Source organism: Streptomyces sp. NPDC037126 (assembly GCF_055605965.1).
Window position 1 is genome coordinate 115,344 of record NZ_JBVJTD010000005.1, and the last position, 55,724, is coordinate 171,067.

Here is a 55,724-nt window from a genome sequence, read left to right on the forward strand (position 1 = left end):
CGACGCGCTGAAGAAGCAGCAGCCGATCAGCAACCGGCTGGTGCTGGAGCGGATCCGGCCGCTGGTGGAACGGCTCCGGCTGCCGGCCGAGCACGCGGGGCCCGGGGTGCGCGACCGGCTGCGCTGGCTGGAGATCGACGAGTGCGTGTTCCTGCCCGCCGAGGGCCTGCTGCGCCGCGAGGACGCGCCGTACCGGCCGGAGGCCTTCGAGCAGCACCGGGCGCACGCGGTCGAGGAGGGCGCCGAGAAGCGCCGGCACTTCCTGCGCATCCGCGTCGGCGGGTGGGAGGAGGAACTGGTCGTCACGGTCTTCGTGCGCATCCACACCCAGGGCCGCATGCTCATGCTGGAGATCGCCCCGCACGTGCTGCTGCCGGTGCGCCAGGACTTCAAGGACGCCGACCGCACGGCCCACCGGTTCCGGCACAACAACGTCCTCGGCAAGGCGGTCTGGGCGGTGAACCGGGTGCCGGGCTCGCTGGCCGGCTCCCTGGTCGTGCTCGGCAGGTCCCTGGTCTACGTCTGGCGCCTGCTGACCGGCGGCTACGCGAACGCGCTGCCGGACGGGCCCGCGCTGTCCGTGCGGGAACTGGGCTCGGCGGACACCGGTTCCCAGTTCCAGGAGATGGACGTCTCCCGCTACCTCAAGAGCATCCAGGACCGGGTGGCGAACGGGGTCCGGGCCGCGCTCGCCGAGGCCGGGTACCAGACCGGCGAGTTCGTCCAGCAGGTCAACAACATCAGCAACGGGGGCGTGCACATCGGCCGCGTGGAGGGCAGCACCTTCTCCGTCGGCGACAACTCCTCCGCCTCCTCCACGAACGGCGGCAGCGCGCCGCAGAAGGGATCCGACGCCCATGGCAACGGATGAGCCGAGGATCAGCATCGGCGACGTCTCGCACAGCACCTTCGCCATCGGCGACCACGCACACGCCGAGAGCCACCACGGCACGGCCGCGTCACGCGACGAGGCGGCCGAGGAACTGCTCCTGGCGGTACGGGAGCTGCGCGCCGACCTGGCCCGGGTGCGGGCCACCGACCGGACCGCGGAGCTCGACGCGGCCCTCGCCGACACGGAGGACGAGATCACCCGTACCGGCCGGGCGGCACCGTCCCGCCGCGAGCGCCTGCGCGGGCTCCTCGACGACTCCCAGGCGCTGCTCGGCGTCCTCGCCTCGGCGGCCACGCTGGCCGGCCTGGTGGGACTGTGAGAGGGGCGCGATGAGCGGGGGAGCGCGCTACTGGAACGAGGAGACCCAGCGCTGGGAGGACAGCGCGGGGCCGGGGGCCGCCGCACCGGCGACACCGCCACCGCCGGCCATGCCGGACCGTGCGCCCGCATGGCCCCCGCCCGGACCACCGACACCCGCCGACACCACCCCGCCCCGGCCGACGTCCGCCGACGCCACCCTCGCCCCGCCGACGTCCACCCCTCCCGCGTCCGGTCCTGAGACGCCCACCCTTCCGGCGTCCGCCGTTCCGGGGTTCGGCCCCGAGGCGCCGGTCTCTTCGGCGTCCGGCGGTCCGGCGTTCGGTCCCGAGGCGTCTGCCCCTCCGGGGTTCGGCTCCGAGGCGTCCGGCGGTCCTGGGTTCGGTCCCGCCGGTTCGGAGTCGGTGGAGTCCGGGCTGGTGCCGCCGGCGGCGCCCTGGCCGGGGGCGGTCGGTGGCTGGCACGCACCGCGGGCGGGGGACGGCACGGCCGGCCCGAGCGGCCCCGGCACCGGAAGCTGGTCCTCGCCGGAATGGCCCGTGCCGCCCGAGCCGGTGCCCGCGCCCAGGGGCGGGCCCAGCCGGCGCACGGTCTGGACCGTCGTCGTGGGGGCGGCCGTGGTCGGTGTCGCCGTGAGCCTCGTCCTCACCCTCGTGGCCGGGAATGGGCACCACGGCCGGCCGGCGAAGGCGGGCGGCTCGCCGAGCACGTCCATGGCCTCGGACTCCCCGGCGCCGAGCGGCGGCGCCTCGGACTCCCCGTCGCCCACGGACGACTCGGCCCCGCCCTCCGCCTCACCGAGCCCGCTCCCCTCGGGCTGGGAGTCGTACGACGACGCCGCGGGCTTCCGGATCGGCCGCCCCAAGGGCTGGTCGCGCTCCTCGCTCACCTCCTCGTACGGCATCGCCGTCGTGAACTACCGCAGCCCGGACAGAAAGCACCGGCTGCAGATCTACCAGGTGTCCGAGGCGTCCCCACAGGCGTCCTTCGAGCAGTACCTGTCCGACCAGACCCCCAAGCCCGCGGGTTTCCAGAAGCTCTCCCTGGTGACTCTCGACCACGACGACTTCGTCGGCTCCCGCCTGGAGTACCTGGCCGGCACCATCAAGGGCGAGCCCGACGTCGGCACCTGGCACGTCTACGACGAGCGGTTCGTCGCCGCGGACGGCCGGATCTACGCCGTCGCCGTGTACGGCCCCGACCGGGACGGCGGCGACGACGAACTGCACCTCCTGGACACCGCGCTCGGCGGGTTCTGCCCGTCCGGGACGGAGTGTGAAGCGCCCATGGACTGAGCGCAACGCCCAGGATCAACCGTTTCTGTCCGTTTTCGCCTGCCTTTTTAGTGACCCCGCGCACTATCGGCCACCGATTCCGCATGCGCTTCGGGGGCCGTGGGCAGGCGGCCACGGTCCCTGAGCGTGTCACGTGCGTGACACAGGGGCACGGAACAGGAACGGAAGGCAATACCGATCATGGCGGACAGAACGGAACGACAGGCCCAGGCCACCATCCACGCGGGAGGCGAGTGGCTGGCGGCGATCTCCGGCGCGACCCGGGAGATCCTGGACCCCGCGGACGCCCGGCCGTTCGCCGTGGTCGCCGAGGGTGACGAGAAGGACGCGGAGCGCGCGGTGGCCGCCGCCCGCCAGGCCTTCGACGAGGGCCCCTGGCCCCGCACCCCGGTCGCCGAGCGCGCCGCCCTGCTGCGCCGCGCCGCCGACCTCCTCGTCCGCGACCGCGAGGCGCTCGGCCTGCTGGAGAGCCGGGACGCGGGCAAGACCCTCGAAGAGGGCCGCGTCGACATCGACTGCGTCGCCGACGCCTTCCGCTACTTCGCCGACCTGGTCGCCGCCGAGGCCCCCGGCCGCGTCGTCGACGCGGGCTCGCCCGACATCCACAGCGTCGTCGTGCACGAGCCGGTCGGCGTCTGTGCGCTGATCACCCCCTGGAACTACCCGCTGCTCCAGGCCAGCTGGAAGATCGCCCCGGCCCTCGCGGCCGGCAACACGTTCGTGATCAAGCCCAGCGAGATCACCCCGATGACCACCGTCGCGCTGATCGGGCTGCTCGCCGAGGCCGGGCTGCCCGCCGGGGTCGCGAACCTCGTCACCGGCCCCGGCCACACCGTCGGCGCCCTGCTCGCCGAACACCCCGGCGTCGACCTGGTCTCCTTCACCGGCGGCCTGGCCAGCGGCACCAAGGTCGCCCAGGCCGCAGCCCCGACCGTGAAGAAGGTCGCGCTGGAACTCGGCGGCAAGAACCCCAACGTGGTCTTCGCCGACGCCTGCGCCACCGAGGAGGGCTTCGACACCGCCGTCGACCAGGCCCTGAACGCGGCCTTCATCCACAGCGGCCAGGTCTGCTCGGCGGGCGGCCGGCTCATCGTCGAGGAGTCGGTCCGGGAGCGCTTCGTCGCCGAACTCGCCCGCCGCGCCCAGCGGATCAGGCTCGGCCGGGGCACCGAGGAAGGCGTCGAGTGCGGCCCGCTCGTCTCCGAGCAGCAGCGCGCCAAGGTCGAGGCGTTCGTCGCCTCCGCGCTGGCCGAGGGCGCGGTCCTGCGCTGCGGAGGCAAGCGGCCCGCGCCCGCCGAGAGCCGCCCCGAGTCCGGCTACTTCTACGAGCCGACCGTGCTGGACGCCTGCCACCGCGAGATGCGCGTCGTCCGCGAGGAGGTCTTCGGCCCGGTCCTCACCGTGGAGACCTTCCGCACCGAGGACGAGGCGGTCCGCCTCGCCAACGACACCGAGTACGGCCTCGCCGGCGCCGTCTGGAGCGCCGACGCCCCCAGGGCCCGCCGCGTCGCCGCCCGCCTGCGCCACGGCACCGTCTGGATCAACGACTTCCACCCCTACCTGCCGCAGGCGGAGTGGGGCGGCTTCGGCCGCAGCGGCACCGGCCGAGAGCTGGGACCCGCCGGGCTCGCCGAGTACCGCGAGACGAAGCACGTCTACCAGAACCTCGCGCCCCGCCCGGTGCGCTGGTTCGCCGGCTGAGCCCACCTCGTTCCACACCCCCTGGAGTAGTACCCCCATGCCCGAGACCCCCCACGTCTACGACTACGTCGTCATCGGCGGCGGCACCGCCGGCTCCGTCATCGCCTCCCGCCTGACCGAGAACCCCGACGTCACCGTCGCCGTCATCGAGGGCGGCCCGAGCGACGTCGGCCGCGACGACGTCCTCACCCTGCGCCGCTGGATGGGCCTGCTCGGCGGCGACCTCGACTACGACTACCCGACCACCGAACAGCCCCGCGGCAACTCCCACATCCGGCACAGCCGGGCCCGCGTCCTCGGCGGCTGCTCCTCCCACAACACCCTGATCTCCTTCAAGCCGCTGCCCTCCGACTGGGACGAGTGGGAGGAGGCCGGCGCCAAGGGCTGGGGCGCCGTCCCCATGGAGGCCTACTACGCCCGACTGAAGAACAACATCGTCTCGGTCGACGAGAAGGACCGGAACGCCATCGCCCGCGACTTCGTCGACGCCGCTCAGTCGGCGCTCGGGGTACCCCGCGTCGAGGGCTTCAACCGCAAGCCGTTCACCGAGGGCGTCGGCTTCTTCGACCTCGCCTACCACCCCGAGGACAACAAGCGGTCCTCCGCCTCCGTGGCCTACCTGCACCCGGTGATGGACGAGCGGCCCAACCTGCACATCTTCCTGGAGACCTGGGCCCACCGGCTGGAGTTGGACGGCACCCGCGCCGAGGGCGTGCACGTGCGCACCAAGGACGGCGAGGAACTGCTGATGCGGGCCCGTCACGAGGTCGTCCTGTGCGCGGGCGCCGTCGACTCCCCGCGCCTGCTGCTGCACTCGGGCATCGGCCCCCGCCAGGACCTGGAGGCGCTCGGCATCCCCGTCGTGCGGGATCTGCCGGGCGTGGGCGAGAACCTCCTCGACCACCCCGAGTCCGTGATCGTCTGGGAGACCCACGGGCCGATCCCGGAGAACTCGGCGATGGACTCCGACGCCGGCCTGTTCGTGCGCCGCGACCCCGAACACGCGGGCCCGGACCTGATGTTCCACTTCTACCAGATCCCGTTCACGGACAACCCGGAGCGGCTCGGCTACGAACGCCCCCGGTACGGCGTCTCGATGACCCCGAACATCCCCAAGCCGAAGTCCCGCGGCCGCCTCTACCTGACCAGCGCCGACCCGTCCGTGAAGCCCGCGCTGGACTTTCGGTACTTCACCGACGAGGACGACTACGACGCCCGGACCCTCGTCGACGGCATCCGCGTCGCCCGCGAGATCGCCGCGTCCGAGCCGCTGGCGGGCTGGCTCAAGCGCGAGGTGTGCCCCGGCCCCGAGGTCCGGGGCGACGCCGAGCTGAGCGAGTACGCCCGCAAGGTCGCGCACACCGTCTACCACCCGGCCGGCACCTGCAGGATGGGCGCCGCCGACGACGAACTCGCCGTGGTCGATCCCGAGTTGAAGATCCGCGGCCTCGATGGAATTCGTATCGCCGACGCGTCCGTCTTCCCCACCATGACCGCCGTCAACCCGATGATCGGGGTGCTCATGGTCGGGGAGAAGGCCGTCGACCTGATCGGAGGCGAGCCCCGATGACTCTCACCGTCCCCACCCGCAAACCGCCCACCAGCGACACCCCGGTCTTCTCGGTGTCCGGCCTGTGGAAGGTCTTCGGCCCGAAGGCCGAACGCGTCCCGGCCGACCCGGAACTCAGCGCCCTCGGCCCCGCCGACCTGCGCACCCGCACCGGCTGCACGGCCGCCGTCCGGGACGTCTCCTTCGACGTCCGCAAGGGCGAGGTCTTCGTCGTCATGGGCCTGTCCGGCTCCGGCAAGTCCACCCTCGTGCGCTGCCTGACCCGCCTGATCGAGCCGACGGCCGGCACGATCGCCATCGACGGCGAGGACGTGCGCGCCATGGACAAGGGCCGGCTGCGCGAACTGCGCCGCCACCGCGCCGCCATGGTCTTCCAGCACTTCGGCCTGCTCCCGCACCGCACGGTCCTCGACAACGTGGCCTACGGCCTGGAGATCCAGGGCGTCGGCAAGTCCGAGCGGCGCGAACGCGCCGCCGCGATCGTCGCCAAGGTCGGCCTCGAGGGCATGGAGAAGCGCCGCCCCGGCCAGCTCTCCGGCGGCCAGCGCCAGCGCGTGGGCCTCGCCCGCGCGCTCGCCGTCGACCCCGAGGTCCTCCTCTTCGACGAGCCCTTCAGCGCCCTCGACCCGCTCATCCGCCGCGACATGCAGGACGAGGTCGCCCGCCTGCACCGCGAGGAGGGCCGCACGATGGTCTTCATCACCCACGACCTCTCCGAGGCCCTCAGGCTCGGCGACCGCATCGCCCTCATGCGCGACGGCCAGGTCGTGCAGCTCGGCACCCCCGAGGAGATCGTCGGCTCCCCGGCCGACGACTACGTCCGCGCGTTCGTCCGGGACGTGCCGCGCGAGCAGGTCGTGACCGTGCGCACGGCCATGCGCCCGGCCTCGCCCGGCGAACTGGACGAGGGCGCGGCGGTCGCCCCGGAGGCCACGGTCTCCGAGGCCATCGAGGCGGTGGCACGCACCGGCTCCCCGGCCCGTGTGATGGACGAGGGCAAGTGCCTCGGCGTCGTGGACCACGAGCGGCTGCTCGACGTCGTGGCCGGCGTCTCGGCCGGTGACGGCCCCGCCGAGCCCGCGGCGGGCGACGGGGGTACCCCCGCGCGGGCCAAGCCGAAGCCGGGGAACGCACCCCGCAAGCGCGGGCGGGCGACGCCCCCGAGCCCCCGGACCAGCCCGGAGGCCGTCTGATGGCTGCGCTCACCGTCCCCGCCTCCCGCACCGGAAAACCCGCGCTCCTCAGAAACCGGGCCGCGGGCAAACTCCTCCTGCTCGCCCTCGTCACCGCCGTCCTGCTGCCGCTGCTCCACGGCCGCAGCTGGCCCCACGAGCTGACCGTCGACCTCTCCAAGCCCCTCGCGTCGGCCAGCAACTGGGTCATCGACAACCGGGACAGCCACCCCCTGTTCCTGTACTTCTTCGGCTACATCAGCAACGCCGTCGTGCTCTGCGTCCGCGCGGTCTACGTCACCCTCCTCGCCGCGGGCTGGACCGGCGTCACGGCGCTCGGCGCCCTCGTCGCCTGGCGCGTCGCCGGCGTCCGCCTGGCCGCCGGCACCGCGATCGCCTTCCTGGCCTGCGGCGCGCTCGGCATGTGGGTGCCGACCATGCAGACCCTCGCGCTGATGGTGGTGGCCGTCCTCGCCTCCGTCGCCGTCGGAGCGGTCCTCGGCCTCGGCGCCGGCCTCTCCGACCGGCTCGACCGCGCCCTGCGCCCGGTCCTGGACACCATGCAGGTCCTCCCGGCCTTCGCCTACCTCCTCCCCGTCGTCCTGGTCTTCGGCATCGGCGTCCCCGCCGCCGTCCTCGCCACCGTCGTCTACGCCGCACCGCCGATGGCCCGCCTCACCGCGCTCGGCCTGCGCGGCGCCGACCCCGAGGTCCTGGAGGCCGTGGAGTCGCTCGGCGCCACCCGCCGCCAGCGGCTGCTGACCGCCCGCATCCCGCTGGCCCGCAAGGAACTCCTCCTCGGCCTCAACCAGACGATCATGATGGCGCTGGGCATGGCGGTGATCGCCTCCGTCATCGGCGCCGGCGGCCTCGGTGACCGCGTCTACCAGGCCCTCGCCTCGGTCGACGTCGGCCAGGCCCTCTCGGCCGGCATCCCGATCGTGCTGCTCGCGGTGGTCCTGGACCGCGTGACCGCGGCGGCCGGCGCCGCCGAGGACCGGGGCCCCCGGACGATCGGCTGGCCGTACGCCCTCGCCGTCAGCGTGGCCGTCGCCCTCGCCGCCCGCCTCCTCGGCCGCCTCGACTGGCCCACGGGCTGGACCCTGGACATCGCCCGGCCGGTCAACCGCGCCGTCGACTGGATGACCGCCCACCTCTACTCGGGTGTCCCGGTCGTCGGCGGCACCGCGGACTGGGCGGGCCACTTCACCACCTGGGTCCTCGACCCCCTCCGCTCCGGTCTGCAGGGGCTGCCCTGGTGGTCGGTGCTGCTGGTGGTCGCCGCCCTGGCCTGGCTGATCGGCACCTGGCGCACCGCGCTGACCGCCGTCCTCGCCATGGCCGCGATCGGCGTGCTCGGCGTGTGGGACCCGGCTCTGGACACCCTCTCCCAGGTCCTGGCCGCCGTCGCCGTCACCCTCGTCCTCGGCTTCGCGACCGGTGTCGCGGCGGCCCGCAGCGACCGCGTCGAACGCCTCCTGCGCCCGGTGCTGGACGTCTTCCAGACGATGCCACAGTTCGTGTACCTGATCCCGGTCGTCGCCCTGTTCGGCGTCGGCCGCGCCCCCGCCGTCGCCGCGGCCGTCGTCTACGCCCTCCCGGCCGTCGTCCGGATCACCGCGCAGGGCCTGCGCCAGGTCGACCCGGCGGCGCTGGAGGCGGCGCGCTCGCTCGGCGCGACCGGCCGCCAGCAGCTGTGGCAGATCCAGCTGCCGCTCGCCCGCCGCTCGCTGCTCCTCGCCCTCAACCAGGGCGTGGTCCTGGTCCTGGCCGTCGTCATCATCGGCGGCCTGGTCGGCGGTGGCGCCCTCGGCTACAACGTCGCCTTCGGCCTCGCCCAGGGCGACCTGGCGACCGGCCTGGTGGCCGGTGCCGCGATCGTCTGCCTGGGCCTGATGCTCGACCGGGTGACCCAGCCGACGGAACGCCGCGCGAGGAAGGGAGCCTGACATGCGACTTCGTACGACCGTCCCGGTCACCGTCGCCGTCCTGGCGCTGGCCACGGGCTGTGGCGCCGCCGACATGACCAAGCAGGCCAGCCCGTTCGCGGGCGTCCAGGGCTCGAAGACCGTCACCCTGTCCGTGCAGTCCTGGGTGGGCGCCCAGTCCAACGTGGCCGTCGCCCAGTACCTGCTGGAGCACAAGCTGGGCTATCGCGTCGACACCGTCCAGGTCGACGAGGTGCCCGCCTGGGACGCGCTCAGCCAGGGCAGGGTCGACGCGATCCTGGAGGACTGGGGCCACCCGGACCAGGAGAAGCGGTACGTCGACGACAAGAAGACGATCGCGCGGGCCGGCGACCTCGGGGTGACCGGCCACATCGGCTGGTTCGTCCCCACCTACCTGGTCAAGCAGCACCCGGACATCACCGACTGGCGGAACCTGAACAAGTACGCCTCGCTCTTCCGCACCCCGGAGAGCGGCGGCAAGGGCCAGCTGATGGACGGCTCCCCGTCCTACGTCACCAACGACAAGGCGCTGGTGAACAACCTGAAGCTGAACTACCAGGTCGTCTTCGCCGGTTCCGAGGCCGCGCAGATCACGCAGATGAGGCAGTTCGCCAAGGAGAAGAAGCCCTTCCTGACGTACTGGTACTCGCCCCAGTGGCTGTTCAAGAAGGTCCCCATGACGGAGGTCGAGCTGCCGCCGTACAAGGAGGGCTGCGACGCGGACGCCGCGAAGATCGCCTGCGCCTACCCGCACACCCCGCTGCAGAAGTACCTCAACGCGGGCTTCGCGAAGACGGGCGGCAAGGCCGCGGCCTTCCTGAAGAAGTTCCGGTGGAGCACCGAGGACCAGAACGAGGTGTCCCTGATGATCGCCGACCAGAAGCTGTCGCCCGACGAGGCGGCGAAGAAGTGGGTGGACAGCCACCCCGCCGTGTGGCGCAAGTGGCTGTCCTGAGCCGGCCTAGCGGAGCCCGGCGGCGATCTCCCGTACCGCCGCCGCGGCCCTTCGCTGGAGCCCCGGCCCGAACGTGACCCGGGTGGCCCCGAGTTCGCCGAGCGCGGCGGGCGAGGGGCCGTCCCCGTCCAGCCGGGCGAGCACGTTCAGCGGGCCCTGGATCCCGGCCCGCAGCAGGGGCAGCACATCCGCCGGGGCCAGGATCGGGTACACGCAGTCGGCGCCCGCGGCGACGTACAACGCGGCCCGCTCGATGGCCCGTTCGGGGTCGCCGTCGCCGTGCACGAAAGTGTCGACGCGGGCGTTGACGAACAGCCGGTCGGCGGCGGCCGAGCGGACCTCCGCGAGGTACTCGGCCTGCTCGTGCGGGTCCCTGAGGACACCGCCCTCGTCCGAGTCCTCCAGGTTGCAGCCGACGGCGCCCGCCTCGAGCAGCCGCTCCACCAGCTCCTTCGGCGCGAGCCCGTACCCTCCCTCGACGTCCGCCGACACCGGCACGTCCACCGCCCGCGTGATCCGGGCGATCGCGGCGAACATCTCGTCGGCCGGGGTCCGCCCGTCCGCGTACCCCAGGGAGGCGGCGACACCGGCGCTCGGCGTGGCCAGCGCCGGGAACCCGGCCTCCGCGAGCACCCGCGCACTGGCCGCGTCCCAGGGGCCGGGAAGGACGAGCGGGTCGCCCTGGGCGCGCCTGAGGTGCAGTGCGCGGAACACGTCGGTCCTGCTCATGGCCGATGACCCCCCGGTGCGACACGGCGGCTGACCATCACTCGGTTCCAGCCGTTGATGACGGTGATCAGTGCGACGAGATGGGCCAGTTCGGCCTCGTCGAAGTGCTTGGCGGCGGTGTCGTACACCTCGTCCGGTACGAAGCCCTCGGTCAGCACGGTGACCGCCTCCGTCAGGGCCAGGGCCGCCCGCTCCCGTTCGCTGTAGAGGTCCCCGGCCTCCTCCCAGGCGTCGAGCAGCTGGAGGCGGTCCTCCGACTCCCCGTTCCCGCGGGCCACCCGCAGGTGCATGTCGAGGCAGAAGGCGCAGTGGTTGATCCGGGACGCCCGGACCATCACCAGCTCGGCCAGGGCCGGATCTCCGAGCTCCTTCTTCGCGGCCGCGCTCAGGGCGCTCATCGCGCGGCCGACCTCCGGGTCCAGCAGCTGGGTCCGGGTCACCGGTGCGCCCCCGGCCGGTAGTGGCCCGGGGTCATGCGGGTGGTGACGCCGAACCGGTTCCAGGCGTTGATCACCGCGATCGCGGCGATCAGCTGGGCCAGTTCGGCCTCCTCGAACCGCTTGGCGGCCCGGTCGTACACCTCGTCCGGCACGAAGCCGTCGGTGAGCACGGTGACCGCCTCGGTCAGCTCGATCGCCGCCAGCTCCTTCTCGGTGTAGAAGTGCCGCGACTCCTCCCACGCGCTCAGCTGCACGATCCGCTCCACGCTCTCGCCGGCCGCGAGCGCGTCCTTGGTGTGCATGTCCAGGCAGAAGGCGCAGTGGTTCAGCTGGGAGGCGCGGATCTTCACCAGCTCGTACAGCCGGGGCTCCAGGCCCTGCCGGGCGGCGGTGTCCAGGCGGATCATGGCCTGGTAGACCTCGGGGGCGTGCTGGGCCCAGCTGAGCCGCGGGGGCTGTTCGGCGGCGTACTCGGTGTTCTTCTCGTCGGTCATGTCCTCCACGCTAGGCGCGAGGCAGCCCAGGAGTATGGTCCAGTTCCATGGCGAGATCCTGGGCCACTTTGGGCGTCGACCTGCACCTGGAACCGGCCGGCTCGGGCGGGCTGCGCCGGGGCCTGACCGACGCGCTGCGGGACGCGGTCCGCACCGGCCGCCTCGCGCCCGGCACCCGGCTGCCCTCCTCGCGCTCCCTCGCCGCCGACCTCGGCATCGCCCGCAACACCGTCGCCGAGGCCTACGCCGACCTGGTGGCGGAGGGCTGGCTGACCGCCCGGCAGGGCTCGGGCACCCGGGTGGCGGACCGGGCCGCCACGGTCCCGCCGTCCGCCGCGCCCGGCGCACCCCGCCGGCGCGAGCCCGCGGGCCCGGCCCTCAGCCTCGTCCCGGGCTCGCCCGACCTCGCCGCCTTCCCGCGCGCCGAGTGGCTCAGGGCCGCCCGCCGCGCCCTGACCGGCGCCCCCTTCCAGGCCCTGGGCTACGGCGACCCGCGCGGCCGGACCGAGCTGCGCGCCGCCCTCGCCGGCTACCTCGCCCGCGCGCGGGGCGTCCGCGCCGACCCGGAGAACCTGGTGATCACCGCGGGCTTCTCGCACGCCCTGGGCATCCTCGGCACCGTGCTGCGGGCGCGCGGGGCGCGGACGGTCGCGGTGGAGTCGTACGGACTCCCGCCCGCCTGGGAGCTGCTGCGGGACGCGGGGCTGGCCACGCCCGCGCTGCCGTACGACGAACTCGGCACGGATCCCGGCCCGTTGAGCTCCGAGGGGGCCGTACTGCTCACCCCCGCCCACCAGTTCCCCATGGGCACGGCCCTGCACCCCGACCGGCGGGCGGCCGTCGTGGACTGGGCCCGGCGGACCGGTTCGCTCGTCCTGGAGGACGACTACGACGGCGAGTTCCGCTACGACCGCCAGCCCGTCGGAGCGCTCCAGGGACTCGACCCGGACCGGGTCGTCCACCTCGGTACCGCCAGCAAGTCGCTCGCGCCCGGACTGCGCCTCGGCTGGATGGTGCTGCCGCCGTCCCTGGTGGAGGAGGCGGTCCGGGCCAAGGGCCGCATCGACACCGTGGGCGTGCTGGAGCAGCTGACCCTGGCCGAGTTCCTGACCTCCGGCGCGTACGACCGGCACGTGCGCTCCTCCCGGCTGCGCTACCGGCGCCGCCGGGACGCCCTCGCCGAGGCGGTGGCCGGCCGGGCACCCGGCGTGCGGGTCACCGGGATCGCCGCCGGTCTGCACGCGGTGCTGCGGCTGCCGCCCGGCACCGAGCAGCCCGTGGTCCAGGCCGCCGCCTGGCAGGGCCTGGCCCTGCACGGCCTCTCCTTCCACCGCCACCCCGACGCCCGCACCGCCCCCCTCGACGCCCTGGTCGTCGGCTACGCCACCCCACCGGACAGCGCCTGGACCCCCACCCTGGAAGCCCTGTGCCGGGTACTCCCGTAGCGAACGGTCACTGAACAGGGCCGCGGGGAACTGCGCGCCCGGCCCACCACAAGCCGCAGCCGCGGGACGACCGATAGCCCCCTCCCGTCATGCGCCTCAGCGGGCGTTCCCCGAAAAGGGCCGCGGGGAACCGAAGCGGGCGCCCTACGCGTTCGCCTCCGCAGGAGCCTCGCCGAAGCGCGCCAGCGCCAACGCACCCGCGACCGCGATCGCGAAGCCGAGCACCGCCAGCCAGGCCATGCCCTCGCGGGTACGGTCGCCCAGCCAGATCACGCCCACCGCGGCGGGGCCGATCGTCTCGCCGATCACCATCCCGGCCGTCGCGGTCGTCACCGAACCGCGCTGCAGGGCGGAGGTGAGCAGCATGAAGGCGGCGCCGCCGCCGATCAGCAGCGCGTAGGCCGCCGGATTGGTGAGCAGCGCGGCCGGCGCCAGGTCGTCGATCAGCCGGACCGACACCTCCACCACCCCGAACCCGAAACCGGCCCCGAGCCCCAGCACGAGCGCCCGCCCCCGCCCGGACAGCCGCCCGCCGGCGAACGCGAGCAGCAGCATGCCGACCGCCACCGCGAGCATCACGTACCGCAGCGCGTCCGACCCGTTCTCGCCGCCCTCCGGCCCGGACGCCAGCCCCAGCATCGCGAGCCCGGCGCACACCACGGCCACCGCGCCCCATTCCGTGCCGCTCAGCCGCACCCGCAGCAGCCGCGCCGCGACCACCGCCGTCACCGCCAGGCTCGACGCCAGGGCGGCGCTGACCGCGTAGATCGGGAGCGACCGCAGCGCGGCGATCTGGAACAGGAAGCCCAGGCCGTCCAGCGCGAGACCGGCGATGTACCGCCACTGCCGCAGGGCCCGCAGCAGCAGTGCCGCCTCGCCGCCCCCGCCCGTGCCGGCCTCCCGCGCAGCGATCGCCTGCAACACCGTCGCGGTGCCGAAGCAGACCGCCGCGCCCAGGGCGCACACCATTCCAAAGAGCACAAAGGGACTCTAGGCGAGGGCCGATCCGGCCACCCACTGTGGTCCCGGCTCTCACCGTTCTCTAGGCTGACCGGCGAAAACGCGCCGCTCACAGGGGGAGACACCAACATGGCCGAAACGCGTCGGCGGCTGCGCTCCGGTACGGTCGTCCTCGGCGGCATGGGCCTGCTGGCCGCCGCCCTCACCGCCTGCTCCTCCGACCCGGACAAGCGCTGCGTCGACCGCGACAGCTACCAACTGGCCAAGGGCTACAAGGTCGTCTCGGACAAGAACTGCAAGTCCACCACGGTGGCCGGCGACGGCGCCTGGTACTACGGCGGCACGAAGAAGGGCTCCTGGGTGGAGGGCGGCTCCTTCACCAGGCCCCACCACGGTTCCGGCGGCTCCTCCGGTGGCCACGGGGTCCACCGCGGCGGCTTCGGCGGCGGCCACGGCAGCCACGGCGGCTGACCGGGACCCGACGCATGGAACGCCGTACGACCACCCCCAGGCCAGACTGGCAGCGGACCGTCGAGGAGCAGGGGGTCGTCTACCCGCTGACCCGCCACCCCGACGGGTCCCTGCGCCCCTACTGGGACGAGAGCGCCTACTACGTCTTCTCCCTGGACGAGGTCGAGGCGCTGGAGGAGACCGTCGGGGAACTCCACCACATGTGCCTCGCCGCCGCGGAGCACATCGTGGCGAAGGGCCGCCTCGCCGACCTCGGCATCACCGACCCGCGGGTGGCCGCCGCGGTCACCGAGGCCTGGCACCGCCGTGCCGAACTCCCGTCCCTGTACGGCCGGTTCGACCTGCGTTACGACGGCACCGGCCCGGCCAGGCTGCTGGAGTACAACGCCGACACCCCCACCTCGCTGGTCGAGGCCGCCTCGGCCCAGTGGTTCTGGATGGAGGACCGCTTCCCCGGCGCCGACCAGTGGAACTCCTTGCACGAGCGCCTGGTCGGGGCCTGGCGGTCCCAGGCCGCGCTCCTGCCGCCCGGCGCCCCCCTGCACTTCGCGCACTCCTCGGCCGACGAACTCGGCGAGGACCTGATGACGGTCGCCTATCTGAAGGAGACCGCGGAACAGGCCGGCCTCGACACCGACTGGCTCGCCATGGAGGAGATCGGCTGGGACACCCTCTCCGGCCGCTTCGTCGACAACCGGCTGAGGTTCATCCGCGGCATCTTCAAGCTGTACCCGTGGGAGTGGCTCACCACCGACGCGTTCGGCGGCCACGTCCTGGACACCCTGGACAACGGCGGCGGCACCGGCAGCACCCTGTGGATCGAGCCCGCCTGGAAGATGCTGCTCAGCAACAAGGCCCTGCTGGCCGTCCTCTGGGAGCTGTACCCGGGCCACCCCAACCTGCTCCCCACCTACCTCGACGGCCCCCGCGAGCTGGCCCTCGACGGGGGCTACGTCGCCAAGCCCCTGCTCGGCCGCGAGGGCGAGGGCGTCACCGTGCACGAGCCCGGGGCCCCGGCCGCACCCCGCGACGAGCCCTGCTGCTACCAGCGGCTCGCCCCGCTGCCCGCCTTCGACGGCAACCACGCGGTCCTCGGCGCCTGGGTCGTCCGGGGAGAGCCGGCCGGCCTCGGCATCCGCGAGTCCTCGGGCCTGATCACCGACGAGTACGCCCGCTTCCTGCCCCACGTCATCCTCTAGGGCCTGTCTGACGATTCCCGTCTGCCGCGCGACGCCATGCACGCACGCTCGCGCGTCGGCCCCGGACCCGAGTACGTCCGGTACGAGGGCCTGGGGCCGGCACGCCGAGAGCACGCACCTGACGCCGCGCGGCCGCCCTTCGGGCGACGACGCGAACCGTCGGACAGGCCCTAGACCCCGAGGACCGCCCGCAGTTGGGCGAGGCCCCAGTCCAGGTCCTCCTCCGAGACGACCAGCGGCGGCGCGATCCGGAGGGTGGCGTCGTGGGTGTCCTTCACCAGCACGCCCCGGTCCATCAGCCGCTCGGACACCTCCCGCCCGGTGCCGACCCCCGGGGCGACGTCCACCCCGGCCCACAGCCCGCGCCCCCGCACCGCCGTCACCGCGCCCGTGCCGAGCAGCGCGCGCAGCTCGCCGTGCAGCCGCGCGCCCAGCTCCGCCGCCCGCGCCTGGAACTCGCCCGTCCGCAGCAGCGCCAGCACCTCCAGCGCGACGGCGCAGGCCAGCGGGTTCCCGCCGAACGTCGACCCGTGCTCGCCCGGCCGGAACACCCCGAGCACCTCCGCGCTCGACACCACCGCCGACACCGGCACGATCCCGCCGCCCAGCGCCTTGCCCAGCACGTACATGTCCGGCACCACCCCCTCGTGCTCGCACGCGAAGGTCCGCCCGGTCCGCCCGAGCCCCGACTGGATCTCGTCGGCGACGAAGAGCACGTTCCGCTCGCGCGTCAGCTCCCGCACCCCCGCCAGATAGCCGGCCGGCGGCACGATCACCCCCGACTCGCCCTGGACCGGCTCCAGCAGCACCGCGACGGTGTTCTCCGTCATCGCCCCCCGCATCGCCGTCAGGTCCCCGTACGGCACGATCTCGAAGCCGGGCGTGTACGGCCCGAAGTCCGCGCGGGTGGCGGGGTCGGTGGAGAAGCTGACGATCGTGGTCGTACGCCCGTGGAAGTTGCCGCCCGCGACCACGATCTTCGCCATCTCCGAGGGCACCCCCTTCACCCGGTAGCCCCACTTCCGCGCCGTCTTCACCGCGCTCTCCACCGCCTCCGCGCCGGTGTTCACCGGCAGCACCATCTCCATCCCGCACAGCTGCGCCAGCTCGGTGCAGAACGCCGCGAACCGGTCGTGGTGGAAGGCCCGGGAGGTCAGCGTGACCCGCTCCAGCTGGGCCTTGGCCGCCTCGATCAGCCGCCGGTTGCGGTGCCCGAAGTTCAGCGCCGAGTAGCCGGCCAGCAGATCCAGATAGCGGCGTCCCGCCACATCGGTCATCCACGCGCCCTCGGCCGAGGCCACGACGACCGGCAGCGGACGGTAGGTCGGCGCGCTGTGCGCCTGTGCGGCGGCGATGAGCCTGTCGGCGGTGGTCACGGCCTCTCCCGGATGCGACGGGGACACGACGGTGAACCCCTTCCTACCGCCGCTCGCATGGTGGACGCGGGATCTCCCCCGACCGGCGTGGCCGGTAGGCTGATCAGCGGGCCGTGACTGGCGCGCTGGGATGGGACGGACCATCGGGGAGCGGCCCCTAGCGGGAAAAAAGTGCCGTGCGCCTGGGCCGAACGTGAACGTTGTACGCACGCCGTCCGGAGGTCCCCATGCCAGAGCAGCAGCCCCTCTCCACCGAGTCCGCGGCCTTTCGCGCCGCCCTCGACGTCGTACGCGCCGTCGAGCCGCGCGTCGCCGACGCCATCGGCCAGGAGGTCGCCGACCAGCGCGAGATGCTCAAGCTGATCGCCTCGGAGAACTACGCCTCGCCGGCCACGCTCCTCGCGATGGGCAACTGGTTCAGCGACAAGTACGCCGAGGGCACCGTCGGCCGCCGCTTCTACGCCGGCTGCCGCAACGTCGACACCGTGGAGTCCCTCGCCGCCGAGCACGCCCGCGAGCTCTTCGGCGCCCGGCACGCCTACGTCCAGCCGCACTCCGGCATCGACGCCAACCTCGTCGCCTTCTGGGCCGTCCTCGCCGACCGGGTCGAGGCGCCCTTCCTGGAGAAGACCGGGGCCCGCCAGGTCAACGACCTCTCCGAGGCCGACTGGGCCGAGCTGCGCCAGGCCTTCGGCAACCAGCGCATGCTGGGCATGTCGCTGGACGCCGGCGGCCACCTCACCCACGGCTTCCGCCCGAACATCTCCGGCAAGATGTTCGACCAGCGCTCCTACGGCACCGACCCGGCGACCGGCCTCATCGACTACGAGGCGCTGCGCGCCCAGGCCCGCGAGTTCAAGCCGCTGATCGTCGTCGCGGGCTACTCGGCGTACCCCCGTCTGGTGAACTTCCGGATCATGCGCGAGATCGCCGACGAGGTCGGCGCGACGCTCATGGTGGACATGGCGCACTTCGCGGGCCTCGTCGCCGGCAAGGTCCTCACCGGCGACTTCGACCCGGTCCCGCACGCCCAGATCGTCACCACCACCACCCACAAGTCGCTGCGCGGCCCGCGCGGCGGCATGGTCCTGTGCGACGACTCCCTCAAGGACCAGGTGGACCGCGGCTGCCCGATGGTCCTCGGCGGTCCGCTGCCGCACGTCATGGCCGCCAAGGCGGTCGCCCTGGCCGAGGCCCGGCAGCCCTCCTTCCAGGACTACGCCCAGCGCATCGTCGACAACTCCCGCGCGCTCGCCGAGGGCCTGATGCGCCGCGGCGCCACGCTGGTGACCGGCGGCACCGACAACCACCTCAACCTGATCGACGTCGCCACGTCCTACGGCCTCACCGGCCGCCAGGCCGAGGCCGCCCTGCTCGACTCGGGCATCGTCACCAACCGCAACGCCATCCCGGCCGACCCCAACGGCGCCTGGTACACCTCCGGCATCCGCGTCGGCACCCCCGCGCTGACCACCCGGGGCCTCGGCACGGCGGAGATGGACGAGGTGGCGGGCCTGATCGACCGGGTCCTGACGACCACCGAGGCGGGCACCACCAAGTCGGGCGCCCCCAGCAAGGCGTCCCACGTCCTGGACCAGAAGGTCTCCGAGGAGATCGCCCAGCGCGCGACGGACCTGGTGTCGGGCTTCCCGCTGTACCCCGAGGTCGACCTGGGCTGACGGACGCCCCAAGGGCGGTGGGCCCAGGGGGCGCGGGGAGCCGCGCGATCGGCCACGACCGGTCCGCGGCCCCCGCGCCCCCTTCACGTCCCGGGCCGTTCCCACCGTCAGCCGATGAGAGAATGGGCAACATGGCCCCTGCTGAAAAGCCTCGTGTGCTCTCCGGAATCCAGCCCACCGCCGGTTCGTTCCACCTCGGCAACTACCTCGGTGCCGTCCGCCAGTGGGTGGCCCTGCAGGAGTCCCACGACGCGTTCTACATGGTCGTCGACCTGCACGCGATCACGGTCCCGCAGGACCCGCGGGAGCTGCGCGCCAACACGCGCCTGGCCGCCGCCCAGCTCCTCGCGGCCGGTCTCGACCCGGACCGCTGCACCCTCTTCGTGCAGAGCCACGTCCCCGAGCACGCCCAGCTCGCCTGGGTGATGAACTGCCTCACCGGCTTCGGCGAGGCCAGCCGCATGACCCAGTTCAAGGACAAGTCCGCCAAGCAGGGCGCGGACCGGGCGAGCGTCGGCCTGTTCACCTACCCGGTCCTCCAGGTCGCCGACATCCTGCTGTACCAGGCGAACGAGGTGCCGGTGGGCGAGGACCAGCGCCAGCACATCGAGCTGACCCGGGACCTGGCCGAGCGCTTCAACGGGCGCTTCGGGCAGACGTTCACGATCCCGTCGCCGTACATCCTCAAGGAGACGGCGAAGATCTACGACCTCCAGGACCCGACGATCAAGATGAGCAAGTCGGCGTCCACGCCGAAGGGCCTCATCAACCTGCTCGACGAGCCGAGGGCCACGGCCAAGAAGGTCAAGAGCGCCGTCACCGACACCGACACCGTGATCCGCTACGACGCGGAGAACAAGCCGGGCGTCTCCAACCTCCTCACCATCTACTCCACGCTCACCGGCAGGCCGGTCGCCGAGCTGGAGCGGGACTACGAGGGCAAGATGTACGGCGCCCTCAAGACCGATCTCGCCGAGGTCATGGTCGAGTTCGTGACGCCGTTCCGGGAGCGCACGCAGCAGTACCTGGACGACTCCGAGACGCTCGACTCGGTCCTGGCCAAGGGCGCCGAGAAGGCACGCGCGGTCGCCGCGGAGACCCTCGCCCAGGCGTACGACAGGGTCGGATTCCTGCCGGCGAAGCACTAGGAGCACGGACCGGCGCCGGGGGCGCACGACCCTACACACGTCCGACCGGGCAGAGCGCTGCACATCACTTCCGCTGCGCCTGCCCAGGGGACATCCGTGGCCGTACAGTCGATATCCGGCGGCCCCGGCGGGACGCCCGACAAGACGACAGACGCGACGACAGGAGACGACGTGGGGACCGTAACGATCGGCGTGTCGATCGCGGTCCCGGAGCCCCACGGCAGCCTGCTCCAGGAGCGGCGCGCGGGCTTCGGCGACGTCGCGGCTCACGGCATCCCCACGCACGTCACCCTGCTGCCGCCGACCGAGGTGGACGAGTCCGGTCTGGGGGCCGTCGAGGCGCACCTCAGCCGGGTCGCCGCGGCCGGCCGGCCGTTCCCGATGCGGCTCTTCGGCACGGGCACCTTCCGTCCGCTGTCCCCGGTGGTCTACGTCCGCATCGTCCAGGGCGCCGAGGACTGCACCCGGCTCCAGCAGCGCATCCGCGACGCCTCCGGACCGGTGGCCCGCGAGCTGCTGTTCCCGTACCACCCGCACGTCACCGTGGCGCACGGCATCGACGACGCGGCGATGGACCGCGCCTTCGAGGAGCTGGCCGGCTTCGACGCCGAGTGGCCGTGCACCGGCTTCGCGCTGTACGAGCAGGGCTCCGACGGGGTGTGGCGCAAGCTGCGCGAGTACCCGTTCGGGGGAACCGTGGTGCCGCCGCAGGCGCTCCGCGGGGTCGGCCGCAGCACGGTCGCGTAGCGCCGGGCCCCGGTCCCGCGGCGCGGGCGCTACAGCGGGAGGCGCCGGAACAGCGCCCGCGGCGCGTGCCGCAGCACCGTCATCACCAGCCGGAGGGCGCCCGGCACCCACACCGCTTCGGAGCGGCGGCGCAGGCCCAGCTCGATCGCGGTGGCGACCGCCTCCGGGGTGGTCGGGAACGGCTCCCGGGCACGGCCCGCCGTCATCCGCGTACGCACGAACCCGGGGCGTACGACCATCACGTGCACACCGGTGCCGTAGAGGGCGTCGCCGAGGCCCTGGGCGAAGGTGTCGAGGCCGGCCTTGCTGGATCCGTAGATGAAGTCGCCGCGGCGGGCGCGCTCGCCCGCGGCGGCGGACAGGACCACCAGGGAGCCGTGGCCCTGCGTCTGCAGTGCGCGGGCGGCGACCAGCCCCGCGGAGACGGCCCCGGTGTAGTTGGTCTGGGCGACCCGCACGGCGCGCAGGGGCTCGCGTTCGTCGTGGGCCTGGTCGCCGAGGACCCCGAAGGCGAGCAGCACCAGGTCGATGGCGCCCTCGGCGAAGACCTTGCCGAGGACGCCCTCGTGGGACTCCGGGTCGAGGGCGTCGAAGCGGACCGTACGGACGTCCGCGCCGAGGACGCGCAGGCTCTCGGCGGCCTCCTCCAGCGCGGGTGAGGGACGGCCGGCCAGCCACACCGTGCGGGCGCGGCGGGCGATCAGCCGGCGGGCGGTGGCGAGCGCGATCTCGGACGTGCCGCCGAGGACGAGCAGGGACTGGGGGAGGCCGAAGGCGTCCTTCACAGGCATGCACGTGACCGTATCGTCAGCATGTGGGGCATTGGTCCAGAAACGTCATCTCGGTCGGCGAAACGTCACCCGAAGGTGGGACCCTCCAGGCCACCGTTCCATGGTTCCGGGGTACCCGGACATGGGACTTCCGTGGTGAGGGCAGGGGCGGATCATGGACTGGCTGAAGAGGCTGCCCGGCATCGGGCCGATCGTGACCCGCCTGACGACCACGCACGCGTGGCGCTCGTACGAACGGCTGGACCGGGTGAAGTGGGCACGGCTGGCCGCGGCGATGACCTTCGTCAGCTTCGTGGCGCTGTTCCCGCTGCTGACCGTGTCCGCGGCCGTCACCGCCGCCACCCTCAGCCCGGCCCAGCAGCGCAACGTCGAGCACAAGATCGCCGAGCAGTTCCCCGGTGTCGTCTCCAGCCAGCTGGACCTCACCTCCCTGGTCCAGAACGCCGGCACCGTCGGCGTCATCGCGGGCGCCGCGCTGCTGCTCACCGGCATCGGCTGGGTGGGCCAGGTACGGGACTGCCTGCGCGCCGTCTGGGAGCTGCCGGACCAGCAGCAGAACCCGCTGCTCGCCAAGGTCAAGGACGCCGGCATCCTGATCGGCTTCGGCGGCGCCCTGCTGTTCACACTCGCCGCGTCCACGCTCGCGTCGGCCGCCGTGGGCAAGGTGTCCGAGCAGCTCGGCCTCGCCCAGCACGGCTGGGGCACCGCGCTGCTGCGCGTCGCCGCGTTCGCCGTCGCCGTGCTCGCCGACTTCCTCGTCCTGCTCTACGTCCTGACCCTGTTGCCCGGGGCGGAGCCGCCGCGCCGCCGCCTGCTGGTGGCCGCGTTGCTCGGCGCGATCGGCTTCGAACTGCTCAAACTGCTGCTCAGCGGCTACATCCAGGGGGTCGCCGCGAAGAGCATGTACGGCGCGTTCGGCGTCCCCGTGGCGCTGCTGCTGTGGATCAACTTCACCGCGAAACTCGTGCTGTTCTGCGCCGCCTGGACGGCGACGCGGAGCAAGGAGTACGAGGTCACGACCGTGGCCGACGACGCATCAGATCGGGCAGCGGCCACCGGCGGTTGACCAGGAACGCCCCGCCCGCGAGCAGCACCAGCAGCCCGCCCGCGAGGGCCAGGGCGGTGCCGACCCCGCCGGAGCCGGACCCGGCGGCCGCGCTCGCCACGGGCTTCGAGCCGGCGCCGGCTCCGCCGGAACCCGGAGTGTGTCCCGGGGCGGCACTGGGCGCCCCGCCGGCCGGCGCGGCGCTCTTCGGCGCCACGAGACCGCCCACCGGGCTGACCTTGCCGGCCGCCTGGAAGCCCCAGTCCAGCAGCTTCGCGGCCTCCCGGTAGACCTCGTTGTGCTCGTGCTTCTGCGGGTTCATCACGGTGACCAGCAGCACCTTGCCGCCGCGCTCCGCGACCCCGGTGAAGGTCGCGCCCGCGTTGGTGGTGTTGCCGTTCTTCACGCCCGCGATGCCCTGGTACACGGGGACGTCGGTGTCGCCGCTCAGCAGCCGGTTGGTGTTCTGGATCTCGCCGCTGCCGAACCTGGCCCGCACGGTCGCGCAGTAGTCGCGGAAGTCCTTCTTCTGCAGCCCCGAGCGGGCGAACAGCGACAGGTCGTACGCCGACGACACCTGGCCCGGTTCGTCGTAGCCGTCGGGGCTGACCACGTGCGTGTCCAGGGCCTGCAGTTCGTCGGCGTGGTCCTGCATGTCCCTGACGGTCTGTTCGACGCCGCCGTTCATGTGTGCCAGCACGTGCACCGCGTCGTTGCCCGAGCGCAGGAACACCCCGAGCCACAGGTCGTGGACGGAGTAGCCGTGCCCCTCCTTTATCCCGACCACGCTGGAGCCGGCGCCCATGCCCGCGAGGTCCGCAGGGACCACCGTGTGCTCCATCGTCTTGGGGAAGCGGGGCAGCACGGTGTCCGCGAACAGCATCTTCAGCGTGCTCGCCGGGGGCAGCCGCCAGTGGGCGTTGTGCGCCGCCAGCACCTCGCCCGTCTCGGCGTCGGAGACGATCCACGAGCGCGCGGTGAGGTCCTTCGGCAGCACCGGGACGCCGGGAGCGAGATTGACCTGTGTGCCCGGCTGCCCGAGCCGGGTGCCGCCGACGGTGGACATCACGGCCGGGGGTGCGGCCGCGGGGCCCGTCGTGGGCGTGGGGGAGGCGAGGGCGGCGGGTGCGGTGACGGACAGGGACAGCAGGGTGGCGGAGGTGACCAGCAGCGATCGCCGGACGGTCTTCTTGGGTGCGGGCACGGTCGGAAACGTACCTGCCGTGGGCCGTGAAGTCCCGCGCCCCGCCCCACCCCCGACACGGAACCGGACAGCGGGCCGCGATACTGGTGCCATGAAGCTCAGCCGCCCTGTCTCCTGGTTCCTGCTCGCCTTCGGGGTGTGGAGCTGGTTCATCTGGATCACTTTCGTCAAGAACCTGGTCAAGGACGGCAGCGGTCTCGCCTTCCACGACGGCCACCCGACCGCGTACTTCTGGATCCACCTGCTGCTGGCGGTCGTTTCCTTCGTATTGGGGACGGTCATCGGCGTCATCGGGTTGCGCGGCGTGCGCGCACTGCGCCGGACGTCATAGCGCCCATCCGGCGGGACCGCTCCCATGACTGTGGGGGAGCTGTGAAATCCGGAGGAAACAACGCCTCGGTAAGTTCTTCCACAACTGGTCAGAAAGCCCTTCCCACCGGTGAAACCCGTGTGATTAGGTGAGCCGCGCCACTTAGGGGAGTGGCGCGCCATCATGCTGGGCCAGGGGTAGGGCCTTCACGGGCCTGGGGAGGGCACCACCATGCGATCTGTTCGCATGCGGATTCTCATCACACTGCTCGTACTCGCGGTCGTGGGAATCGGCGGCTGGCAGCTGCTGCCGTCGCAGGAGAACAAGAACAAGACCATCAGCGTCGGGACGACTGACGCCGTCACCGCGCTCGACCCGGCCGGCGCCTACGACGCCGGTTCCTGGGCCCTGTTCAGCAATGTCTTCCAGACGCTGCTGACCTTCGAGCCGGACGGGGTCGCACCGGTGCCGGACGCGGCGCAGAGCTGCGCGTTCCAGGGCAGCGGCCTGAGGACGTTCCGGTGCACGCTGCGTGCCGGGATCACCTTCCCGAGCGGGCGCGCCATGACCGCCGAGGACGTCAAGTACTCCTTCGACCGGGTCAGGAAGATCAACTCCGACGTCGGTCCGGCGTCCCTGCTCTCCACGCTGGCCTCGGTCACCGCGGACGACGCGAAGACGGTCACCTTCCACCTGTCGTCCCCGGACGCCACCTTCCCGCTGAAGGTCGCGACCGGCGCCGGCTCGATCGTGGACAAGGAGAAGTACCCGGCCGGCGCGCTGCGCACCGGCTCCTCGGTCGACGGCACCGGCCCGTACACGCTGACGTCGTACACCAAGGACAAGCAGGCCGATCTCGCGCCGAACGGCCACTACAAGGGCTACCTCAGCGGCACGGGACGCCCGATCGAGCTGCGCTACTACGCCGACTCCGAGAAGCTCGACAGCGCCTGGAAGGCCAAGCGGATCGACGTCGCGTCGCGCACGCTGCCGCCGGGCACGCTGTCCGCGCTGAACCCGAGCGACCCGAACAACCGCGTCTCCGTCTCCGACAGCTCCGAGACCCGCAACCTGTACCTCAACACCCACGCGAACTCCCCGCTGCACGACGTGCGGGTGCGCCGGGCGATGGCCTGGCTGGTCAACCGCGAGCAGCTGGCCGCGACGGTCTACCAGGGCACGGTCGACCCGCTGTACTCGCTGATCCCGACCGGCATCACGGGGCACACCACGTCCTTCTTCGACGACTACCCGACGCAGAACGTGAAGAAGGCGCGCGAGCTGCTCACCGAGGCCGGGGTCACCCTGCCGGTGCGCTTCACCTTCGGCTACGGCCGGGGGCGGGGCGCGGGCGAGCAGGAGGCCGCGGCGCTGAAGCGGCAGCTGGAGGCGAGCGGGCTGTTCAAGGTGGACGTCCAGGGCTACGAGTGGACCGACTTCCAGAAGCGCTGGGCCGCCGGGAAGATGGACGCGTGGGCGGTCGGCTGGGTGGCCGACTACCCGGACGCGGACACCTTCGGCGCCCCGCTCGTCGGCACCGGCTCCACGATGAGCACGGGCTTCAGCGACAAGGCCGTCGACCAGCTCATCCTGCACAGCCAGCAGTTCGCCGACCGCAGCCGCGCCGCGAACGACTTCCGGGACATCCAGGCGGACGTGGCCACCGAGGTGCCGCTGATCCCGCTGTGGCAGGCCAAGGAGTACGTGGCCAGCACCGAGGACGTGGGCGGCGGCCAGTACCTGGACGACGGCACCGGCGTGTTCCGCCTGTGGCGCCTGAACTGGATCTGATCAGCCGCTCGTCCCGTCCCGCCCCCTGGCCCCCGGGTCCGGCAGCACCTTCGTCATGCCGGGCAGGAAGTCCGTGAACAGCTCGTGGATCTCCAGGACCAGGGGGCGCAGCACCCGGAAGCGGGCCAGGGCGACCCCGCGGGCGGTGAGGCGGGCGCCGCGCCGGGCCAGCCGGTAGCTGCGCTCACGGTCCTCCGTGCGGTCGAAGACCCAGTACAGGACCAGGCCCATCTGGGACAGCCACATCAACTCCGGGAGTATGTCCCTCAGTTCGGGCGCGACCTTGGACTTGGAGCCGGCCAGGACCTGCCGGTGCACGCTGATCGCCTGCTCGCGGGCGTGCTCGCTCTCCGGGGAGAAGGGGCTGAGCGGGCTGTCGGGGTCGGCGGCGTTCTTGAAGAACTGCACCGCGAACTCGTGGTACGGCCGGGCGATGTCCAGCCAGGCGGTGAGCACGCCCGCGAGCCGCGCCTCCAGGTCGGTCTCCCGGTCCAGGATCTCCCGGACCGCCTGCTGGTGCTCGGCGGCGATCCGGTCGTAGAAGCCCTGGATCAGGTGCTCCTTGCCCTCGAAGTAGTAGTAGGCGTTGCCGACGGAGACCCCGGCCTCCTGGGCGATGGCCCGCATCGTCGTCTTGTCGTACCCGCGTTCCTGGAACAGCCGCATCGCGGTCTCCAGGATCAGCGCGCGGGTCTGCTCGGACTTGCTGCTCTGGGGGCCGGCCGCCTCGGGACCGTCGTTCTTCGCGGGCACGGTAGAAGAGCCTAACGAGTGCCCCGGGCACCGACCGAGCGGGCCGGTTCAGCCCCGGCGGCCCAGCTCGGGGCGCTTGGTGTAGTCCGTGAGGCCGAGGACGTTGCCCCACGGGTCGGCGATCTCCACCGTCCAACCGGTGGCCACCGGGAACACGTCGTCCAGCACCTGGATGCCGGCGGCGGCGAGCCCCCGCGCGGCCACCCGCGCGTCCGGCACCTCCAGCCACACGCGCGGCGAGGGCCAGGGCGGCGTCCGGCGGCCCAGTTCCGGCTCCGCCCGCAGCAGGATCCCGGGCGTCTCGCCCCCGACCTTCAGCAGCGCGATGCCGGCCTCGTCGAGGCGGAACCCCACGGTGAACCCGGCCCGCTCGTAGTAGCCGACCGCCTCGGCGAGGTCGCCGACGGGCAGCAGCACGTTGTCGAACCCGAGCAGCTCGTACGACTCTTTGTCTGACATGTCGTCAGATTAGAGCCGGGGGCCGCGGAACCCCGTCAAAAACGCCCGAGGGCCCCGCTTCCGGAGGATCGGAAGCGGGGCCCTCGGGAGGGACCGGGAGGATCAGTAGCGGCGCGTGATCAGCGCGCGCTTCACTTCCTGGATCGCCTTCGTGACCTCGATGCCGCGCGGGCAGGCGTCCGTGCAGTTGAAGGTCGTGCGGCAGCGCCACACGCCGTCGCGGTCGTTCAGGATCTCCAGGCGCTGCTCGCCCGCCTCGTCACGGCTGTCGAAGATGAAGCGGTGGGCGTTCACGATCGCGGCCGGGCCGAAGTACTGGCCGTCGTTCCAGAACACCGGGCAGGAGGAGGTGCAGGCGGCGCACAGGATGCACTTCGTCGTGTCGTCGAAGCGCGCGCGGTCCTCGGCGGACTGCAGCCGCTCGCGGGTGGGCTCGTTCGTCTCCTTGGTGACCAGGAACGGCATGACGTCCCGGTACGCCTGGAAGAACGGCTCCATGTCCACGACCAGGTCCTTCAGGACCGTGAGGCCCTTGATGGGCTCGACCGTGATCGGCTTCTCGGGGTTGATGTCCTTGATCAGCGTCTTGCAGGCGAGGCGGTTCTTGCCGTTGATCCGCATCGCGTCCGAGCCGCAGATGCCGTGCGCGCACGAGCGGCGGAAGGTGAGGGTGCCGTCGACGTCCCACTTGATCTTGTGGAGACCGTCGAGGACACGCTCCTTCGGGTCGATCTCCAGCTGGAAGTCTTCCCAGACCGCCTCGGCCGAGACCTCCGGGTTGAACCGGCGGATCCGGAAGGTGACCGTGATGTAGGGGGAGTCGGCGAAGCCGGGCTCGGGCTGGCCGGCCGCGTCCGCCTTGTCCAGAACAGGGGTAGCCATCAGTACTTACGCTCCATCGGCTGGTAGCGGGTCTGGACGACCGGCTTGTAGTCGAGACGGACGGTTTCCGAGCCGTCGGCGCCGACCTCGCGGTACGCCATGGTGTGGCGCATGAAGTTGACGTCGTCGCGGTTCGGGTAGTCCTCGCGGTAGTGACCGCCGCGGGACTCCTTGCGGGCCAGTGCCGAGACGGCCATGACCTCGGCCAGCTCCAGCAGGTTGCCCAGCTCGATGGCCTCCAGCAGGTCCGTGTTGAACCGCTTGCCCTTGTCCTGGATCGACACGTTCTTGTAGCGCTCGCGCAGCTCGGCGATCTTCTCGACGGCCGTCTTGATCGTCTGCTCGGTGCGGAAGACCATGACGTTGGCGTCCATGGTCTCCTGCAGCTCGCGGCGGATCGTGGCCACCCGCTCGTTGCCGGTGGAGTTGCGCAGCCGCTCGATCTGCTCGACGACCAGCGCCTCCGGGTTCTCCGGCAGCTCGACGAAGTCCGCCTTGTCGGCGTACTCGGCCGCGGCGATGCCCGAACGGCGGCCGAAGACGTTGATGTCCAGCAGCGAGTTGGTGCCGAGGCGGTTGGCGCCGTGCACGGAGACACAGGCGACCTCGCCGGCCGCGTACAGACCCGGGACGACGGTGGTGTTGTCCGACAGGACCTCACCCTCGACGTTGGTCGGGATGCCGCCCATCGCGTAGTGCGCGGTCGGCTGGATCGGGATCGGGTCCGTGTACGGCTCGATGCCGAGGTACGTGCGCGCGAACTCGGTGATGTCCGGGAGCTTCGCGTCCAGCTGCTCCGGCGGCAGGTGGGTCAGGTCGAGGTAGACGTGGTCGCCCTCGGGACCGCAGCCGCGGCCCTCGCGGATCTCCGTGTAGATGGAGCGGGACACGACGTCACGGGACGCGAGGTCCTTCATGACCGGCGCGTACTTCTCCATGAAGCGCTCGCCGTCCTTGTTGCGGAGGATGCCGCCCTCACCGCGGGCGCCCTCCGTCAGCAGGATGCCCATGCGCCAGATGCCGGTCGGGTGGAACTGGAAGAACTCCATGTCCTCCAGCGGGATGCCCCGGCGGTAGCACGCGGCCTGGCCGTCACCGGTCAGGGTGTGCGCGTTGGAGGTCACCTTGAAGAACTTGCCGGTGCCGCCGGAGGCGTAGATCACGGACTTCGCCTGGAAGACGTGGATCTCGCCGGTGGCCAGCTCGTACGCCACGACGCCGGCCGAGTGCTTGACGCCGTCGACCTCGGTGATCAGCTGGTCCAGGACGTAGAACTCGTTGAAGAACTCCACGCCCTCCTTGACGCAGTTCTGGTACAGGGTCTGGAGGATCATGTGGCCGGTGCGGTCCGCGGCGTAGCAGGACCGGCGGACCGGGGCCTCGCCGTGGTTGCGGGAGTGGCCGCCGAAGCGGCGCTGGTCGATCGTGCCGTTCGGGGTCCGGTTGAACGGCAGGCCCATCTTCTCCAGGTCGAGGACGGCGTCGATGGCCTCCTTCGCCAGGATCTCGGCGGCGTCCTGGTCGACCAGGTAGTCACCGCCCTTGACCGTGTCGAAGGTGTGCCACTCCCAGTTGTCCTCCTCCACGTTCGCCAGCGCGGCGGCCATGCCGCCCTGCGCGGCGCCCGTGTGGGAGCGGGTGGGGTAGAGCTTGGTCAGCACTGCGGTGCGGCTGCGCTTCGTCGCCTCGATGGCGGCGCGCATGCCCGCGCCGCCGGCGCCGACGATGACTGTGTCGTACTTGTGGATCTTCATGATTCTCGCAGCCCCGTGCCTAGCGGATGTTCGGGTCGAAGGTGAAGATCACCAGCGTGCCCAGCAGGATGGTCCACACCGTGGCGGTGTACAGCAGGGCCTTCAGCCACATGCGGGAGGCCGCACGCTCGGCGTAGTCGTTGATGACCGTGCGCAGGCCGTTGGCGCCGTGGAGCATCGCGAGCCAGAGCATCAGCAGGTCCCAGACCTGCCACCAGGGGGACGCCCAGCGGCCCGCCACGAAGGCGAAGCCGATCTTGGACACGCCGCCGTCCAGCACGAGCTGGATCACCAGGTGGCCGATGACCAGGACGACCAGGACGACGCCGGACAGGCGCATGAACAGCCAGGCCGCCAGCTCGAAGTTGCCCCGGGTCGACTTCGGGGTCTTCTTGGTGCGCTTGCGCGGCGCCTCGATGAACGGGGCCGGGTTGTCGGCGTCGTAGCTCACGCCCTCGACGGGGCCGACGCCGGACGCGGTGGTTTCAGTGGTGGACATCGGCGTCAGCTCCCGAACAGGACACGAACGGCGTGGCCGAGCACGGGGTAGATCGCGCCGACCATCAGGACGACCCAGACACCCATCACGGTCCAGAACATCTGCTTCTGGTAGCGCGGGCCCTTCGACCAGAAGTCGACGGCGATGACGCGCAGGCCGTTGAGCGCGTGGAAGAGGATGGCGGCGACGAGGCCGTACTCCAGCAGCGCGACGATCGGCGTCTTGTACGTGGCTACGACCTTGTCGTAGTCCTCTGGGGAGACACGCACGAGAGCGGTGTCCAGCACATGAACGAACAGGAAGAAGAAGATGAGGACGCCGGTGACTCGGTGAGCCACCCAGGACCACATTCCTTCCCGGCCGCGGTACAGCGTTCCAGCCGGCACGGAAGAACCCTCCGGGAGCGGGGACTAGGGCCGCGCCGGCTTCACTGTCGGTCGGGCCCGGCCGGGTACGGTCCACCGGCCCCCAGCATCGTAGCGAGACGCCGCGCCGTGCCTTACGGGGGGCCTACCTGTGTGATCAAACTGGCACCGGATGGCTTAGGCGCCGTGGGGTTACGGGGCGGTCCGTCCCCTTATCTGCCGTGTGCGGACGCATTGTGGCTGGTCGTACGGTCCCCCGGGCCCCGCAGAAGGGCCGCCAGCCGCCCCCTCGCAAGGCGCCGCAGCTCCTCCGCCGCTATGACGCGCTCCTCCTCCGGATCGTTCGCCAATCGTGATCGGATGCGCTCGAGGATGCGGTCGATGGCCTCGTCCGGATGGGTGTCGTCCAGGCAGATGACGAACGCGTGTCCGAATCTCGCCTCGTACGCCGCGTGGGCCGCGCCCAGCGCCATGTGGGCCGCCGAGTACGTGTCCTCCGGCAGCTCCGGCAGGGACTCGCCCGCCAGCGCGTCCGCCAGGTCCGCGGGCGACAGGTCGTACGCCGCCTCGTCCGCCGCCGCCAGCAGGGCGCCCAGGTCGGGGTAGGGGCGGTGGTCCGCGATCCGGTGGGACCAGCGCAGGCTGCGCAGGCAGTGCAGGAGGAGCGCGTGGGCCTCGTCCGCGGGGGTGGCGTTGAAGGCGTCGAGGGGCGTGGGGAGGTAGGGGAGATGATGGGCGGGCAGCGTGGGTCCTCGCGTCACATGTGGTGTGGCAGGGGATGCTGTGAAAGGTGTGTCGTCAGGTTATCGAGAGTGGTCACTCTGTGTCCGCGTGATGCCCGGAATTCACCCGGACGGGAGAGTTTCGGAACGCTCGAGTGACCGGTGCGGCGGTGATCGGCCGTACGTTGGCACGGTGACCCAGCACAGGCGCCGGGTATCGGCGCGAGCGGTGAAGCGTAAGAGGGCGGCGGTGGCCGCGGCCGTCGTCGGGACCGTCGCGATCGGCACGGGGGTGGGCGTGTGGGCCTCGTCCGGCGGGGGCGGCGGGACGGCGGGAGGCACGTCCGGGCGGACGTCCGCCGCCGACCCGGCCGCACCGAGTCCGACGCCCAGCCGCGCGTATCCGCTGTCCCGGGCGCCGCGCACCATACCGGCGGTCCGCTCCCACACCGCGGAGCGCGGGCCGGGCTGGCGGCCGCAGAAGAGCGACCGGGTGGTGGTGGACGATCCCGCGCTGGCCGACGAGGGGCGGCTGACGGCCGGCGAGCTGGGCATCGCCTACGCCGGGCGGACGAACGACGTACGGGCCGGTGACGTGCGTCTGGCGCTCGGCGGGAGCGGCGGCCAGGAGTCGTACACCATGACCGTGCGCGGGGGGCGGGTCGACATCACCGGCCCCGGCGAGGCCGGCGTCTTCTACGGCACCCGGACCCTGAAGCAGGAGGTCCACGGCGGCGGCACGGCCCCGGAGGGCGTCGTGCGGGACGAGCCGGCCAAGCCGGTGCGCGGGTTCATGCTGGACATCGCGCGCAAGCCGTTCAGCGAGACGTGGATCGAGGACCGAATACGAGAGCTGGGGGACCTGAAGTACAACGAGCTGGGGCTGCACTTCTCCGACGACCAGGCCTTCCGGATCGAGTCCAGCACCCACCCGGAGATCGTCTCCAAGGACCACCTCACCAAGGCACAGGTCAAGCGGATCGTGGACCTGGCGAACAGCCGCCACATCACCGTCGTCCCCGAGATCGACTCGCCGGGGCACCTGGGCGCGATCCTCGCCGCCCACCCCGACCTGCGGCTGCGCGACGCGAGCGGGGCGGTGACCAGGGGCGCGATCGACATCTCCAAGCCCGCCGCCGCGAAGCTCGTGGACGACCTGCTGAACGAGTACTCCGGCCTCTTCACCGGCGGCCAGTGGCACCTCGGTGGTGACGAGTACCAGGCGCTGACGGTCCGGGACCCGGAGGCCTCCTACCCGCAGCTGGCCGCGGCCGCCCGGCAGCGGTTCGGCTCCGGCGGCACCGTCGCCGACCTCGCCACCGGCTGGCTGAACGACCGCGCCGACACCGTCCGCCCCCACGGCAAGGCGATGCGGGCCTGGAACGACGGCTTCTACCGTGGCGCCTCGGTGCGGCCCGCGGACGACCTCCAGGTCGCCTACTGGACCGGCAAGGAGATCGGCGCCCGGCAGCCGGAGGACTATCTGGGCGCGGGCCGCAAGGTGCTCAACTACAACGACGAGTACCTCTACTACGTCCTCGGGCAGCCGCAGACCTTCGTCTACCCGACGGGCCGGCGCATCTACGAGCAGTGGAACCCGCGGGTGCTGCGCGGCACGGCCGCCGTGCCGGCGAGGTACGACGGGCAGATCCTCGGCGGTTCGTTCGCCGTCTGGGCCGACTTCCCGAACGCGCAGTCCGAGGCGCAGGTCGCCGCCGGCATACGGATGCCGCTCCGGGCCACCGTGCAGAAGCTGTGGGACCCGGGCGCCCCCACGCTCTCCTGGCCGGACTTCCAGGCGCTGGCGAACCGGCTGGGCTGACGGGCCCTACTCCTCTTTAGGTTTGGCTGAAAATCTGCTGCTGTGACACTCCCGCCCCATTGCACGCAGTAAGGGGAAGTGCGGGCTCCGTACCGGTCGGCGCCCTGGCTAGGGAGGCTTCATGAGCCTGGTGGAACTGATCGCGCAGGCCGACGAACGCGGACTGGCCGCCGGTGGGCTGGCGTGTTTGGATCGGTGCCTCCCCCTCCTCGGCGGCGACGACGAGCTGCTCCGCCCGCTGTGGGGGAGCCTCGCCGACGGCTCCGACTGGGGCGCCCAGCTGGAGAAGGCGCGCGACGCGCTGGGCGCCGGGCAGCCCGACGACGAGGCCGCCGTGCTCGCGCGCCGCATGCTGGACGCGGCCCCGGCCGAGCGCACCGCCGGTGCCCTGCGCCCCTGGGTCGAGGCCTGCTCGGTCGCCTCCCTGCGCGTCCACCGGCTGCTCGACCCCGCCGCCGACGGCACCGCGGACGCCGGCGCCCTCGACGCCGGGCGCGCGGGCGACACCGGGGACCTGCCCCCGCTCGTCGCCGCCGAGCTGCGCCGCCAGACGGCCGTCCTGGAGCTGCTCGCCGGCCACGGCAAGCAGGGCCTGCGCCGCGCCCTGGACCTCTCGGTCGAGGGGCGCCGGGTGCTGCGCGCGGTGGTCTCCCGCCGGGCCCGGTGCACCGCCGAACCCGGCGCATAAGCCCCCGTACCGGCGGTAAACCCTGCGTGTGCGGGAGTCCTGTGACTGTCGTGCGGTGGAGGTGGGGCAATCCTGCGGCAGTTGCCGAAACGTTTCGATTGGCGGTGACGGAAGTCCGGCCCGGCTCGCTCTTCCCTATGTGACAGCCCATGTGACAGCTCAGACGACGGCCCCGGACGGGACGGCGCGGCACGAGACCAGGCCGAACGCGGCGGCGAAGCCGGTGCGGTGGGCGGCGGACGCGGTCGCCACGATGCGCGAGGGTGCCCGGGTGCGGCTCGACTACTCGGCGCAGAGCCTGTGGCGGGTCGACCGCATGATCGAGGAGATAGCACGCGAAGGTCCCCCGTACGCGGCGGTCGAGAGCGCCTTGCGCGGCTTCGGCGCCTACGCCGGCGAGGTGATCGCCCGCCAGACCGGTGCCGAGTGGTGGGCGACCGGCGGCGAGCACTGGGTGCGCACCCCCGACGGCCGGCTCTGGGACCCCATCGATGAGGCCCGCCGCTGCTACGGCGGCCACGGCTCGCTGCGCCTGCTGTGCCGGGACGCGACCGCCGCCGGCTGACCGGCCCGGGCCCGCCCGCACGGGCCGCGGCATGAGGCTCGTGCCCACGACCGCGCCGGCCGGCGCTCCGGGGCCCGACCTTCCGGGCACGGCCGTACGTGCGCGGCCGGCCCCCGGATGCCCGCTCGCTCCGGCGTTCCCTCGCCGTCCGCGCCCGCGCCCGCACCGGGGACGGCGCGGGTGACGGCCCCGGCACCGCCCGGCGCCGCGCCGCCGGGCGTCGGCCACGCTCTTCGCCGCACCCCCGGCGGCCTGTGCGCACGGGTCCTGCGAGGACTCAACCGCTCCACCCCCGGGATACGGAGACGACGACACCGCCTGCCACGGGCGGCACTCGTACAGCGCACCGCTCCGCCGGATCGTCACCGGCCGGGAGCGGCCCGCCCGGTGGCACCCCACCCTGTGACACTTCTGTGAGGGGCGACGCTGATGACCGTGGAAGGCGGGGACACGGCCGGAGCCTGTCGCACCGTGAGGGACGCGCCACGCAGTGGCCATGAACTCGGCACATCGGGGACGGTCTTGGGCCAGGGAGGAGACCCCCGCCGCGCGCATCCGCGGGACGGGGAGCTGGGCGCGGCCGTCGCGCGGGCCCAGGACGGTGACGAGACCGCCTTCGCGGTCGCCTACCGGATCGTGCAGCCCGGCCTCCTGGGGTATCTGCGCGGCATCGTCGGCGAGGACGCGGAGGACGTGGCCGGCGACGCCTGGCTGGAGATCGCCCGGGACCTGGGCCGGTTCACGGGCGACGGCGCAGGCTTCCGCGGCTGGACCGCGACCATCGCCCGGCACCGCGCCCTCGACCATCTGCGCCGCCGCCGCACCCGGCCGCGGGCGGCCACGCTCGACCAGGACGTGCTCGAACTGCCCGGCCCGCACAGCACCCACGACCAGGCCCTGGAGTCCCTGTCCACCGAGCGGGCGCTGGAACTGGTCGGCGCGCTGCCCCAGGACCAGGCCGAGGCCGTGCTGCTGCGGGTGGTCGTCGGCCTCGACGGCCCGGCCGCCGCCCGCGTCCTCGGCAAGCGCCCCGGCGCGGTCCGCACCGCCGCCTACCGCGGTCTGAAGCGTCTCGCCCGGCAACTGGGCGTCCAGGAGGCGGCCGACGCCGGTGTGACGGACCACGGCCCCCGGACGCTGGGTGAGTCGACGTGAACGCCACCGGGCGCGAGCCGTATGCATACGGGGGGACCGGCGGACCCCGTGTCCGGGCGGCCCCCGCGTCCGGACGGGACGAGGACGGGAACGGTCATGGGTGAACGGCACAGCGGCGACGGGCCGCCCGGCCGCCGGCGCGCACGCCCCGGCCGCACCCTGTCCACACCCCGGTGCGCGGACGCGGACTTCGGAAGCCCGGACCTGCAGGCGCGGTTGGGCGTGGTCCTGCGCCCGGACGGCGTCGACCCCGAGGCCGAGCGCCGGGCCGTGGCCGCCTTCCGCGCCGCCCGCGAGGCCGGGGCGCACCGGGCGCGGACCCGGTCCCGCGACGACTGGCGGCCCGCACGACCGCGTGGCGGCCGCCGCTCGCTGCGGACCGTGCTGTCCGTGGCGCTCGCCTCCCTCACGCTGGGCGGTGTCGCCGTCGCGGCCATCGGCTCCGCCGGTTACGGCGCGCACGGCCGCCGGCCCGCCTCGCGGCCGGTGCGCCCGTCCGTGAGCGCGCCGCACCGGACGGCGGCCGAGCCGTCGGCCACCGGCACCGGGTCCGCCCGGCCCGCCACCCGTCCCGGCCGTCCGGCCACCGCCCGGGACACCCTGGCCCACTGCCGCGCCTTCGAGAAGGCGGGCGGCCGGGGCCACTCCCTGGACGCGACGGACTGGCAGCGGCTCGTCACCGCCGCGGGCGGTGCGGACGGGGTCGCGGCCTACTGCGCCGCCCAGACGGCGCAGGAACCCTCCGGTAAGGGGCACTCCTCCGGAAAAACCGGCAAATCAGGCCGAACCAAGGCAAATTCGAAGCCGACGTCGGCGCACTCGAAGCCGGCCGGCGGTAAGAAGTGAGCGTGGCCCGGTAAGAGGGGCGGGACCGCCCCGGACCGGCGGGGCCGCGAGGCCCGGTCGGGGGGAGAACTCCGGCGAACGGGCCCCTCACGGGGGGGCCATGGCAACGGCCGGGGCCGCCACCCCCCACAGGAGAGGCCCCGGCCGTCGCGCGGACGGGCCGCGCGGCGGCCCGTACTCTCTTCAGCGCCGTGAGTGCGTTTTCTGTCACACCCCGGCCGCGCTCCGGCCTCACCCGGCGCTCACCCTGCGCACATCCGAACCCGGTCACGAGTTAGTTGCATCTTCTACAGACATGGACGAGGAGCGGTTTCACGCCGTAACGTGCCATTCGCGCCGACCGAAGACTGGCGTAAAGGGAGTGCGGTGCTGGGGGACGACGCGGAGCTGACCGCCGCGGTGTGTGCGGCACAGAACGGAGACGAGACCGCGTTCCGTTCGGTGTACCGCGCGGTGCATCCGCGGCTGCTGGGATACGTACGGACACTGGTCGGCGATCCCGATGCCGAGGACGTGGCCTCCGAGGCCTGGCTGCAGATAGCCCGGGACCTCGACCGGTTCAGCGGTGACGCCGACCGCTTCCGCGGCTGGGCCGCCCGGATCGCCCGCAACCGCGCCCTGGACCACATACGGATGCGCGGCCGCCGCCCCGCGATAGGCGGCGACGAGACGGAACTGACCGGCCGCGCCGCCGAGTCCGACACCGCGGGCGAGGCCCTCGAGGCACTCGCCACCGACAGCACCCTCTCCCTCATCGCACGACTCCCGCAGGACCAGGCCGAGGCGGTCGTCCTGCGTGTGGTGGTCGGCCTCGACGCCAAGACCGCGGCCGAGGCGCTCGGCAAACGCGCGGGCGCGGTGCGCACCGCCGCGCACCGCGGCCTCAAGCGGCTCGCGGAACTGCTCGGCGACGATCCGGAATCGGCGGGCGTGCTCGACGCGCTGCCACCTCAGCGAGAACCGCGCCGGAGCGCGGTGACGTCCGCAACTGTGACGCATACGCGAGCGCGGACGCAGAAGGACATGTGATGGCCGACGAGCAGTACAAGTGGCTGAACCGTGAGACGGCGGAACGTCTGCTGAGCGGTGAGTCGCTGGAAGCCGTCGACGCCTCCGCTCGTGACCAGGCCGAACGTCTGTCCAAGGCGCTCGGCGCGCTGTCCGCGGAGACCGGCGCCGCCACCGGTGAACTCCCGGGCGAGCAGGCCGCCCTGGCCGCGTTCCGCAAGGCCCGCGAGAGCGCGGCGGCCGAGCGTACCGCCGCCGCCGTCGCGGGTGACGCCCCCGGCCGGCGCTCCGGGACCGGCGCGCACTCCTCCGACGTGGGCCTCGTCCGCATCGGCGCCCCGGGCCGTAGCGGAATGCCGGCCCGGCGCCCCCGCTGGGGCCGCCCGGTGCGGCTCGCCCTCGCCGCCGTGATGGCCGTGGGCACCCTGGGCGGGGTCGCCATGGCCGCCGGCACCGGGGTGCTGCCCACCCCGTTCGGCGACGACGGTCCCGGTCCCGCGGCCTCCGTCACCCCCGGTGTCCCCGGCCGTTCGCTCGCCTCGCCCTCCCCGCAGGCCACCTCGGGCCCCGGTACGCCCAGTGGGGGCACCGGCAGCGATCGCGGCGACGCCTCGGACCGGGCCTCCGGACCGGACACCCGCAGCGGCACGAGCGCGCCCCCCGGCTCCGGGAGCCCCTCCGCCCCCGTGAGCCGCTGGAGCGGTCTCGTCTCGGCCTGCCGTGACATCCGCGACGGCAAGGACCTGGACGCCGGCCGCAGGCGCGCGCTGGAGAACCTGGCGGGCGGCTCCGCGCGCGTGACCGGGTACTGCAAGGTCTTCCTGTCCGTCGGTGACCACGACTCCGGCTCCGGCGCGTCCGGCGGTGGCGACGACGGCGCCGGCCAGGGTCAGGGCCGGGGGAACGGCGACGGCAAGGGCGGCCACGGCAAGGGCGACGGGAACGGCAACGGCCAGGGCGGCGACGACGAGAGCCACCCCGGCCGGGGGCACGGCAGGGGCGGTGGCGACGGCCGGGGCCGGCACCACCGTGGTGTGCTGCCCGCACCCTCCACGTGGGTCCCGCAGCACCGCGGCGGCCCCGGCAGGACCTCCCCGGCTCCGGCGCCGAGCCCGACGTACACCGCGCTCTGATCCGGCGTACCCCGTCTGACCTGGGAATTTGTAATCCGCGAAAATTTTTTCGCGAAGGGTGTGACGTTTCCGGGGCCCCTGACGCAGTACTGAGTGAGCCGACTGGTCATCGGCCGTCGCACTGAGCCGGGGTTCCCCCCGTACCCACGGCTCGTGCACCTGGCGCGGGCGGGACACGTTCCCCCGGTCCCGCCCGCGCCCCGCTCACCAGTACACGACGACCTTGTCGCCCCTCCGCACCTGCGCGAACAGCCGGGCGACGGCCGTCTCGTCCCGGACGTTCACGCAGCCGTGCGAGCCGCCCGCGTACCCCCGCGCCGCGAAGTCGTACGAGTAGTGCACCGCCTCGCCGCCGCTGAAGAACATCGCGTAGGGCATCGGCGAGTGGTAGAGGGTCGAGACGTGGTTCCGCGACTTCCAGTAGACGCGGAACACGCCCTCGCGGGTGGGGGAGTACTGCGTGCCGAAGCGCACGGCCATCACCGACACGGTCCGCCCGTCCACCATCCAGCGCAGCGTCCGGCTGGTCTTGCTGATGCACAGCACCCGCCCGGTCAGACAGCGCGGGTCGGGCGCGGCGGCGGGCTGACCGCCCATCAGGTACAGCTCCCACCAGCCCGGCGGACGGGTCATCGCCAGCAGCCGCCGCCAGGTCACGGTGTCCGTCTCACCGGTCGGGGGCAGCCCGCGCCTGCCCTGGAAGCCCCTGACGGCCTGTTCGGTCAGATCGTCGTACGACCCCGTCGGCCCGTCGAAGAGCCAGTCCACCTGGCGCAGCCGCGCCTGCAGCTCCCGCACGCCCGTCCCGCTGTCGCCGCGCGACCACAGCACGGGCGCGGCGGGGGCGGCCGACGGCCACTGGGCCGTTCGGGTGGGTGTGCCGCCGGGGCCGGATGCCGGATCTCCCGAGAGCCGGACCCGCACCGGCGGCCGGGATCCGCCCCCGGGGTCCGTGGGCTGCACGGTGCAGCCGCAGAGGGCCGCGAGGGCGGCGGCCGAGGCGAGTACGGCGGCGGGTCTGCCCGGGATCCTCATGCCCGGGATGATTCCCGGCGTGACCGCCGCCGAACTACGGGGCATGGTGAGGGGTAGCAAGCCGTACTGCGGAGGCATCCATGGCGCGTGAGTCGGAGTCGGGACTGCCGATCGAGCCGGTCTACGGGCCGCGGGATCTGGAGGGCTGGGACCCGGCCGGAAAACTGGGGGAGCCGGGGTCGTACCCCTTCACCCGGGGCGTGTACCCCTCGATGTACACCGGCCGTCCCTGGACGATGCGCCAGTACGCGGGCTTCGGCACGGCGGTGGAGTCCAACGCCCGCTACCGCCGGCTGATCGCGCACGGGACGACGGGCCTGTCGGTGGCCTTCGACCTGCCCACCCAGATGGGCCACGACTCCGACGCGCCCCTCGCCCACGGCGAGGTCGGCAAGGTCGGCGTGGCGATCGACTCGGTCGAGGACATGCGGGTGCTGTTCGACGGCATCCCGCTGGGCGAGGTGTCGACGTCGATGACGATCAACGCGCCCGCCGCGCTGCTGCTGCTCCTGTACCAGCTGGTGGCGGAGGAGCAGGGCGTGCCGGCGGACCGGCTGACGGGCACGATCCAGAACGACGTGCTGAAGGAGTACATCGCGCGCGGGACGTACATCTTCCCGCCGAAGCCGTCCCTGCGGCTGACGGCGGACATCTTCAAGTACTGCACGGCCGAGATCCCGAGGTGGAACACGATCTCGATCTCCGGCTACCACATGGCCGAGGCCGGTGCCTCGCCCGCGCAGGAGATCGCCTTCACCCTCGCCGACGGGATCGAGTACGTGCGCACGGCGGTCGCGGCCGGCATGGCCGTGGACGACTTCGCCCCGCGCCTGTCCTTCTTCTTCGTCGCCCGTACGACGCTGCTGGAGGAGGTCGCCAAGTTCCGTGCGGCGCGCCGGATCTGGGCGCGGGTGATGCGGGAGGAGTTCGGCGCGCGCGACCCCAAGTCGCTGATGCTGCGGTTCCACACGCAGACGGCCGGGGTCCAGCTGACGGCCCAGCAGCCCGAGGTGAACCTGGTCCGGGTGGCCGTGCAGGCCCTGGGGGCTGTCCTGGGCGGCACGCAGTCCCTGCACACCAACTCCTTCGACGAGGCGATCGCGCTGCCCACCGACAAGTCCGCGCGCCTGGCGCTGCGCACCCAGCAGGTTCTGGCGTACGAGACGGACGTCACGGCGACGGTGGACCCCTTCGCGGGCTCCTACGCGGTGGAGCGGCTCACCGACGACGTGGAGGAGGCCGCGCTGGATCTGATGCGCAGGGTCGAGGACCTCGGCGGCGCGGTCGCGGCGATCGAGCGGGGCTTCCAGAAGGCCGAGATCGAACGCAACGCCTACCGCATCGCGCAGGAGACCGACTCGGGCGAGCGGGTGGTGGTCGGCGTCAACCGCTTCCAGCTGGACGAGGAGGAGCCCTACGAGCCCCTGCGTGTGGACCCCGCCATCGAGGCCCGGCAGGCGGAGCGGCTGGCCGCGCTGCGCGCCGAGCGGGACGGGGGCGCGGTGGACGCGGCGCTGGACGCGCTGCGGAAGGCGGCGCAGGGGGAGGACAACGCCCTGTACCCGATGAAGGAGGCGCTGCGGGCCCGGGCGACGGTGGGCGAGGTGTGCAACGCGCTGCGGGAGGTCTGGGGGAACTACGTGCCCTCGGACGTGTTCTGAGCGCCCCGGCCGCCGCGCCGACCCCCGTCGGCGAGGAGGAGTGACCCGCCCCGCACCGGAGTGTCGTACCCCCGTGCGACACTCCTTGCCATGTTCGGCGTCATCGACCTCCCCACCTATCTCGCGGGCCTGACCCTGATCGTCCTGCTGCCCGGCCCCAACTCCCTCTACGTCCTGTCCGTCGCCGCCCGGCGCGGGGTACGGGCGGGCTACACGGCGGCCGCCGGCGTGTGGTGCGGCGACACGGTCCTCATGACGCTGTCCGCGGCCGGGGTCGCCTCCCTGCTGAAGGCCAACGCGGTGCTGTTCGGGATCGTGAAGTACGCCGGTGCCGGATATCTGACCTGGCTGGCGATCGGCATGATGCGGGCCGCCTGGCAGATGTGGCGGACGCGGCGGGAGCAGACCGCGCAGGAGGCCGCGCCCGCCGCGGTCACCGAGGAGCGGCCCTTCCGCAGGGCGTTCGTCGTCAGCCTCTTCAACCCCAAGGCGATCCTGTTCTTCGTCGCCTTCTTCGTGCAGTTCGTGTCAGAGTCCAACCCGGCCGTGGGCTTCGTGACTCTGGGCGTACTCGCCCAGTTTGCAAGCGTGTTGTACCTGTCTGCGCTCATCTTCGGCGGGTCTCGTCTGGCTGCTGCGTTCCGTCGTCGGAGGAGGCTCAGCGCAGGGGCTACCTCGGCCGCCGGAGTGCTCTTCCTGGGCTTCGCCGTCAAGCTGTCTCTGGCAAGCGTGTAGGGGGCTGGCATGTCTCACCTTGACGATGCTGCGGCCGTGTTCGCCCGCATGAGTCCCCAGGAGCAGCAGCGGGCACTCCCTGACTTCCGAGCTGGGCACCTTGGGGCGCGACCGGCGTATCACCGAGTTGAAGGCCGAGATCGGCAGCCTGACGGCATCACGAGAGGGGATGGCATGACGACCGAGGGCGCGCGATTCTTTCGCGAGGCGTGGATCGCTGGAGTGCGGAAGCACTTCCCTGGTGAGCCCAAGTCGAGCTACGTAACTCCGTGGGAAGAGACGCATGAATGGGAGCGTGAGGCTGCGGGCGCCGTGTATGAGCAGGTTCGCCATTTTCTCAAACTGAGCGCCGGGCATGCCTCCCGCCTGTCCCGCGAGCAGAAGGGACGGTTCGTCGCGACGTGTTGGACGGCGCAGATGTTCAAGCACTTCAATGACCCGAAGCCGGGGTATGTAGCCGATTGGCCCGACCTGCCGGACTGGCAGAAGGAAACCGACTCAGGCATCTTTGAGGCCATTGAGAACAGTCTGAATTGACGCACTACCGATTCGCGCTCACAAACTACCCGGCTGTGAGTCGGAGTTGAAAAGGCCTCGGCGGGGCTGCCATTCGCCCTGGGTAGCGGCGGCGCCGCAAGCGCCTGTCGGCGACGGCCACTTCGGCGGCGGGTGCGCTGTTCCTCGGGTTCGCCGTGAAGCTGTCGCTGGCCGCCTCGTAGTGCCGGGCCGGAGGCCGACCCCGGCCAGGTAGGCCCCGAGCCCCTCCGGGGTCCCGCCCGCCCAGCCGACGTACCCGTCCGGGCGGACCAGGAAGACGCCCGGGCCGTAGGAACGCGGGGCGGCGGGCGGCACGCGGACGCCCGCGGGGGCGGCCGTCGCGCCCCGCAGCGTCCACCCCGGAGCTGGAGGCGGACCTGCGGCTGCTGACGGGCGCCGGCCTGACCCTCGCCCAGGCGGTCGACGCGGGCCGCACCGCGAACGCGTACACCATCGGCTTCGTCACCGAGGAGCAGGGCATGCAGCCCCTCCCGGAGCGGCACCGGGAGGGGCTGGACATCGGGGAACGCGCCCGGCGCATGGCCGACTCCCCGCTCGCGGCGGCGGCGAGCTGTTCTTCGACGACTACGACCGCCAGTTCGAGGAGGGTCTCGCGGTCGTCGTCGCGGGCATCGGGGCGCGCTGCGGACTCGGCTGAGCCCCGGCCCGCGGGGGCACCCGCGCCGACGGGACGGCCAGAACGGACACGCTCGATGAGCAGCCGCCTGCCGTGAACGGTCAGCCGGGCATTACGGTGGGACACGAAGACCTCCGTGCGGTGCAGTCCTAGACAGCTCCACCACACCGGAGGTCTTCGCCATGATCAAGCCCGACAGGCGTTAACAACGCTCGTGATCAATACACCTAGCGCCTGGACGCGCGGGCGTTGCGGATCGCGCGGGTGACGACCGGCGGGAGCAGGTCGACGGCGACCCGGCGGGCGCGGGCGGCGCCCCGGCGCGGCGCGGGACGGGCCGGTGACGGTGTGGGGGCGGACACCTGGACCGTGACCTCCAGGGGCGCCGCCACGGGCTCCTCGGGGGCCTTCGCGTGCTTGGAGAGCGGGAACTCCGGAGCCTGCATGCCCTTCGACTTCAGCCGGATGATCCGGTGCCCGGCCGCCTCCTGGACGCTGAGGTGGCAGTCGGACCGCTCCCGCGCCATCTCCAGCAGCTCCTCCTGGACCGGCCCGGGGTCGTCCCAGGTGCCGTACAGCTTCTGCGTGCTCAGGCAGACCGGGTGCAGGCCGCGGTTGAGCACGGCCTCCCAGGTGGCTATGGAGACCCCGGGCGTGTGCTCGGAGCGGAAGTCGTCCAGGACGACGATGCCGTCCGGCAGCAGCAGATCGTGCGCGGCGCCTATGTCGCCGTGCACGTGCTCGTACAGGTGCGAGGCGTCGATGTGCACGAACCGGCAGGAGCGCGGCTCGACCTCGGCGGGCACCACCGAGCTGGGACCCTGCAGCACACGGGGCAGCTCGTCGTGGAAGGAGAGGTAGTTCCCCTCGAACACGCGCCGGGTCAGCGCGCCGTACGATTTGGTCGACTCCGCACGGTTGGCGTCGTCCGGGGCGTCGCCCTCGAACAGGTCGCACACGGTGTACTTCTCACCGGGCTGCTGGTGCCGGCCGAGGAAGATGGCGCTCTTGCCCATGTAGACGCCGACCTCGAGCAGATCACCCCGCGTCCCCGCGGTCTCCTGGCGGTTCAGGAACCAGTCGAAGAGCACCTGGTCGAGCACCGGGAACCAGCCGGGCACGTCGTCGAGACGGCGGGGCGGTCGCTTCGTTTCCTGGATCGTGGCCATACGGGGTGGGTACTCCCTCGGTGCGGCGACAGTCTGTGGGATCCCTGCGGGGTGTCTGTGGGACACGGGTGGCAAGGGCTCCACGGTGCCTGCCCGAGGGGCCGGTTCAAAACCCAATACGAGGTGAACGGCTGTCCAACTTCCGCTCCTTCAGGGCCTTCTTCAGCCGTGGGCCGAGCGGCCGCTCCACGAACCGGTGGATCAGCCAGGCCAGCAGCAGCATGCTCAGGACGGTCAGGCCGAGCGTCGGCCACGGCGGCAGCCCGAGCCCCCGGTGCAGCAGCCGGATGCCGAACCAGCCCAGGTGCTCGTGGATCAGGTAGAAGGGGTACGTCAGCGCGCCGGCCGTCGTCAGCCAGGGCCACGACGCCCGGCTCGTCCACCCCAGCGCCACCGCGGCCACCGCGGCGAAGGCGAGCGTGACGACGAGCACGACGACACGCGGGTCGCGGTGGAAGTCCCCGTGCGCGCCCGCGTGCCACAGCCCGCGCGTGGTCCCGCTCTGCCCGAGCAGCCAGGACATCGCGACGATGCCCCAGAGCAGCAGGTCGCTGCCGAAGCGGTGGATCAGGTACAGGGCGAGACCGCCGACGAAGAAGGGCGCGTACTCGGGCATGAGCACCTGGTCGGCCGGCGCGCCGCCGGACGTGCGGCACACCACCGCCGCCAGCGTCCACACGCAGCAGAACAGCACGACCCGGCGGTAGGTGACGCCCCGCATGACGACGAACAGGGCGAACAGCGCGTAGAAGCGCACCTCGACCCAGAGCGTCCAGCACACGCCGAGCACCCGGGTGGCGCCCATCGGCTGCTGCAGCATCGTCAGGTTGACCAGGAACTCGTCCAGGCGGACCGGGTGGACGACGACGGGCAGGGCGAGGGCCGCCGCGGTGACCAGCACCAGGGCGACCCAGTAGGCCGGGTACAGCCGGGCGACCCGGGAGCGGAAGAAGTCGCCCGGGGTGCGGCCCCAACTGCTCATGCAGATCACGAAACCGCTGATGACGAAGAAGAACTGCACGCCCAGACACCCGTAGGTGGCCACCCGGGACAGCGCCGGGAAGACATGGGCCGGTGTCCGGTGCCAGGACGTGGAGACCGTGCCCCCGCGTCCGGCGTAGTGGTAGAGGCAGACCATCAGGGCGGCGACGAGCCGCAGACCGTCCAGGGCGAGCAGACGGCTCCGGCGCCCGCCGGAGGCGGGGGACGCGGGGGCCGTCCCGGCGGCGGGGGGGCACGGGAACGGCGTCGAGGGCGGGGGGTGGGGCAACCATGGTGTTCGGCACCTGCCCGAACGACCGGCGCTCAACCCGGTTGATTATGTGAAAGTCCATGAAATGTCCCCGTAGTTGCGTCGACGTCTGGGTGAACGGGACGGAACGGACCCGGTGGGGGGTCCGTCCCCGTCAGTTCTTCGCCGACCTGCGCAGGCTGCGCGCCTTCTTCGCCACCCTGCGCACCGTCGCGTTGCGCGGGATGAACGCCAGCTGGGCGGGGACCCCGCCGGGCAGCGCGAGGGACGTCAGACGCCTGCGCTTGAAGTAGCGGGAGGTCCCCCGGTCGAGGTTCTTCGCGAGCCAGCCCTCGGCCTCCGCGCGCAGCCCCGGCAGGATCTTCGGCTGCATCGCGAAGCCCACCGTGCGCACCAGCGCGCCCAGCGCCTCCACCGCCATGCCCCGGCGCTGCGCCGTGACCGCGTCACGGTCGCCCAGCTCGGGCAGCAGGGCGTCCACGACGGTGACCGGCACCCGGTTGCTGTTCTCGTACGGCGTCAGCCGCTCCAGCAGCACTTCGGTGCCCACCCGGGCGACGGGGAGGCCGTAGAGCGCGGAGGCGGTGAGCAGGGCCGTGGAGAAGCAGCCGACGACCAGCGCGGGGCGCATCCGCTGGTACAGCACCTCGGCGAGGACGGGCGTGTCGAGGACGGTCAGCTCGGCGCCGAGCCGCTCCGCCTCCTGCTCCAGCGAGCGGGTGAAGCGGGCCGGCGCGGAGGGGTGCGGCTTGAACACCACGCGGGTGTGGCCGAGGGCGACCGCGCCCTTCAGCATCCGCACGTGCAGGTCCTCCTCCTGCTCGGCGGTGAGGATCTCCAGCGCCGACAGGTACTGGCCGAGCAGCAGCGCGGGCTCCTCGACGTCCGGCAGCTCGTCGGCGACCGGCGCGAGTTCGGCGAGCACCTTGGTGAAGGCGGGGGTCGGCACGATCTCGCCGGGCACGCCGAACTCGGTGAGCAGCAGCGGTTCGAGGCCCGGCACCAGGTCCAGGTGGAGCACGCGGTCCACGCGGGTGCCGACCAGCGGGTCGATCTTGTTCCGGGTCGGGCCGTAGCTCATCAGGCCGTCGGCGTAGACCGTGACCGGGGCGCCGTTGAAGATCTGCCCGAGCGCCAGGGACGGGTTCACCTGGATCGACTCGACGGCCAGCTCGACGTCCTCGTCGCCGAGCTGCCACTCGTGGCGCAGGAAGCGTTCCCACAGCGGCATGTCGTCCACGCGGGGCGCCCAGCCGCCCGGGTGGAACGGGGAGATCGTCTCGTTGTACGAGATCACGTCGTCGAACCGGTCGCGCAGCTTCTCGAAGCCGGGCGTCTCGTCCAGGCCCGGGGTGGTCTCGGGGGTGGGCGCGTTGTTGCAGACCAGCAGGATCCGCCGGTCGGCCGGGCGGAAGCAGCCGGAGTCCAGGGCGGCGGCGAGCGTGGCCGTGCCGTACAGCGTCGACGCCTGGAAGATCTGGGTGGTCACGCGGCGGCTCCCGCGGGGGCGGGACGGCGGCGCAGCCGGCGCAGCTTGGTGGCGCGCTGCAGGTCCATGGAGTCCAGCGCGTCGTCCAGCACGTCCTGCGGCATGCGGCGCAGTGCCGCCGCACTCAGGGATTTCAGTTTCTTCGCCACCGCGGGCTCGAACCTTTCGATGGATCCCAGATGATGGGAAATGATGGCGCAATAGGTGCGGACGGCCTTTGGCAGCAGTTCGGCCGCGTCCGGGTCACCGGCGGTTTCCGAGACGACCTGATCGAAGGCGCGAATGAAATCGAGCTGCCGCACGTCACCGATCTGGGTGAGCGAGGAGGCGACCCCACGACGGTAGAACACGCCCAGCAGGCTCACCGCGGCGAAGGATTCCGCCTCCCGGTGCAGCTTCCAGATCCACGGCCGGTCCTCGGCCGTGCGCAGCCCGTCGGTGAAGTGCAGCAGACCCTTGTCCACCAGCCGGCGGTGGTAGATCCCCGCCCAGGCGTACGCGTAGTCCACGGAGGTGGACCGGTCGGCGGGCAGGATCGCCGCGCGCGGGTCCATCACCACGTTCCGCCGCCCGACCGGCACCCGGTGCACGGTGCGCGCCCGCGCGGTGCACTGCACATGGTCGGTGCGCAGGAAGTCGCAGCCCAGCTCGTCCATGGCGGCGACCAGCTGCGGGAAGTACCCGGGGGCGAGCCAGTCGTCGCCGTCCAGGAAGGTCAGGTACTCGCCGCGCGCGCGGTCGATGCCGGTGTTGCGCGCGGTCGCCAGCCCTCCGTTCTGCTCGTGCCGGACGTGGACCGCCCCCGGCAGCTCGCGCTCCGCGCGCGCGAGAATCTCTGGCGTCCCGTCGCGGGAACAGTCGTCGACGAGAATGAATTCGAAGTCCTCACGCGCGTTCGCCTTCAGACTCCTGAGGGTGTCGGGCGCGTATTGCTGCACGTTGTAGAACGGCACGATGACGGAGAGCTTGACCACGCGAGGGACGTTAGGCCGAAGCCCGTCATTCGTCTTGACGCCTTGCTTGATACTGGGTGAACGACGCGTGGCGAAGCTGTGAACCGGGCTTTTTCCCCGTGCGATCACGGCCCGATTCGCCATTCGGCGATGTGCTGTTAACCGTTTGTTGCGTTCGGGTTGGGCGGAACCTCGAAATGGCTTCCTAGCGTCTTCGGCGTGCCAACAAGTGCAACGAAGTCCCTGCGGGTCGCCGTCCTGGCGGACTCCGACACCCGGTGGAAGTGGGGCGCGCTCACCGCGCAGCGTCTCACTCCGGCGGATGCCGAGGTCCGGCTCGACGGCTACCTCCTGCGGGGACGCGCCACCCCGACCGCCCGCCAGCTCCGGGAAGTCGGCGTCCGGGCGGACTCCCTCAACGAGGTCACCGGCGTCGAGTTCCTGCGCGCGATGGGCGAGGCCACCGAAGAACCCTACGACCTGCTCGTCCTCGCGCTGGTCGGCGGCGGTGTGCAGGCGATGCTGCACGGGCTCCGCAACGTCTGGGGCTCCGGCAGGCGTCCCGTCGTCGTCACCGGATACGTCGGTGTCGTCTACGAGAAGCTCGCCGACGGGCTGCTGCTGCGGCACGGCGCGGACCTGGTCCTCGCCAACTCCCGCCACGACGCGGACCGGTTCCGGGCCGTGTACGAGGGCGTGGGCGCCGACGCCTCCTCGGTCACCGAGGTCGCGCTGCCCTTCCTCGGCGGGGCGCCGTACGCCGGTGAACACGACCCGTACACCGTGGTGTTCGCCGCCCAGCCGTCCGTCCCGGAGAGCCGCAAGGACCGTACGTACCTGCTGGACCGGCTCGTCGAGCACGCCCGCAGGCACCCCGGGCGCGAGGTGCTGCTGAAGCTGCGTTCCAAGCCCGGCGAACACACCACCCACATCGAGGAACTGCCGTACCAGAAGCTGGCGCAGGGCAGGGAACTGCCCGCCAACTTCCGTCTGGTGTACGGGCACATGGGCGAGGTGCTCGACCGTACCGACCTGCTGGTCACGGTCAGCTCCACCGCCGCCCTGGAGGCCCTGCACCGCCGTGTCCCCACGGTCGTCCTGACCGACCTCGGGGTGCGCGAGGCGCTCGGCAACCACCACTTCACCGGCTCCGGGTGCCTCGCCTCCTGGGACCAGCTCGACGCCGGCCACCGTCCGGTGCCGGACGAGGAGTGGGTGGCCCGCCAGGGCGTGGCCGCCGGCGGCGGCGCGTACGAGGGCGCCTTCGACACGGCCCGCGGACGCATCGCCGAGCTGCTGGCCCGGCCGGGCGGCCTGCCGCCCCTGAACCCCTACTACACCCCCGAGACCGCGCCCGGCTATCTGCCCGGCATCCTCGCCCGTCACCACCTCGGCCCCGACGGCGCTCCGCTGCCCGGCGCGCCCGCCGCCGACAAGGCACCCGGACCGGTGCGCCAGATCGTGCGCCGGGTCGCCCGCGGCGCCTACCGCCACGGCGTCCAGCGGGTGGCCCCGGTGATCCGGCGGATGGGGGAGCTGTGACCTCTCTGCAAGGAGTAGACCCCATGTCCAACCCGGAAGCGGGCCAGGGCGCGTCGGTGCCCCGGGTGCTCGCGGTGATCCCCGCGCGCGGCGGCTCCAAGGGCGTACCGGCGAAGAACCTCGCCCCCGTCGGCGGTGTCCCGCTGGTGGCGCGGGCGGTGCGCGAGTGCCGCGCGACCCGGCTCGTCACCGATGTCGTCGTCTCCACCGACGACCAGGCCATCGCCGCCGCCGCGCGGCAGGCCGGCGCCGAGGTCGTGCTGCGCCCGGCCGCCATCGCCGGCGACACGGCCACCTCCGAGGCCGCGGTCCTGCACGCCATGGACGCCCACGAGGCGCTGCACGGAGCGGCCGTCGACGCGGTGCTCCTCGTGCAGTGCACCAGCCCCTTCCTCGTCCGCGAGGACGTCGACGGGGTGGCGGCGGCCGTCGTCGAGGACGGCGCCGACACCGCCGTGACCGTCGCCCCCTTCCACGGCTTCGTGTGGCGGGACGGCGAGCACGCCACCGACGGTTCGGACGGCGGCTTCGGCGTCAACCACGACAAGTCCTTCCGCCCCCGCCGCCAGGACCGCCCCCAGGACCTGCTGGAGACCGGCGCCGCCTACGCGATGGACGCGGCGGGCTTCCGCAAGCACCAGCACCGCTTCTTCGGCCGTACCGAGCTGGTGCGCACCGACCCGGCGCGCGTGCTGGAGATCGACGATCCGCACGACCTCGCGCGGGCCCGGGCCCTCGCCCCCCTGTTCGACGCGGACCGCCCCGGTTCGCTGCCGACCGCCGACGACATCGACGCGGTCGTACTGGACTTCGACGGCACCCAGACCGACGACCGGGTGCTGATCGACTCCGAGGGACGGGAGTTCGTCTCCGTGCACCGCGGGGACGGTCTCGGCATCGCGGCGCTGCGCAGGAGCGGCCTGAAGATGCTGATCCTGTCCACGGAACAGAACCCGGTGGTCGCCGCCCGCGCCCGGAAGCTGAAGCTCCCGGTGCTGCACGGCATCGACCGCAAGGACCTCGCCCTCAAGCAGTGGTGCGAGGAGCAGGGCATCGCGCCGGAGCGCGTGCTCTACGTCGGCAACGACGTCAACGACCTCCCGTGCTTCGCCCTCGTCGGCTGGCCCGTGGCGGTCGCGAGCGCCCATGACGTCGTACGCGGCGCCGCACGCGCGGTCACCACCGTCCCCGGCGGTGACGGCGCGATCCGAGAGATCGCCAGCTGGATCCTCGGCCCCTCTCTCGACTCCCTCCCCAAGTAAGGAAATCTCCCCCATGAGCAGCAACTCCCGCATCCGTACGTTCGGTTCGCGCGAGGTCGGCCCCGGCCGCCCCGTCTACATCTGCGGCGAGATCGGCATCAACCACAACGGTGAGCTGGAGAACGCGTTCAAGCTGATCGACGTGGCCGCCGAGGCCGGCTGCGACGCGGTCAAGTTCCAGAAGCGCACCCCGGAGATCTGCACCCCCCGCGACCAGTGGGACATCGAGCGCGACACCCCCTGGGGCCGGATGACCTACATCGACTACCGCCACCGCGTGGAGTTCGGTGAGGACGAGTACCGCCAGATCGACGAGTACTGCAAGGAGAAGGGGATCGACTGGTTCGCCTCCCCGTGGGACACCGAGGCCGTCGCCTTCCTGGAGAAGCTCGACGTCCCCGCCCACAAGGTGGCCTCCGCCTCCCTGACCGACGACGAGCTGCTGCGCGCCCTGCGCGCCACCGGCCGCTCGGTCATCCTCTCCACCGGCATGTCCACCCCGAAGCAGATCCGCCACGCGGTCGAGGTCCTCGGCTCGGACAACATCCTCATGTGCCACGCCACCTCCACCTACCCGGCGAAGGCCGAGGAGCTGAACCTCCGCGTGATCAACACGCTGGAGAAGGAGTACCCGAACGTCCCGATCGGCTACTCCGGCCACGAGACCGGTCTGCAGACCACCCTCGCCGCGGTCGCGCTCGGGGCGACCTTCGTCGAGCGCCACATCACCCTCGACCGCGCCATGTGGGGCTCCGACCAGGCCGCCTCCGTGGAGCCGCAGGGCCTCACGCGCCTCGTCCGCGACATCCGCACCATCGAGGCCTCCCTCGGTGACGGCGTCAAGAAGGTCTACGACTCCGAGATGGGCCCGATGAAGAAGCTGCGCCGGGTCGCGGGCGTCGTCGCCGAGGCGGAGATCGCGGCGGCCGCGGGCGAGCCCGTCGCGGTCTGACCCCGGCCTCCTGATCCCCTTACGACGGGACGGTCGTACCCCGATGAGCCCCCGCGCCGGTCGAGCCGGCCACCCTCCCCGCACGCTCGCCTTCGTGGAGAGCCCGGTCCAGCTGCTGAACGTGCTGGAGTGGGCCCACCTGCACGGACTGCGCGGCGCCGAGCCGGACCCGCTGCCGTCCGTGCCCGCGCAGGTGCGGCGGACGGTGGCCGGCGACACGCCACCGGCCGGCGCGGACCTCACGGTCGTCGTCCTCGCCCCGACCGACCCCATGACCCGGGGCCAGCTGCGCCGCATGGCGGACCTGGCACGGGACGAGGGGTACCGGGTGCGCTGGGAGGAGGCGCGGGGCGGCACCACCGCGCCCTTCGCCACCATCGGCGGTCTGGCGGGCTCGCTGCGCCGGGCCGACCGCATCGTCATGGGAGACCCGTTCTCCCGCTATGTGCAGCTGCTGCTGACCATCACCAGCGCGAAGGACCTGGTCGTGGTCGACGACGGCACGGCGACGATGGAGTTCGTCGCCCAGCTCGCCCGCGGCGAGCGCCTGGTGCGCTGGCACCGCAAGGGCGGCCGGCCCGGGCCCCGGGACCTGCTGTTCGCCCCGGTGTCCTCCTCGGCCCGCCGCAGGCTGACGCCGAACGCGCACCGCCGGGTGGAGGTCTTCTCCTCCATGCCGGTGACGGAGACCCCGGAGGGCGTCACCGTCACCGCCAACGACTTCTCCTGGACCCGGGCCCGCTTCGGGCCCCCGCGCATCACCAAGGGCGCGGACATGGTGGGCACCTCCCTGGTCGAGACCGGGGTGGTGGACGGCGACCGCTATCTGGAGGCAGTCCGCAACCTGGCCAAGACGCACGGGGCGACCCGCTACTTCGCGCACCGCCGGGAGAGCGCGGAGAAGCTGCACCGGCTGGCCGCGGAGACGGGACTGGAGATCGTCCGCCCGGACCTCCCCCTGGAGCTGATCGCCCGCCGGGGGCCCATCGGCCGCACCGTGCTCAGCTTCCCGTCGACGGTCGTCCACACCCTGCCGCTGGCCCTGGTGGGCACCGGCGTGCGCGTGGCGGTCTGCGACATCGACCCCAGCTGGCTGACGGAGAACGCGTCCCCGCGCGCCCAGGGGTTTCTGTCCGGTGTCACGGGCACGGCTCGGGACGTGCACCGCCTGGCCGCGGTGAGCTTCGCCTGAGAACCGCCCGGGGGCACTCCGCAGCCGGCCCAATTCCCGGCGGGGGAAGGGCTTTTCGGCGCTCCTGAGCCTGCGCCGGCGGCTCTGCCGTGAGCAGAGACCGTCGCGCCCCACGCCGTGCGGACGGCAGGATCGGCGCATGGAGACAGTCTTCGTTCTGGTGCACAGCCCGTCCGTGGGCCCCTCGACCTGGCTGCCCGTGGCCGGGCTCCTCCGGGCGGCGGGACACGAGGCGCTGGTGCCGTCACTGCTGGACGTCGGCGCCGGCGGGCCGCCCTTCTGGCCCCGTGCCGTGAGCGCCGTCCGCGACGCCCTGCGGGAGCTCCCGGCCGGGCGGCCCGTCACCCTGGTGGCGCACAGCAACGCGGGGCTCTTCCTGCCGGTGGTCCGCGCGGGACTCGACCGGCCGGTGAACGCCTCCGTCTTCGTCGACGCCGCCCTGCCGGCCCGGGCGGGCGCCACCCCCGTCGCCCCTCCCGAGCTGCTGGACCTCCTCAGGCCGAAGGCCGTGAACGGCAGGCTCCCGCGCTGGACCGACTGGTGGGACGAGGCGGACGTCGCCCCCATGTTCTCCGACCCGGAGGTACGCCGGACCGTCGTCGCGGAGCAGCCCCGGCTGCCCCTGTCCTACTACGAGCAGCGGATCCCCGTCCCGGACGGCTGGCAGGACCACCCCTGCTCCTATCTGCTGTTCGGCCCCCCGTACGAGGAATGTGCCGCCGAGGCGCGCGCACGCGGCTGGCGCGTGGCGCACCTGCCCGGCGCGCACCTCCACCAGATCGTCGATCCCGCGGGCACGGCCCGGCACCTCGCCGAACTCGCCGCCGCCCCCCTGACCCCCTAGGGCCTCCTGGCCAGCACGAACGCCCGTGGCCGCGTCTCCTCCTCGGCCGGCTGCCGGAACAGGGTCGCCACCAGTTCCAGCCCGGCCCCGGTCAGCAGCTCCGTGACCTGTTCGGGCGTACGCCAGTAGTAGTCGAGGGTGATCTCGTGGCCGAAGCGCTCCGCCAGACGGAGCTGGCCCGGGCCGGTCCCGGACTGGAAGGCCAGCAGGACATGGCCGCCGGGGACCAGGGTGCGGTGGAACTCGGCGAACGCGGCCGGCAGGTGGGCGTCGGGGACGTGGATGGTGGAGTAGAGGGCGAGGATGCCGCCCAGCGTCGCGTCGGGCAGGTCCAGGGCGGTCATCGAGCCGACGTGGAAGCGCAGTTGCGGATGCGCCTCACGGGCCAGGGCGACCATGGTGGGGGAGAGGTCCACGCCGAAGGCCGGGACGCCGTGCCCGTGCAGGAGTGCGGTGACGTGGCCGGGGCCGCTGCCCAGGTCGGCGACGGGGGCCGTGCCGTTCGCCGTGACCAGGTCGGCGAAGGTGGTGATCAGGGTGCGGTCCAGGGGATGACGCAGACCGGTCGGGTGCTGGGCCGTGTAGTCCTTGGCGATCACGTCGTAGGAGGTGCGGGTCGTCTGGAGGAAGTCCTCGGGCGGGTCGGTCACGACTGCGGACCCTAGCCGGACCCGGGCCGCGCCGGGGTCCGGTTCGTGGACATGACGAGCGTGACTCAGGTAAGCCGTGGTAAGGGTGGAAGGAGGAAACAAAGGTTTTACCCATCAGTGTCCGCCGCCATGCGTCCGCCGGTCAGATTTTCTTCCCCTAACGGGCTGAACTTTTGTTGATCGAGGGGTAGTTGATCAGTCGGGCGTCCTACCCTTCAGAGGGTGAAGCAATTGATGTCCCTAGAGTCCGAGGCCGGCCTCCCGGGGGATGTGCTCCCCGGCGTGCTGAGCGAGTCCCTGCACGCCGAACTCGTCGCGTTCCGTCGCGACTTGCACATGCACCCCGAGCTCGGCAACCAGGAGTTCCGTACGACCGCCGCGATCAAGGAGCGGCTGGAGAAGGCCGGGCTGCGCCCCCGCGTCCTCGCCACCGGAACCGGACTCGTGTGCGACATCGGGCTCCGGGAGGGTGAGCGTCCCACCGTGCCGCTGCTCGCGCTGCGTGCCGACATCGACGCCCTGCCGATCCCGGACACCAAGGCCGACTGCCCCTATCGGTCCACCGTGCCCGACCGGGCCCACGCGTGCGGCCATGACGTGCACACGACGGTGGTGCTCGGGACCGGGCTGGTCCTCGCCGACCTGCACGCCAAGGGACTGCTGGCCCGGCCCGTGCGGCTGGTCTTCCAGCCCGCCGAGGAGGTGCTGCCCGGCGGCGCCCTCGGGGCGATCGAGGACGGCGCGCTGGCCGGGGTGGCGCGGATCCTCGCGGTGCACTGCGACCCCCGGGTGGACGCGGGGAAGGTCGGGCTGCGGCACGGCCCGATCACCAGCGCCTGCGACCGGCTGGAGGTGGCACTGGACGGCCCCGGCGGGCACACCGCCCGGCCGCATCTGACCACCGACCTGGTCACCGCCGCCGCCCGGGTCGCCGTCGACGTGCCCGCGCTGATCGCCCGCCGTGTCGACACCCGCGCGGGGCTGGCGCTCACCTGGGGACGCATCGAGTCCGGCCACGCGCCGAACGTGGTCCCGCAGCACGCCGAGCTGTCCGGAACCATCCGCTGCCTGGACCTGGACGCCTGGCGGCAGGCCCCCGACATCGTGCACGCGGCCATCGACGAGGTCGCCACCATGCACCGGGCCAAGTCGGAGATCAACTACGTGCGCGGGGTGCCGCCCGTGGTGAACGACCGGGAGTCCACCGAGCTGCTGCGGCGCGCGATGGCCGCCCGGCGGGGCCGGGAGTCCGTCGAGAGCACCGAGCAGAGCCTGGGCGGGGAGGACTTCTCCTGGTACCTGGAGCACGTGCCCGGCGCCATGGCCCGCCTCGGCGTGCGGCGGCCGGGCGAGCGCACGGTGCGCGACCTGCACCAGGGTGACTTCGACGCCGACGAGCACGCGATCACGGTCGGCGTGGAGATGTTCACGGCGGCGGCGTTCCTGGACGAGACCCTCGCCGCGGAGGTCTGAGCCGTGTCC

At 72.5% G+C, this 55,724-nt stretch carries 53 protein-coding genes, 1 pseudogene and 1 riboswitch (1 of these 55 only partly in view); of the genes and pseudogenes, 34 read left to right on the forward strand and 20 right to left on the reverse strand.

Features of this window, described 5'->3' with window-relative positions; genetic code table 11:
• From ACZ7FF_RS14475 to ACZ7FF_RS14510, 8 genes are all read left to right on the forward strand, one after another.
• On the forward strand, positions 1-871 hold the end of the coding sequence (locus ACZ7FF_RS14475) for a hypothetical protein (protein WP_470812392.1). The gene continues 905 nt to the left of window position 1, outside the view; the window shows 871 of its 1,776 coding nt (coding positions 906-1,776); its start codon lies beyond the left edge, outside the window; its stop codon occupies positions 869-871.
• Positions 858-1,211, forward strand: a complete 354-nt coding sequence (locus ACZ7FF_RS14480; protein ID WP_470812394.1) for a hypothetical protein — start codon at positions 858-860, stop codon at positions 1,209-1,211. Before ACZ7FF_RS14475 ends, ACZ7FF_RS14480 begins: the two co-directional genes overlap by 14 nt.
• Positions 1,212-1,221: 10 nt before the next feature.
• Positions 1,222-2,505 carry a hypothetical protein gene (locus ACZ7FF_RS14485; RefSeq protein ID WP_470812395.1) on the forward strand — a complete coding sequence of 428 codons (1,284 nt, stop codon included), beginning with the start codon at positions 1,222-1,224 and terminating at the stop codon, positions 2,503-2,505.
• A 180-nt stretch (positions 2,506-2,685) separates the two neighbouring features.
• Entirely contained in the window at positions 2,686-4,206 is a 1,521-nt protein-coding gene (locus tag ACZ7FF_RS14490; RefSeq protein WP_470812396.1) for an aldehyde dehydrogenase family protein, read from the forward strand.
• 37 nt (positions 4,207-4,243) lie between these two features.
• Positions 4,244-5,776 carry a GMC family oxidoreductase gene (locus ACZ7FF_RS14495; protein ID WP_470812397.1) on the forward strand — a complete coding sequence of 511 codons (1,533 nt, stop codon included), beginning with the start codon at positions 4,244-4,246 and terminating at the stop codon, positions 5,774-5,776.
• A complete protein-coding gene (locus ACZ7FF_RS14500; RefSeq protein ID WP_470812398.1) occupies positions 5,773-6,969 on the forward strand; it encodes a quaternary amine ABC transporter ATP-binding protein in 1,197 nt (398 codons plus the stop codon). Before ACZ7FF_RS14495 ends, ACZ7FF_RS14500 begins: the two co-directional genes overlap by 4 nt.
• Positions 6,969-8,897, forward strand: coding sequence for an ABC transporter permease (locus ACZ7FF_RS14505; protein ID WP_470812400.1), 1,929 nt, complete (start codon positions 6,969-6,971; stop codon positions 8,895-8,897). The genes ACZ7FF_RS14500 and ACZ7FF_RS14505 overlap by 1 nt, the downstream gene beginning before the upstream one ends.
• A gap of 1 nt (position 8,898) precedes the next feature.
• The gene (locus tag ACZ7FF_RS14510) at positions 8,899-9,852 is read left to right on the forward strand and encodes an ABC transporter substrate-binding protein (RefSeq protein WP_470812401.1); all 954 of its coding nucleotides are present in this window, start codon (positions 8,899-8,901) and stop codon (positions 9,850-9,852) included.
• A gap of 6 nt (positions 9,853-9,858) precedes the next feature.
• On the opposite strand, the gene ACZ7FF_RS14515 is transcribed toward ACZ7FF_RS14510, so the two are convergent.
• Genes ACZ7FF_RS14515 through ACZ7FF_RS14525 form a run of 3 tightly spaced genes read right to left on the reverse strand, consistent with a single transcriptional unit; the run spans position 9,859 to position 11,515 of the window.
• The gene (locus ACZ7FF_RS14515) at positions 9,859-10,581 is read right to left on the reverse strand and encodes an isocitrate lyase/PEP mutase family protein (protein WP_470812403.1); all 723 of its coding nucleotides are present in this window, start codon (positions 10,579-10,581) and stop codon (positions 9,859-9,861) included.
• Entirely contained in the window at positions 10,578-11,021 is a 444-nt protein-coding gene (locus ACZ7FF_RS14520) for a carboxymuconolactone decarboxylase family protein (protein ID WP_470812404.1), read from the reverse strand. The genes ACZ7FF_RS14515 and ACZ7FF_RS14520 overlap by 4 nt, the downstream gene beginning before the upstream one ends.
• Positions 11,018-11,515: a carboxymuconolactone decarboxylase family protein gene (locus tag ACZ7FF_RS14525; RefSeq protein ID WP_470812405.1), complete on the reverse strand. Its 498-nt coding sequence runs from the start codon at positions 11,513-11,515 to the stop codon at positions 11,018-11,020. The genes ACZ7FF_RS14520 and ACZ7FF_RS14525 overlap by 4 nt, the downstream gene beginning before the upstream one ends.
• A gap of 47 nt (positions 11,516-11,562) precedes the next feature.
• Between ACZ7FF_RS14525 and pdxR the strand changes: the two genes are divergently transcribed.
• Positions 11,563-12,960, forward strand: coding sequence for a MocR-like pyridoxine biosynthesis transcription factor PdxR (gene pdxR / locus ACZ7FF_RS14530; RefSeq protein WP_470812406.1), 1,398 nt, complete (start codon positions 11,563-11,565; stop codon positions 12,958-12,960).
• Between the two features lie 144 nt (positions 12,961-13,104).
• On the opposite strand, the gene ACZ7FF_RS14535 is transcribed toward pdxR, so the two are convergent.
• On the reverse strand, positions 13,105-13,929 hold the full coding sequence (locus ACZ7FF_RS14535) for a DMT family transporter (RefSeq protein ID WP_470812759.1): 825 nt from the start codon (positions 13,927-13,929) through the stop codon (positions 13,105-13,107).
• 120 nt (positions 13,930-14,049) lie between these two features.
• On the opposite strand from ACZ7FF_RS14535, the gene ACZ7FF_RS14540 reads away from it, so the two are divergent.
• On the forward strand, positions 14,050-14,391 hold the full coding sequence (locus ACZ7FF_RS14540; RefSeq protein ID WP_470812407.1) for a hypothetical protein: 342 nt from the start codon (positions 14,050-14,052) through the stop codon (positions 14,389-14,391).
• A gap of 14 nt (positions 14,392-14,405) precedes the next feature.
• A complete protein-coding gene (locus ACZ7FF_RS14545; RefSeq protein WP_470812409.1) occupies positions 14,406-15,590 on the forward strand; it encodes a glutathionylspermidine synthase family protein in 1,185 nt (394 codons plus the stop codon).
• Positions 15,591-15,760: 170 nt separating this feature from the next.
• On the opposite strand, the gene rocD is transcribed toward ACZ7FF_RS14545, so the two are convergent.
• Positions 15,761-16,966 carry an ornithine--oxo-acid transaminase gene (rocD, locus tag ACZ7FF_RS14550; protein ID WP_470812410.1) on the reverse strand — a complete coding sequence of 402 codons (1,206 nt, stop codon included), beginning with the start codon at positions 16,964-16,966 and terminating at the stop codon, positions 15,761-15,763.
• Between the two features lie 103 nt (positions 16,967-17,069).
• Positions 17,070-17,161: riboswitch (ZMP/ZTP riboswitch) on the forward strand.
• 32 nt (positions 17,162-17,193) lie between these two features.
• Here rocD and ACZ7FF_RS14555 point away from each other — a divergent pair.
• The 3 genes from ACZ7FF_RS14555 (at position 17,194) to ACZ7FF_RS14565 (ending at position 20,540) form a co-directional block, all read left to right on the forward strand.
• Positions 17,194-18,645 carry a glycine hydroxymethyltransferase gene (locus ACZ7FF_RS14555; protein WP_470812411.1) on the forward strand — a complete coding sequence of 484 codons (1,452 nt, stop codon included), beginning with the start codon at positions 17,194-17,196 and terminating at the stop codon, positions 18,643-18,645.
• A 122-nt stretch (positions 18,646-18,767) separates the two neighbouring features.
• Complete coding sequence (trpS, locus tag ACZ7FF_RS14560) at positions 18,768-19,793, forward strand: tryptophan--tRNA ligase (protein WP_470812413.1); 1,026 nt, start codon at positions 18,768-18,770, stop codon at positions 19,791-19,793.
• 171 nt (positions 19,794-19,964) lie between these two features.
• Positions 19,965-20,540 (forward strand): 2'-5' RNA ligase family protein, encoded by a 576-nt coding sequence (locus ACZ7FF_RS14565; RefSeq protein WP_470812414.1) that lies wholly within the window; start codon positions 19,965-19,967, stop codon positions 20,538-20,540.
• Positions 20,541-20,569: 29 nt separating this feature from the next.
• Here the strand turns inward: ACZ7FF_RS14565 and ACZ7FF_RS14570 are convergent, their stop codons facing one another.
• On the reverse strand, positions 20,570-21,325 hold the full coding sequence (locus tag ACZ7FF_RS14570) for a decaprenylphospho-beta-D-erythro-pentofuranosid-2-ulose 2-reductase (RefSeq protein ID WP_470812760.1): 756 nt from the start codon (positions 21,323-21,325) through the stop codon (positions 20,570-20,572).
• A gap of 160 nt (positions 21,326-21,485) precedes the next feature.
• Between ACZ7FF_RS14570 and ACZ7FF_RS14575 the strand changes: the two genes are divergently transcribed.
• Positions 21,486-22,397, forward strand: a complete 912-nt coding sequence (locus ACZ7FF_RS14575; RefSeq protein WP_470812416.1) for a YihY/virulence factor BrkB family protein — start codon at positions 21,486-21,488, stop codon at positions 22,395-22,397.
• Here the strand turns inward: ACZ7FF_RS14575 and ACZ7FF_RS14580 are convergent.
• Positions 22,345-23,580, reverse strand: coding sequence for a D-alanyl-D-alanine carboxypeptidase family protein (locus ACZ7FF_RS14580; protein ID WP_470812418.1), 1,236 nt, complete (start codon positions 23,578-23,580; stop codon positions 22,345-22,347). The genes ACZ7FF_RS14575 and ACZ7FF_RS14580 overlap by 53 nt on opposite strands.
• Before the next feature lie 91 nt (positions 23,581-23,671).
• Between ACZ7FF_RS14580 and ACZ7FF_RS14585 the strand changes: the two genes are divergently transcribed.
• The gene (locus tag ACZ7FF_RS14585) at positions 23,672-23,911 is read left to right on the forward strand and encodes an SCO4848 family membrane protein (RefSeq protein WP_470812419.1); all 240 of its coding nucleotides are present in this window, start codon (positions 23,672-23,674) and stop codon (positions 23,909-23,911) included.
• A 225-nt stretch (positions 23,912-24,136) separates the two neighbouring features.
• A complete protein-coding gene (locus tag ACZ7FF_RS14590; protein ID WP_470812421.1) occupies positions 24,137-25,681 on the forward strand; it encodes an ABC transporter substrate-binding protein in 1,545 nt (514 codons plus the stop codon).
• On the opposite strand, the gene ACZ7FF_RS14595 is transcribed toward ACZ7FF_RS14590, so the two are convergent.
• The 7 genes from ACZ7FF_RS14595 to ACZ7FF_RS14625 form a co-directional block, all read right to left on the reverse strand.
• Positions 25,682-26,434 (reverse strand): TetR/AcrR family transcriptional regulator, encoded by a 753-nt coding sequence (locus tag ACZ7FF_RS14595; RefSeq protein ID WP_470812423.1) that lies wholly within the window; start codon positions 26,432-26,434, stop codon positions 25,682-25,684.
• A 48-nt stretch (positions 26,435-26,482) separates the two neighbouring features.
• Positions 26,483-26,893, reverse strand: a complete 411-nt coding sequence (locus tag ACZ7FF_RS14600; RefSeq protein ID WP_470812425.1) for a VOC family protein — start codon at positions 26,891-26,893, stop codon at positions 26,483-26,485.
• Positions 26,894-26,995: 102 nt separating this feature from the next.
• Positions 26,996-27,775, reverse strand: a complete 780-nt coding sequence (locus ACZ7FF_RS14605) for a succinate dehydrogenase iron-sulfur subunit (protein WP_470812427.1) — start codon at positions 27,773-27,775, stop codon at positions 26,996-26,998.
• Positions 27,775-29,529, reverse strand: coding sequence for a succinate dehydrogenase flavoprotein subunit (sdhA, locus tag ACZ7FF_RS14610; RefSeq protein WP_470812429.1), 1,755 nt, complete (start codon positions 29,527-29,529; stop codon positions 27,775-27,777). Before sdhA ends, ACZ7FF_RS14605 begins: the two co-directional genes overlap by 1 nt.
• A gap of 19 nt (positions 29,530-29,548) precedes the next feature.
• Complete coding sequence (locus ACZ7FF_RS14615) at positions 29,549-30,028, reverse strand: succinate dehydrogenase hydrophobic membrane anchor subunit (protein WP_470812431.1); 480 nt, start codon at positions 30,026-30,028, stop codon at positions 29,549-29,551.
• A 5-nt stretch (positions 30,029-30,033) separates the two neighbouring features.
• A complete protein-coding gene (gene sdhC, locus ACZ7FF_RS14620; RefSeq protein WP_470812433.1) occupies positions 30,034-30,414 on the reverse strand; it encodes a succinate dehydrogenase, cytochrome b556 subunit in 381 nt (126 codons plus the stop codon).
• Positions 30,415-30,605: 191 nt separating this feature from the next.
• On the reverse strand, positions 30,606-31,154 hold the full coding sequence (locus tag ACZ7FF_RS14625) for a 2-oxo-4-hydroxy-4-carboxy-5-ureidoimidazoline decarboxylase (RefSeq protein ID WP_470812435.1): 549 nt from the start codon (positions 31,152-31,154) through the stop codon (positions 30,606-30,608).
• Positions 31,155-31,344: 190 nt separating this feature from the next.
• Here ACZ7FF_RS14625 and ACZ7FF_RS14630 point away from each other — a divergent pair, with 190 nt between their 5' ends.
• The 7 genes from ACZ7FF_RS14630 (at position 31,345) to ACZ7FF_RS14660 (ending at position 38,332) form a co-directional block, all read left to right on the forward strand.
• Complete coding sequence (locus ACZ7FF_RS14630; protein WP_470812437.1) at positions 31,345-32,937, forward strand: beta-N-acetylhexosaminidase; 1,593 nt, start codon at positions 31,345-31,347, stop codon at positions 32,935-32,937.
• A 121-nt stretch (positions 32,938-33,058) separates the two neighbouring features.
• Positions 33,059-33,625, forward strand: a complete 567-nt coding sequence (locus ACZ7FF_RS14635) for a hypothetical protein (protein WP_470812438.1) — start codon at positions 33,059-33,061, stop codon at positions 33,623-33,625.
• A gap of 223 nt (positions 33,626-33,848) precedes the next feature.
• Positions 33,849-34,190 carry a hypothetical protein gene (locus ACZ7FF_RS14640; protein ID WP_470812761.1) on the forward strand — a complete coding sequence of 114 codons (342 nt, stop codon included), beginning with the start codon at positions 33,849-33,851 and terminating at the stop codon, positions 34,188-34,190.
• Positions 34,191-34,712: 522 nt separating this feature from the next.
• On the forward strand, positions 34,713-35,345 hold the full coding sequence (locus ACZ7FF_RS14645; RefSeq protein ID WP_470812440.1) for an RNA polymerase sigma factor: 633 nt from the start codon (positions 34,713-34,715) through the stop codon (positions 35,343-35,345).
• 96 nt (positions 35,346-35,441) lie between these two features.
• A complete protein-coding gene (locus ACZ7FF_RS14650; RefSeq protein WP_470812442.1) occupies positions 35,442-36,191 on the forward strand; it encodes a hypothetical protein in 750 nt (249 codons plus the stop codon).
• A 366-nt stretch (positions 36,192-36,557) separates the two neighbouring features.
• Positions 36,558-37,220, forward strand: coding sequence for an RNA polymerase sigma factor (locus ACZ7FF_RS14655; protein ID WP_470812444.1), 663 nt, complete (start codon positions 36,558-36,560; stop codon positions 37,218-37,220).
• Entirely contained in the window at positions 37,220-38,332 is a 1,113-nt protein-coding gene (locus tag ACZ7FF_RS14660; RefSeq protein ID WP_470812446.1) for a hypothetical protein, read from the forward strand. Before ACZ7FF_RS14655 ends, ACZ7FF_RS14660 begins: the two co-directional genes overlap by 1 nt.
• 204 nt (positions 38,333-38,536) lie before the next feature.
• Here the strand turns inward: ACZ7FF_RS14660 and ACZ7FF_RS14665 are convergent, their stop codons facing one another.
• Positions 38,537-39,367, reverse strand: coding sequence for a L,D-transpeptidase family protein (locus tag ACZ7FF_RS14665; protein ID WP_470812448.1), 831 nt, complete (start codon positions 39,365-39,367; stop codon positions 38,537-38,539).
• An 80-nt stretch (positions 39,368-39,447) separates the two neighbouring features.
• Here ACZ7FF_RS14665 and ACZ7FF_RS14670 point away from each other — a divergent pair, with 80 nt between their 5' ends.
• The 4 genes and pseudogenes from ACZ7FF_RS14670 to ACZ7FF_RS14685 all read left to right on the forward strand — a co-directional run.
• The gene (locus ACZ7FF_RS14670) at positions 39,448-41,028 is read left to right on the forward strand and encodes an acyl-CoA mutase large subunit family protein (RefSeq protein WP_470812450.1); all 1,581 of its coding nucleotides are present in this window, start codon (positions 39,448-39,450) and stop codon (positions 41,026-41,028) included.
• 90 nt (positions 41,029-41,118) lie between these two features.
• The gene (gene leuE / locus ACZ7FF_RS14675; RefSeq protein ID WP_470812452.1) at positions 41,119-41,763 is read left to right on the forward strand and encodes a leucine efflux protein LeuE; all 645 of its coding nucleotides are present in this window, start codon (positions 41,119-41,121) and stop codon (positions 41,761-41,763) included.
• A 174-nt stretch (positions 41,764-41,937) separates the two neighbouring features.
• Positions 41,938-42,300: a hypothetical protein gene (locus ACZ7FF_RS14680; RefSeq protein ID WP_470812454.1), complete on the forward strand. Its 363-nt coding sequence runs from the start codon at positions 41,938-41,940 to the stop codon at positions 42,298-42,300.
• 362 nt (positions 42,301-42,662) lie between these two features.
• Positions 42,663-42,958, forward strand: a pseudogene (locus tag ACZ7FF_RS14685) (TetR/AcrR family transcriptional regulator C-terminal domain-containing protein); the annotation flags it as partial.
• A gap of 206 nt (positions 42,959-43,164) precedes the next feature.
• Here ACZ7FF_RS14685 and ACZ7FF_RS14690 read toward each other — a convergent pair.
• From ACZ7FF_RS14690 to ACZ7FF_RS14705, 4 genes are all read right to left on the reverse strand, one after another.
• Positions 43,165-44,106 carry a class I SAM-dependent methyltransferase gene (locus tag ACZ7FF_RS14690; protein WP_470812456.1) on the reverse strand — a complete coding sequence of 314 codons (942 nt, stop codon included), beginning with the start codon at positions 44,104-44,106 and terminating at the stop codon, positions 43,165-43,167.
• A gap of 106 nt (positions 44,107-44,212) precedes the next feature.
• Positions 44,213-45,376, reverse strand: a complete 1,164-nt coding sequence (locus ACZ7FF_RS14695; protein ID WP_470812458.1) for an acyltransferase family protein — start codon at positions 45,374-45,376, stop codon at positions 44,213-44,215.
• A gap of 136 nt (positions 45,377-45,512) precedes the next feature.
• Entirely contained in the window at positions 45,513-46,847 is a 1,335-nt protein-coding gene (locus tag ACZ7FF_RS14700) for an alpha-2,8-polysialyltransferase family protein (RefSeq protein ID WP_470812460.1), read from the reverse strand.
• A complete protein-coding gene (locus tag ACZ7FF_RS14705) occupies positions 46,844-47,821 on the reverse strand; it encodes a glycosyltransferase family 2 protein (protein ID WP_470812762.1) in 978 nt (325 codons plus the stop codon). The genes ACZ7FF_RS14700 and ACZ7FF_RS14705 overlap by 4 nt, the downstream gene beginning before the upstream one ends.
• 198 nt (positions 47,822-48,019) lie before the next feature.
• Between ACZ7FF_RS14705 and ACZ7FF_RS14710 the strand changes: the two genes are divergently transcribed.
• From ACZ7FF_RS14710 to ACZ7FF_RS14730, 5 genes are all read left to right on the forward strand, one after another.
• Positions 48,020-49,342 (forward strand): DUF6716 putative glycosyltransferase, encoded by a 1,323-nt coding sequence (locus tag ACZ7FF_RS14710; protein ID WP_470812461.1) that lies wholly within the window; start codon positions 48,020-48,022, stop codon positions 49,340-49,342.
• 23 nt (positions 49,343-49,365) lie between these two features.
• Complete coding sequence (locus tag ACZ7FF_RS14715; RefSeq protein ID WP_470812463.1) at positions 49,366-50,604, forward strand: cytidylyltransferase domain-containing protein; 1,239 nt, start codon at positions 49,366-49,368, stop codon at positions 50,602-50,604.
• Positions 50,605-50,617: 13 nt separating this feature from the next.
• On the forward strand, positions 50,618-51,556 hold the full coding sequence (locus ACZ7FF_RS14720; protein WP_470812465.1) for an N-acetylneuraminate synthase family protein: 939 nt from the start codon (positions 50,618-50,620) through the stop codon (positions 51,554-51,556).
• Between the two features lie 43 nt (positions 51,557-51,599).
• Positions 51,600-52,748, forward strand: a complete 1,149-nt coding sequence (locus tag ACZ7FF_RS14725) for a hypothetical protein (RefSeq protein ID WP_470812467.1) — start codon at positions 51,600-51,602, stop codon at positions 52,746-52,748.
• Between the two features lie 139 nt (positions 52,749-52,887).
• Positions 52,888-53,592, forward strand: coding sequence for an alpha/beta hydrolase family protein (locus tag ACZ7FF_RS14730; protein WP_470812469.1), 705 nt, complete (start codon positions 52,888-52,890; stop codon positions 53,590-53,592).
• Here the strand turns inward: ACZ7FF_RS14730 and ACZ7FF_RS14735 are convergent.
• Positions 53,589-54,242, reverse strand: a complete 654-nt coding sequence (locus ACZ7FF_RS14735; protein ID WP_470812471.1) for a class I SAM-dependent methyltransferase — start codon at positions 54,240-54,242, stop codon at positions 53,589-53,591. The genes ACZ7FF_RS14730 and ACZ7FF_RS14735 overlap by 4 nt on opposite strands.
• 234 nt (positions 54,243-54,476) lie before the next feature.
• On the opposite strand from ACZ7FF_RS14735, the gene ACZ7FF_RS14740 reads away from it, so the two are divergent.
• The gene (locus ACZ7FF_RS14740; protein WP_470812763.1) at positions 54,477-55,715 is read left to right on the forward strand and encodes an amidohydrolase; all 1,239 of its coding nucleotides are present in this window, start codon (positions 54,477-54,479) and stop codon (positions 55,713-55,715) included.
• Positions 55,716-55,724: the final 9 nt, after the last annotated feature.

What these genes read in the sequence shown, in the direction of transcription:
- ACZ7FF_RS14510 (WP_470812401.1), top strand. Translation starts at nt 8,899, where the DNA reads ATGCGACTTCGTACGACCGTCCCGGTCACCGTCGCCGTCCTGGCGCTG.
- ACZ7FF_RS14660 (WP_470812446.1), top strand. Translation starts at nt 37,220, where the DNA reads ATGGCCGACGAGCAGTACAAGTGGCTGAACCGTGAGACGGCGGAACGT.
- ACZ7FF_RS14650 (WP_470812442.1), top strand. Translation starts at nt 35,442, where the DNA reads ATGGGTGAACGGCACAGCGGCGACGGGCCGCCCGGCCGCCGGCGCGCA.
- ACZ7FF_RS14635 (WP_470812438.1), top strand. Translation starts at nt 33,059, where the DNA reads ATGAGCCTGGTGGAACTGATCGCGCAGGCCGACGAACGCGGACTGGCC.
- ACZ7FF_RS14600 (WP_470812425.1), bottom strand. Translation starts at nt 26,893, where the DNA reads ATGTCAGACAAAGAGTCGTACGAGCTGCTCGGGTTCGACAACGTGCTG.
- sdhA (WP_470812429.1), bottom strand. Translation starts at nt 29,529, where the DNA reads ATGAAGATCCACAAGTACGACACAGTCATCGTCGGCGCCGGCGGCGCG.
- ACZ7FF_RS14590 (WP_470812421.1), top strand. Translation starts at nt 24,137, where the DNA reads ATGCGGATTCTCATCACACTGCTCGTACTCGCGGTCGTGGGAATCGGC.
- ACZ7FF_RS14605 (WP_470812427.1), bottom strand. Translation starts at nt 27,775, where the DNA reads ATGGCTACCCCTGTTCTGGACAAGGCGGACGCGGCCGGCCAGCCCGAG.
- ACZ7FF_RS14495 (WP_470812397.1), top strand. Translation starts at nt 4,244, where the DNA reads ATGCCCGAGACCCCCCACGTCTACGACTACGTCGTCATCGGCGGCGGC.
- ACZ7FF_RS14725 (WP_470812467.1), top strand. Translation starts at nt 51,600, where the DNA reads ATGAGCCCCCGCGCCGGTCGAGCCGGCCACCCTCCCCGCACGCTCGCC.
- ACZ7FF_RS14505 (WP_470812400.1), top strand. Translation starts at nt 6,969, where the DNA reads ATGGCTGCGCTCACCGTCCCCGCCTCCCGCACCGGAAAACCCGCGCTC.
- ACZ7FF_RS14665 (WP_470812448.1), bottom strand. Translation starts at nt 39,367, where the DNA reads ATGAGGATCCCGGGCAGACCCGCCGCCGTACTCGCCTCGGCCGCCGCC.
- ACZ7FF_RS14585 (WP_470812419.1), top strand. Translation starts at nt 23,672, where the DNA reads ATGAAGCTCAGCCGCCCTGTCTCCTGGTTCCTGCTCGCCTTCGGGGTG.
- leuE (WP_470812452.1), top strand. Translation starts at nt 41,119, where the DNA reads ATGTTCGGCGTCATCGACCTCCCCACCTATCTCGCGGGCCTGACCCTG.
- ACZ7FF_RS14690 (WP_470812456.1), bottom strand. Translation starts at nt 44,106, where the DNA reads ATGGCCACGATCCAGGAAACGAAGCGACCGCCCCGCCGTCTCGACGAC.
- ACZ7FF_RS14730 (WP_470812469.1), top strand. Translation starts at nt 52,888, where the DNA reads ATGGAGACAGTCTTCGTTCTGGTGCACAGCCCGTCCGTGGGCCCCTCG.
- ACZ7FF_RS14615 (WP_470812431.1), bottom strand. Translation starts at nt 30,028, where the DNA reads ATGTCCACCACTGAAACCACCGCGTCCGGCGTCGGCCCCGTCGAGGGC.
- ACZ7FF_RS14535 (WP_470812759.1), bottom strand. Translation starts at nt 13,929, where the DNA reads ATGGTGTGCGCCCTGGGCGCGGCGGTCTGCTTCGGCACCGCGACGGTG.
- ACZ7FF_RS14540 (WP_470812407.1), top strand. Translation starts at nt 14,050, where the DNA reads ATGGCCGAAACGCGTCGGCGGCTGCGCTCCGGTACGGTCGTCCTCGGC.
- ACZ7FF_RS14480 (WP_470812394.1), top strand. Translation starts at nt 858, where the DNA reads ATGGCAACGGATGAGCCGAGGATCAGCATCGGCGACGTCTCGCACAGC.
- ACZ7FF_RS14740 (WP_470812763.1), top strand. Translation starts at nt 54,477, where the DNA reads ATGTCCCTAGAGTCCGAGGCCGGCCTCCCGGGGGATGTGCTCCCCGGC.
- ACZ7FF_RS14720 (WP_470812465.1), top strand. Translation starts at nt 50,618, where the DNA reads ATGAGCAGCAACTCCCGCATCCGTACGTTCGGTTCGCGCGAGGTCGGC.
- ACZ7FF_RS14485 (WP_470812395.1), top strand. Translation starts at nt 1,222, where the DNA reads ATGAGCGGGGGAGCGCGCTACTGGAACGAGGAGACCCAGCGCTGGGAG.
- ACZ7FF_RS14515 (WP_470812403.1), bottom strand. Translation starts at nt 10,581, where the DNA reads ATGAGCAGGACCGACGTGTTCCGCGCACTGCACCTCAGGCGCGCCCAG.
- ACZ7FF_RS14490 (WP_470812396.1), top strand. Translation starts at nt 2,686, where the DNA reads ATGGCGGACAGAACGGAACGACAGGCCCAGGCCACCATCCACGCGGGA.
- ACZ7FF_RS14575 (WP_470812416.1), top strand. Translation starts at nt 21,486, where the DNA reads ATGGACTGGCTGAAGAGGCTGCCCGGCATCGGGCCGATCGTGACCCGC.
- ACZ7FF_RS14500 (WP_470812398.1), top strand. Translation starts at nt 5,773, where the DNA reads ATGACTCTCACCGTCCCCACCCGCAAACCGCCCACCAGCGACACCCCG.
- ACZ7FF_RS14555 (WP_470812411.1), top strand. Translation starts at nt 17,194, where the DNA reads ATGCCAGAGCAGCAGCCCCTCTCCACCGAGTCCGCGGCCTTTCGCGCC.
- trpS (WP_470812413.1), top strand. Translation starts at nt 18,768, where the DNA reads ATGGGCAACATGGCCCCTGCTGAAAAGCCTCGTGTGCTCTCCGGAATC.
- ACZ7FF_RS14670 (WP_470812450.1), top strand. Translation starts at nt 39,448, where the DNA reads ATGGCGCGTGAGTCGGAGTCGGGACTGCCGATCGAGCCGGTCTACGGG.
- ACZ7FF_RS14545 (WP_470812409.1), top strand. Translation starts at nt 14,406, where the DNA reads ATGGAACGCCGTACGACCACCCCCAGGCCAGACTGGCAGCGGACCGTC.
- ACZ7FF_RS14715 (WP_470812463.1), top strand. Translation starts at nt 49,366, where the DNA reads ATGTCCAACCCGGAAGCGGGCCAGGGCGCGTCGGTGCCCCGGGTGCTC.
- ACZ7FF_RS14525 (WP_470812405.1), bottom strand. Translation starts at nt 11,515, where the DNA reads ATGACCGACGAGAAGAACACCGAGTACGCCGCCGAACAGCCCCCGCGG.
- pdxR (WP_470812406.1), top strand. Translation starts at nt 11,563, where the DNA reads ATGGCGAGATCCTGGGCCACTTTGGGCGTCGACCTGCACCTGGAACCG.
- ACZ7FF_RS14680 (WP_470812454.1), top strand. Translation starts at nt 41,938, where the DNA reads ATGACGACCGAGGGCGCGCGATTCTTTCGCGAGGCGTGGATCGCTGGA.